Origin of the sequence: Microlunatus speluncae, assembly GCF_009299835.1 — a bacterium.
In the GTDB taxonomy this organism is placed as follows: Bacteria; Actinomycetota; Actinomycetes; order Propionibacteriales; family Propionibacteriaceae; genus Microlunatus; species Microlunatus speluncae.
Map to the genome: position 1 here is coordinate 1 of NZ_VKCZ01000004.1, position 55,202 is coordinate 55,202.

The window sequence follows — 55,202 nt, forward strand, 5'->3', positions numbered from 1 at the left end:
ATGCCGCGGGAGCGTTCGCGGCCGGGTAGGGCGGTCGTGTTGTGGTCGAGGGCGTCGCCGGAGTGCAGATCGGCCCAGTGGGCGGCGATCTGGAGTTGGTTGGACTCGGCCCGCCGCTGCAGGGCGAACGCGGTGTTGGTGAAGCCCAGTGTTTGGTCGGTGTCGAGCGTGGGCAGGTCGATGACGACTCCGTCGCCGTCGATCACCGCAGCCCCCGATTCCATACCTGCAACGCTATCCGGCACCACTGACACTCTGTTCGACCACGATTCCGGGACCGACCCGGCCGCGATCCGGTCTGCCCTTCGACGGGCTCAGGGAACGAAGCGAGATCGCCTGCCTGCTAGCGGTGGGAGATCGACCAGTGGTGAACGGTGGAGGGTATGCCCGCTGTGCAGTCGCTGCAGCGTCGCATGGCCGGGTGATCGTTCCGGCTGGCTTGGGTGTTCGTTCCCTGAGAGCCCGGAGCTACCGATGGGCGCCTGCTCCGCGGGCATCGATTGGTCGTAGGGCGATAAGAAGAACGCGCTAAGGACAGGCGGCGAGCCGGGGACTCGGCTGAAGTGGCCGGCTTCCGGTTGGTGCGCTGGACCCGGGGCGGCGAGTGGACACTTTGGCCAGGCAGAACGCAGAAATCGTGGCCAAAGCGTCCACTCACCGCACGAACCGACCTCGGGCGGCCGAACCCGACCACCACAACCGTCCGGCAGCCGGCCGCGCCGCTCGAACCGCACCAACCCGCCCGTCCTCGGTGCGTCTTTCGGCTTCCAACGGCCCAGAAACCGGAACCTTTTCCGGCTCCTCGCCCCCTCGTCCGCCCTCGCGCCGGCGACGTACCAGCGCACCCCTCGGGTGCCGCTCGCTACGGCGCCCATCGGTGGATCCAGGCTGAGCCTGTCGAAGCGCCGTCCTGAGCTTGTCGAAGGGGGCAAAGGTCGGATGATCTTGCGGTGCTGGAGCGGTGGGCGAGCTGGTTTGCCCTTCGACGGGCTCAGGGAGCGAAGACCGCTACGGCGCAGAGTTGATCATGATCAGGAGAGTTCGCTGAGGATTACGGTTCGTCGCTCGCGGATGCTGCGCCAGACTGCTTCGGTGAAGATCATGTAGCGGAGGCCGTCGGCGAAGGTGGTGCGGCGGATCGGTTCGGTGCCGCGGATGGCGCCGATGAATTCCTCTTCGACCCGCCAGCCGATCCCGTCCGGGATGTCGATGGGGGATAGTTGATCATCGTCGCGACGGCCGCCGAAGAGTCCGCCGTCGCTGATCCTCAGGGTGCCGTCGCGACCGTACAGCCAGATCCCGTTCGGCGGCGCGTGCCCGATCACCTGGGAGATGCCGATCCGTAGTTGGGCGCCACAGGTCAGGGCGCCGATCACGTCGAGGTGATCGGGGACGTCGACGGTCTCGAATCCGCCGTCGGTCCCGGGGCGCCGGGGGTTCACGATCTTGCCCGCGGCCATCACCCAGGACGCTTCGCCGACCCAGCGCAGCAACGGCTCGTACCAGATGCCCAGGGTCATCAGGTTGACGCCGCTGATCTCCGTGTCCTGGCGCCAGGTGCGGGCGGCGCCGGGATCGGCGAAGCCGGACCGTTCGGTGATCTCGACGGCCACCAGGTCACCGAGGAAACCTTCGCCGATCAACCGGGACACGGTCGCGTCGAGCGGCAGGGTGAACGGCGACGGCACCACCTGGGTGATCAATTGCGGCTGCCGTTCGGCCGCACTGATCATCCGGCGGGCCTCCGCGACGTTGCGGGCCAGCCGGGCCTCGCACAGCACATGTTTGCCGGCCTCCAGCGCGGCGATCGTGACCCGGGCGTGCAGGTTGGGCCAGGTGCCGATCACGATCGCGTCCAGGCTGTCGTCGGAGATCAACTCCGACCAGTGCCCGTACACCGTGTCGATGCCGAACTCGTCCGCCACGGCCTCCGACGACGCGACACTGCGGTTGCTGACCGCGACGACCTCGACCCCGTCGATCGCCTGCAGTTTCGGGATGTGGTGCAGCTTGGTGTTGCCCCCGGCGCCGACCACGCCGACACGGATCACCGAATCGATCATGGACACAATCTACGCATCTCGATGTAGCTTCTGAGTATGACCACACCGATCGTCACCGTCCGCGGCGAGGCCGAGCTCGAGGTGCCGCCCGATCTCGCCGGCCTGCGGGTCACGCTGCACGGCTCCGGTCAGGACGCCCGCGCGGTCTGGGCCGAGCTGTCCAAGACCGGTGCCGACCTCGGCCGGACGCTTGATCAGCATGCGGCGGCGATCGAGGAGCGGGCCACCACCGGCGCCCAGGTCAGCCCGGTGTTCGGCAAGCGCGGCCAGAGCAAGATCACCGGTTATCGGGGCAGCCAGCACACCCGGGTGGTGCTGCACGACTTCGACGCGTTGTCGCCGCTGCTGCTGGCGATCGCCGATCTGCCCAACGGCCAGGTCGACGGGCCGGACTGGTCGTTGCGCCGGGACAATCCCGCCTTCCGGGCGGCCCGGCTGGCGGCGATCGAGGATGCCCGGGCCCGCGCCGCCGACTACGCGGCCGGCTTCGGCGGCCGGGTCGCCGAGCTGATCGAGATCAGCGACACCGAGGCCGGCTACGGCGGCCCGCGGCCGGTGGCGATGTTCGCCCGCGCCGGTGGGTCGGTGGCCGACCAGATCGAGGTTGACCTCGAGCCGCAGCCGCAGCAGGTCTCCGGCCAGATCATCGTCCGCTTCGGCCTGGCCAGCGTCTCCATCGGCTGAGTTCATGATCACCGCCGCGGAACGGGTCGACCAGGTCGCGGCCGAGACCGGGTCAGCTGACCTGGTCGACGCCGGCCCGGACCGTTGTCGGAGCTGATCTTCCGCTGATCGCCGACGACGTGACGGTGGAGCACCTGCTGGCGCATCGGTCCGGGATCGGCGACTACCTGGACGAGGAGACCGACTCGGCCGAGGACTATCCGATGCCGGTCTCGGTGCACCGGCTCGCCACCACCGAGGATTTCCTGCCGGTGCTGGACGGCTACCCGACCAAGTTCCCCCGGGTCGCCGGCGCCGGCTATCACGAGCTGGTCGAAGAGCTTGTCTGCCGGCCGGCCGGCATGAGCGACAGCGCGTTCCTCCGCTCCGATGATCTGCCCGGACGGGCCGCCGTCGGATACGTCGAGATCGACGGGCACTGGCGGACCAACGTGTTCCACCTTCCGGTCCGGGGCACCGGCGACGGTGGGCTCTACACCACCGTCGCCGACCAGCACCGGTTCTGGGCGGCGCTGTTCGCACACAAGATCATCACCGCGCCGACCCTGGACCGGATGCTGCAACCCAGCCCGACCTCCGATCAGGAGGGTGAGCCGCGGTACGGTCTCGGCTTCTGGCGACCGGCCGGCGGCGACCGGGTGATGCTCGTGGGGATGGATGCGGGTGTCTCGTACCGCAGCGTCCACGACCCGGCGGCCGGCGCGACCTACACGGTCATCGCCAACACGTCCAACGGCGCCTGGCCGACCAGCCGCTGCCTGGATGCGATCCTCAACGAACCCGACGGGTGAACCCGACGACCGCGGTGATCACCGCCAAGATGATCAAGCCACCGATGACGGCGAAGGCCAGGTGGAAGCCGGCCAGCCCGCCGCCGGCGACGAGCACCGTCGCCACCACCGCGACCCCGGCCGCGCCGCCGACCTCACGCATCGTCTCGATCAGGCCGGACGCCAACCCGGTGTCCTCCTCCGACACCCCCGACAGCGCGCTGATCTGCAGCGCGGGCTCACAGAGGCCGAAGCCGATCCCGGCCGCCAGGAAGGCCGGCAGCAGGTCGATCGCGAAGTTGCCATCGGCCGGGATCCTGGTCAACCACAGCGCCGCCGCGGCGAACAGGGCCAGGCCGACCAGCAGCAGCGTACGGACTCCGACCAGGCCGGCAAGCCGGCCGCCGATCATGGCCACCGGCAGGATCGTCGCCGTCGTCGCCAGCCAGGCCAACCCGGCCAGCAGCGGCGAATAGCCGAGCACCTGCTGCATCAGCAGCGACCCGGTGAAGATGAACGCCAGGAAGCCGCAGGTGGCCAGGAACGCGGTCAGATTGGTGATCACCAGGCTCCGGTTGCGCCAGGTCGAGGGCGGCACCAACGGCGCCGGCGACCGGGCCTCGATCCGGGCGAAGATGATCAGCAACGCGACCGACGCCGCAAACAGCGCCAGTGTGGACAGGGAGAGCCAACCGTGCCCGGAGCCGTGATGCAGGGCGTAGACGAAGAGCAGCAGACCGCCGGTCACCGTCGTCGCCCCGGCGACGTCGAGCCGGGCGGTCCGCCGGCCGGGGCGGTCGGCCGGTAGGAAGACCAGCGCGAGGATGATCATGGCGATCCCGACCGGAAGGTTGATCAGGAAGGCCCAGCGCCAGCCCGGACCGGCGGTGAGCAGCCCACTGGCAACCACACCGACAGACGCGGCGACACCGCCGACGGCGCCGAAGAAGCCGAACGCCCGGTTGCGCTCTTGGCCCTCGGCGAAGGTCACCGCGAGCAGCGACAGCGCGGCCGGTGCGATCAGCGCGGCACCGAAACCCTGGACGGCCCGAGCGCCGATCAGGACGGCGGCGTGCTGGGCGGTGCCGGCCAGCAGCGAGGCGACGGTGAAGGCGGTCAGACCGGCGACGAAGATCCGCCGCCGACCGAGCTGGTCGACCAGCCGGCCCCCGAACAGCAGGAACCCGCCGAGCAGCAGCCCGTACGCGACCATGACCCACTGCACCGCGCCGGGACCGACCCCGAGATCGGTCTGGATCGACGGCAACGCGACGGCGACGATGGCCATATCGAGGCTGATCACCGCCTGGGCGGCGCACGCCAGCCCCAACACCAGGCCCGCGTGGGCCACCCGGGCGGGAGCCGGCTGGGTTTCGACCTTGGACATGACACCCTCCTTCAAGAGATCCGCTTTGCCCCACCGACGAAGGAACCGGCGTCGGATCGACATCCGCGGGCGAATCCGATCGCGGCGGTCAGCGCGGCCAGGAGAGCCAGCAGTCCGATGAAGCCGAAGGCCAGGTGGAAGCCGGCCAGCCCGGCCCCCGCCACCAGCACGGTGGCCACCGCCGCGACACCGGCGGCGCCGCCGACCTCACGCATGGTCTCGAGCAGCCCGGAAGCCAGCCCCGCGTCGGCCTGGGAAACGCCCGACAGGGCACTGATCTGCAGGGCGGGGCCACAGAGCCCGAAGCCGAACCCGGCGGCCAGGAAGGCCGGCAACAGGTCGGTCAGATAGCTGCCGTCGGCCGGGATCCGGGCCAACCACAGCGCCCCGGCCCCGAACAGCGACAGGCCGACGAGCAGCAGCGGCCGGACGCCGACCACGGCGGCCAGTCGGGCGCCGACCAGGGCCACCGGCAGGATCGTCGCCGTCGTGGCCAGCCAGGCAACGCCGGTCAGCAGCGGTGAATAGCCCAGCGCCTGCTGCATCAGCAACGACCCGATGAAGATGAAGGCCAAAAATGCGCAGGTGGCCAGGAACGCGGTGACGTTGGCGACGACGAGGGTACGGTTCCGCCAGGTCGCCGGCGGCACCAGGGGAGCCTGCGAGCGGGCCTCGATTCGGACGAAGATGATCAACAGCCCCACCGCCGCCGCGAACAACCCCCACGTCGAGACGGAAACCCAGCCGTGACTGGCGCCGTGGTGCAGGGCGTAGACGAGGAGCAGCAGACCGCCGGTCACCGTGGTCGCCCCGGCGACATCCAACCGGGCCGTCCGCCGGCCGGCATGATCAACAGCGAGGAAGACGAGCGCGAGGGTGATCATCAGCGCCCCGGCCGGAATGTTGATCAAGAAGGCCCAACGCCAGCCGGGTCCGCCGGTGAGCAGGCCGCTGGCGACCACGCCGACCGACCCGGAGACTCCGCCGACGGCGCCGAAGAAGCCGAACGCCCGGTTGCGCTCGCGCCCCTCGGCGAAGGTGACGGCGATCAGCGACAGTGCGGCCGGAGCGATCAGCGCGGCGCCGAAGCCCTGCACGGCCCGGGCCGCGATCAACACCCCGGCGTTCGGCGCGACCCCGGCCAGCAGCGACGCGGCGGTGAAGATGGCGAGCCCGGTGACGAAGATCCGTCGCCGGCCGAGCTGGTCGGACAGCCGGCCGCCGAACAGCAGGAAGCCGCCGAGCAGCAGTCCGTAGGCGACGATCACCCACTGCACCGCGCCGTGACCGACCCCGAGATCGGTCTGGATCGACGGCAACGCGACGTTGACGATCGCCATGTCCAGGCCGATCATCGCCTGGGCGGTGCAGGCCAGGGCCAGCACCAGCCCGGAGCGGACCCGCCGCGCAGGCGCTGCCTCGGTGCGGGTGACGGCCTTCGGCTGGGTCTCGACGCAGGTCATGACGCGCTCCTTCAGTAGCTCCGATTTGCCCCACCGACGACGCGGCCGGTCTCAGATCGACATCACCCGGGAAGGGATTTCGGAACGGCGGCAGATAGATTCACAGGCATGTTCGCCAAGGTCTTGGTCGCCAATCGGGGCGAAATCGCCGTCCGAGCCTTCCGTGCCGCGTACGAGTTGGGGGCGGCCACCGTCGCCGTCTACCCGTACGAGGACCGCAACGCCGTCCACCGCATCAAGGCCGACGAGGCGTACCTGATCGGCGAGAAGGGGCACCCGGTCCGGGCCTACCTGGACGTGGCCGAGATCATCCGGGCCGCCAAGCAGTGCGGCGCCGACGCGATCTATCCCGGTTACGGCTTCCTGAGCGAGAACCCGGACCTGGCCAGGGCCTGCGACGAGGCCGGCATCACCTTCATCGGCCCGCCGGCCGACGTGCTGGAGCTGGCCGGCAACAAGGTCCGGGCGCTGGCCGCGGCCAAGGAGGCGGGCATCCCGACGCTGCGCTCCACGCCTCCGTCGGACGATGAGGAGACCCTGCTGGCCGGGGCGAGCGAGATCGGCTTCCCGGTCTTCGTCAAGGCCGTGGCCGGCGGCGGTGGCCGCGGCATGCGCCGGGTCGACACCCCGGAGGCGCTGCCCGAGGCCCTGGCCGCGGCGATGCGCGAGGCGGAGGGCGCCTTCGGTGACCCGACCGTTTTCATCGAGCAGGCGGTCGGCCGGCCGCGGCACATCGAGGTCCAGGTGCTGGCCGACAACACCGGCGAGACGATGCACCTGTTCGAGCGGGACTGCTCGATCCAGCGCCGGCACCAGAAGGTCGTCGAGATCGCGCCGGCGCCCAACATCAGCGAGGAGCTGCGGGCGGCGCTGTGCGCCGACGCGGTGAAGTTCGCCCGGTCGCTCGGCTATTCCTGCGCCGGCACCGTCGAGTTCCTGGTCGAGACCGAGGGCGAGCGGGCCGGTCAGCATGTCTTCATCGAGATGAACCCGCGGATCCAGGTCGAGCACACGGTCACCGAGGAGATCACCGACGTCGACCTGGTCCAGGCGCAGCTGCGGATCGCCTCGGGGGAGACACTCGAGGATCTCGGGTTGAGCCAGGACGTGGTCCGGATCAACGGCGCCGCGCTGCAGTGCCGGATCACCACCGAGGACCCGGCCAACGGCTTCCGCCCGGACACCGGCACGATCACGGCCTATCGTTCGGCCGGCGGTGCGGGGGTCCGGCTGGACGGCGGCACCGCGGCCACCGGCGCCGAGATCAGCGCCCACTTCGACTCGATGCTGGTCAAGCTGACCTGCCGCGGTCGTACGTTTCCGGCCGCGATCGCCCGGGCCCGGCGGGCGCTGGCCGAGTTCCGGATCCGCGGTGTCAGCACCAACATCCCTTTCCTGCAAGCGGTTCTGGAAGATCACGACTTCCTCGCCGGCGACGTCTCGACCGGCTTCATCGAGCAGCGGCCGGAGCTGCTGACCACCCACGCCCCGGGCGACCGCGGCACCCGGCTGCTTCGCTGGCTGGCCGAGGTGACGGTCAACCAGCCCAACGGCGAACCGCCGACCCTGCTCGATCCGGGAGAGAAGCGGCCGGCCGGCGTCGACCTGGCCCAGCCGTCGCCGCACGGCTCCCGGCAGCGGCTGCTCGAGCTCGGGCCGGAAGGCTTCGCCGCCGACCTGCGCGCCCGGACCGGGGTCGAGGTCACCGACACCACGTTCCGGGACGCGCACCAGTCGCTGTTGGCGACCCGGGTGCGGACCAAGGACCTGCTGCGGATCGCGCCGTACGTCGGCCGGATGACGCCGGAACTGTTCTCGGTCGAGTGCTGGGGCGGCGCCACCTATGACGTCGCGTTGCGGTTCCTCAACGAGGACCCCTGGGAGCGGCTCGCGGCGCTGCGCTACAACATGCCCGGGCTCTGCCTGCAGATGCTGCTCCGCGGCCGGAACACCGTCGGCTACACGCCGTATCCGGCCAAGGTGACCAGCTCGTTCGTGGCCGAGGCGGCCGAGGTCGGGATCGACATCTTCCGGATCTTCGATGCGCTGAACGACGTCGAGCAGATGCGGCCGGCGATCGAGGCCGTACGCGAGACCGGGACGACCATCGCCGAGGTCGCGCTCTGCTACAGCGGTGACCTGTCCAACCCGGGCGAGGACCTCTACACACTCGACTACTACCTCCGGCTGGCCGAGCGGATGGTCGAGGCCGGGGCGCACATCCTGGCGATCAAGGACATGGCCGGGCTGCTCCGGCCGCCGGCCGCCCGCACCCTGGTGTCCGCGCTGCGGGACCGGTTCGACCTGCCGGTGCACCTGCACACCCACGACACCGCCGGCGGCCAGATCGGCACGCTGCTGGCCGCGGTCGACGCCGGAGTGGACGCGGTCGACGTGGCCAGCGCGCCGATGTCGTCGACCACCAGCCAGCCGCCGGCCTCGGCGCTGGTCGCCGCGCTGGCCAACACCGAGCGGTCGACCAATCTTGATCTTCGCGCGGTGATGGACCTGGAGCCGTACTGGGAGGCCGTACGCAAGATCTATCTGCCGTTCGAGTCCGGTCTGCCCAGCCCGACCGGCCGGGTTTATGATCATGAAATCCCGGGTGGTCAGCTGTCCAACCTGCGGCAGCAGGCGATCGCCCTCGGCCTCGGCGACAAGTTCGAGCAGATCGAGGCGATGTACACCGCGGCCAACAGGATCCTGGGCCGGCCGACCAAGGTCACGCCGTCGTCGAAGGTGGTCGGTGATCTTGCTCTGCACCTGGTCGCAGTCGGCGCCGACCCGGCCGACTTCGCCGAAAACCCGGCCAACTACGACGTCCCGGACTCGGTGATCGGCTTCCTGAACGGCGAGCTGGGCGATCCGCCCGGCGGCTGGCCGGAGCCGTTCCGGACCAAGGCCCTGCAGGGGCGGAAGGTGCCGGCGACCCGCGGCGAACTGAACGACGAGGACTCCGCGGCGCTGGACAAGCCCGGTCGGGACCGCCAGATGACGCTGAACCGTTTGCTCTTCCCTGGCCCGACCAAGGAATTCGAGGCCGCGCGCGAGACGTATGGTCACGTCGGCCGGCTGGACACCCTGGATTACCTGTACGGCCTGCGCTCCGGCGACGAGCACGTTGCCCGGCTGGGCAAGGGCGTCAGTTTGATCTTGGGCCTGGAGGCGATCGGCGACGCCGACGAGCGCGGCATGCGCACCGTCATGTGCACGCTCAACGGCCAGCTCCGGCCGATCCGGGTCCGCGACAATTCGATCAAGGTCGACGTCAAGGCCGCAGAACGGGCCGACTCGAGCAATCCGGGCCACGTCGCCGCGCCGTTCGCCGGCGTCGTCAGCGTGACCGTCGCCGAGGGTGATCAGGTCGAGGCCGGCGCCACCGTCGCCACGATCGAGGCGATGAAGATGGAAGCCTCGATCACCGCCCCGATCGCCGGCACGGTGCAACGCCTCGCCATCGGCCGCGTCCAGCAGGCAGAGGGCGGCGACCTCGTCCTGGTCATCAACCCCTCATGACAGACCTTCGCCCCACTTGCTCGCTCTTCGCGCCATCTGTTTAGGGGGCGAGGGTCGAGAAGGTGGGGCGAAGGTGGGGTCGCCTCTGGTGATCAAGCCGGCCTGGCTGGACAGCGGGACTGCCATCATGATCAGCTGAACTGTGCCGACATCGCAGATCCTGGACTGGCCCGACTGCATCAACGTTCGTGATCTTGGGGGATTGGCGACAGCCGGCGGTGGGCGGATCGCGGCCGGGGCGTTGATCAGATCGGACAATCTGACCCGGCTGACCGAGGCTGGGATCAAGATCGTCCGGGAGGCCGGGATCGGTCGGATCCTTGACCTCCGATCAGCGGCGGAGTGCGAGCACGACCCGTCGCCGTTCGCCGGTGAAGCGCTGCACTGCAACCGAATCCTGGCCCGGCCGGATGATCCGTGGGACCCGGCGTTGCGCCTCGGCGAGAACTACGTGATCAACCTGGACCTCAATCCCGACCTGTACGCCGCCGCCGTCGAGGCGGTCGCCACCGCTCCGGCCGGCGCTGTCGTGGTGCACTGTCATTCCGGCAAGGACCGGTCCGGCACGGTGGTGGCGCTCGCCCTCAGCCTGGCCGGAGTGTCGGCCGAGGCGATCGCGGCCGACTATGCCGCGGTCAGTGAGCAGACCCGCGCCCTCTTCAACGAGTGGCTCGCCGCGGCGACGGATCCGACCGAACGTGAGCAGTTGGCCGAGGAGCTCAGCAGTCGGCCGGAGACGATGATCGCGATGCTTGATCATCTCGACAGCGGCTACGGCGGCACCGAGGCCTACCTGCGGCGCGGCGGACTCGGCAGCGAAGCCGTCGACCGCCTGCGGTCCCGGCTGATCGAGTCGGCCGGCTGACCCGGACCCCCCCGGACCACTATCCTCACCGGGTGACCGTACCTGTGCAGAGTCCGGACCTGACCCGGCCGCGGGTCGCCCTGGTGCTGATCGCCGCGATGGTGCTCGCCCCGCTCGGAGCCCTGATCTGTGGTCTGATCAGCTTCGCGACCATGATGGCCGGCTGGGATCACCTGCCGTTCCGGTTCCTGTTCTACACGCCGGTCGACTTTCCTTATCCGATTCGGCCGGAGCGCCTGCTCTTCACCCTGCTCGGCCTGGTCGTCCTGGCCGCGGTGGTGCTGCTGATCACCTGGCTCGTGACGCGGGCGGCGGACCGGCGACGCGGCTTCGCGGCAGTCCTGTTCGGCACCTGGTTCGCGGCGATCGCCGGTGGCTGGCTGGCCACGCTGGCGACCTTCCCGGTGATGATGATCTTCTACCAGTACCCGGCCGAGAGGATCCCTCTGCTGCTCGCGGGACAGGTCGGCGCCGGTGGTGGTTGGGGGCTGTACTGGGGCTGGCTGACCGGGCTGGTCTGTGCCCTCATTTTCACCGCCAGCAACCGGAAGTCGTAGGGTCGGACCATGGAGTTGCGTGAACTGTCCGATCAGGTCGAGATCCGGTCGGAGTCCTACGGCCGGCACTTCGGGGTCGAGCGGACCCCGGAATGGATGATGCTGAAGCTGAACGAGGAGGTCGGGGAGTTGACCCGCGCCTTCCTGATCCGCACCGGCCAGTCTCGTGATCACGGGTTCAACGTCGAGGACGCCGACGACATCCTCGGCGAGGAGATGGCCGATGTGTTCGCGCACGTGCTGCTGCTGGCCCGCCACCACGGCGTCGACCTCGAGGCCGAGGTCAAGAAGAAGTGGCTCTGATCCGGCGGGGTGAATCGCCCAGCCAGGCGTGACAGAAGTTGTTGAAGTTCTGCAGGTCGTGGATGCCGACGCTGGCCGCGATCGAGCCGATCGATTGAGTCGTCTCGGTCAACAGGTGCCGCACCCGGTCTGAGCGGCGCCGCCGCAGATAGTGCCCGACCCCGGAGCCGAACCGCTGCTGGAACAGCCGGTTCAGGTGGCTGGCCGAGAGGTGGGACGCCCGGGCGATGTCGTCGACCCTGATGGTCCGGGCCAGGTTGGCCTCGATGTACGCGACCGCCTCGGCCACCGCGGGATGATCACCGGCGGCAGCCGGGTCCGGTCGACCGCCCCGGACCGCGGCCCGCCAGAGGATCGCCCACAGCTCGGCCGATCGCCGGGCCGATCCTGCCGTGATCACCGCGGTGAGCCGGGAGCGGATCGCGGCGGCCTCGTCACCGAGATCCTGGATCACCGGGGCCGGCACGGCCGGGCCGCGAGCGGGCAACCGCAGGTGGGCGTAGAGGTGTTCCGACGGCCCGCGATAGCGGAACTCCATCGGCGTGCCGGCCGGGATGATGCTCAGCGAGCCGGGACGGATCGGATGGACGACGCCGTCCACCCTGACCTCGGCCCGGTAGTCGTACAGGTGCACCGAGCAGAGTTCGGGCAGCAGCCACTGCTCGACCGGCTCCCGCACGCCGTGCCGGCCGAGGCCGATGGTCACGACCCGGGGCGGGCTCTCGATCCGTAGTGCGACGGTTGAGCCGGAATCGGACATGATCGGTTTCTACCACTGATCGATCGGTCCGGACCACGTGCCGGAGGCCCGGATTTCGTACGCTCACGGGCATGAGAGCAGCGATCAGCCGCAACGATGATCAACTCGGCAACGTCCGGATGCGCGCCGGCAACCACGGCAGCCTGACCGCGGCCCAGGTCGAGCAGTACGACACCGAGGGCTATCTGGTGATCAACGACCTGCTCTCCGACGAGGACATGGCGCCGGTCCGAGCCGCGCTGACCGAGAAGGTGGACCGGATCGCGGCCGAGCTGCTGGCCGCCGGCAAGATCACCGATCCGCTGACCGGGATCGGGTTCCCCTACCGGCTGGCCCGGCTGTTCGACGGGCTGACCGGCGACGACTTCCTGCAGTACGGGCGCAGCTGGCGAGACCGGATCGCCGGCTACCACACGCTGATGAGCAACCCGAAGGTGCTGGACGCGGTGGAGAGCCTGATCGGCCCGGAGATCTTCGCCAACCCGGTCTACAACGTCCGGCCCAAGGTGCCGCGGATCGCGGCCGGCGCCGTGCCCTGGCACCAGGACAAGTCCTATTGGCCGGACGCCAACTCCAACCCGGTGATCACGGTCTGGATCTCCTTCGTCGACGCGACCCTGGAGAACGGCTGCCTGCACGTCTATCCGCGGACCCAACGACACCGGGTGATGAACTTCGAGGCCGAGCAACGATCCGGGACCGGCTACCTGACCCTCGGCGCCGACGAGCTCGAGCTGGAGCCCGCCCGCGTCGTGGCCCTGCCGGTGCCGGCCGGCGCGGCGATCCTGTTCAACGACCGGCTGGTGCACAGCTCGACCCCCAACGACGCCGATCACGTCCGGTGGAGCGTCGACCTGCGCTATCAGCCGACCGATCAGGACCCGATGCCGCAGCACGGCGCCGGCTTCCTGGCCCGGAGCCGGCAGCACCCGCAGCGGGTCGCCACCCTCGATGACTGGCTGGCCGAGCGCCCGGAACACCCGTAACCACCAACGCCCGGAAAGTACGTAGAACAACGGATCACACGGCGGGCCGAAAACTCCGATACTGGCAGAACCAACCATCGGGGGGAGCGACCCATGACCACACTCGAAGCCGGGCTTCGCGCGGCCGCCAACGGATTCGCCGGAGAGTTGATCTTCGCCGACGATCCCGGCTACGACGAACTCCGCAGGATCTGGAACGGCGCCATCGATCGACGCCCCACCCTGATCGCCCGCTGCACCTCGGCCGCGGACGTCGCGGCGGCGATCGGCCTTGCCCGCGCCAACGCGCTGCCGATCGCGGTCCGCGGCGGCGGGCACAGCATCCCCGGCCATTCGGCGGTCGACGGCGGTGTCGTGGTCGACCTCAGCCGGATGCGTCGGGTCGAGGTCGACGCCGAACGCAGGATCGCCGTCGCCGAGGGCGGGGCCCTGCTGGCTGATCTTGATGCCGCGACCCAGCAACACGGCCTGGCGACCACCGGCGGCCTGGTCTCCCACACCGGCATCGGCGGGCTCACGCTCGGCGGCGGGATGGGTTGGCTGGCCCGCAAACACGGTCTGACCTGCGACAACCTGCTGGAGGTCGAGCTGGTCACCGCCGCCGGCGAGATCATCACCGCCAACGCCGAACAGCATCCGGACCTGTTCTGGGCCCTGCGCGGCGGCGGTGGCAACTTCGGTGTCGTGACCAGGTTCAGCTATCGGCTGCACCCGCTCGGCCCGGTCTTCGCCGGCTCGGTGATCTACGACGGTGCGGACGCGGCCAGCCTGTTCCGGAGGTTCCGGGAGTTCGGCGCCGGCGCCCCGGATGAGGTCGGCCAGGTGCTGGTGTTGACGACCGCGCCGCCCGCACCGTACATCCCGGAATCGTTGCGCGGCCGGCCGGCCGTGATCATCGCCGGCTGTTACGCGGGCCCGGCCGAGGAGGGGGAGCGGGTGCTGGATCCGTTGCGCCGGCTCGGCACCCCGGTGGTCGACCAGTTCCAGCCGATGCCGTATCCGGTGCTGCAGCAGACCATCGATCCGATGTCGGAGCACGGGCTGGGCCGCTATCTCAAGGCCTCCCTGCACGAGGAGATCGACGACCCGACGATCGACCTGCTGATCGAGCACAAGCAGGCCACCCCGTCACCGTTCGCGATGGTGATGGTGACCGCGGTCGGCGGCGCGATCGCCCGGGTCCCGGCCGACGCGACCGCCTACGCACCCCGGTCGGCCCGGTGGGCGGTCGAGTTCCACGACAGCTGGTTGCCCGGTCAGGACGGTGCCGCCGCCCGGGAGTGGACTCGGGCGGGTTCGCGACAGTTGCCGGCGCCGGTGGTCGGCAGTTACGTCAACTTCCTCATCGACGAGGGCCCGGAGGCGGCCTATCCGACGCCGACGTACGCGCGGCTGCGGCAGGTGAAGCAGGACTGGGACCCGGACAACGTGTTCCGGCTGAACCAGAACATCGCGCCTTAGCCAACGACCCAGAAGCCGATCAGGTCCGGAGTCGGCCGGCCCAGTTGCGGCGCCACGTCGGCCCAGTGGACGAAGCCGTCCAGCCAGGTGACCAGGCCGGAGACCAGTTCCTGCTGCTCCGGCGTCTTGACCTCCGGCATCGCCGCCCGGTAGGCCGACGCCATCCCGAGCGCCTTGTGGTACGGGTGATAGCCGACGATCAGGCCCTGCACCGGGACCAGGTTGACGCTGGTCGAGGAGTTGAGCAGGTGCCGCAAGCCGACCGCCGCGGACACGCCGCCGCGGGCCAGCGCGAAGTCGAGATCGTCCAGGGAGCGGGAGGTGAGCTCGAGCTTGGAGGAGCCCCAGGCCGAGCCGGCGACCAGCACCTCGAGCAGGCGCCAGGTGGCGCCGACCCGCTCCGGCGGGATGTAGGACCCGTTCAGCAGCGCGTCCACGTCGGCCGGCAGCGGCTGGGTCGGCGAGATCACCGGGGCGTTGGGATCCCGGCGGAAGATCGGCCCGAGCCGGGACAGCAGGCCGCCGCCCTGCGCCGCCGGCACCGGCCCCAATGCCCGGTTGGCGACCTCGCGCAGCCGGGCCGCTTCCTCCGGGCGAGCGCCGAACATGCCGCGGACCTCATCGATCCCGATCGCGTACAACCGGAGCTCACCCATGTACGAACCGTAATGGAGCGCTGACTCGACATGCCAGACCCAACCCGGCTGCGCCGCGCGTCGTGCGCGACACTGGGGCGGTGACCCCCCGAACCAGACGCGCCATCGTCACCGGCGTGCTGATCGGCCTGCTCGCCGTGGTCGCGATCGCCGCGATCTGGCAGGGCCTCGGCTCCGGTTAGCCCCAGACCGCGGTCGACCCGGAATGGCCGGCGCGGAACACCTGCACCGAAGCGCCGATCCCGCTGATCACCGCCAGCGCCATCCCGACCCAGCTGGCGACCCGGAGCCCGGTCCCCTTCCGGCCGCGATCGATCAGGTGCTGCAGGACGGTGACCGACAGCGCGCCGAGGAACAGCAGCACCACCCACGGCCAGAGCCCGACGGCGATCTCGGAATGCGCGGTCATCGCCTCGGTCGGCCGCGGGAACGACTCGTACAGCGACTGACCCGCCCGCTGCGCCACGAAGGTCGAGACCATCGCGATCAGCCCGAACGCCGAGGTCAGCCAGCCGTAGCGACGACGGACCCAGACCGAGACCGAGATCGCGATCGCTCCGACCGCCGAGAGCGGCACGAAGATCACGACGGCGTGGACGACCAGTGGATGCAGCGGCAACCCGTCAATCTCCATGCTTGAACCTTAAACAGTCTTGGCGCGGCGAACCATAGCTTGGTCCGCCGTCGGCATCACGTACGCTCTGGTGAGCGGGGAATGCATCGCGAAACGGAGGACAAACGGATGGTGCGGACGGCCGGTCGCGTCCTGCTGTCGGTGCTGGTGTTGCTCCCGCTCTCCCTCTGTCTGTGGGCGGTGGCGCCGCGCGCCGCGGTCGCCAAGGACGAGGTGGCCTTCACCATCGGCGACGAGCGGATCAAGGAGTCGTCGGGGCTGGCCACCGATCCGGACAACAACTGCTACTGGACCGTGAACGACTCCGGCGACGAGGGCCGCGCCTTCGCCCTGGACGAGGACGGCGAGGTGACCGGGACGCTGTCGTTCGGTGCCGAGCCCACCGACATCGAGGCGGTCGCGATGCACAACGGCCGCCTCTACCTCGGCGACATCGGCGACAACGACACCGAACGCGAGTTCGTCACGGTCTACTTCTTCGACAACCCCGATCCGGACGGCGGAAAGCAGTCCTACCGCTCGTACGACTTCGAATACCCGGACGGCCCCCGCGACGCCGAGGCCCTCTTCGTCGACGACGACGGTCGGCTCTACATCGTCAGCAAGGAAGGCAAGGGTGGCATCTATGCCGCCCCGGAGGAGCCGTCCCGGCAGGGCATCAACGAGCTGAAACGGGTCGGCGACGCCCCCGCCTTCGTCACCGACGCGGTGTCGCTGCCGGACGGGCAGGGAGTCGCCCTGCGTACGTACGTCTCGGTCGAGGTGCTGGACCCGGACAGCTATGACCTGATCGGCCGGGCGCCGCTGCCGTTCCAGCGGCAGGGTGAGTCGATCACCGTCTCGCTGGACGGCGAGAAGCTGATGGTCGGCAGCGAGGGCGAGAAGTCCGACGTCTACTCCGTCGACATCCCGGCCGAGGTCAAGGACGCGGCCGAGGGCGAGAGCCAGCCGCCGGAGTCGAAGAAGCCGTCGACGCCCAAGGACTCGAGCCAGGCTCCGCCGCCGTCAGCGACGGAATCGGCGGCGCCCCCGCCGGCCGACAACCGGGGCGGGACGTTCTTCTCGCTCGGCGCGGCCGCGGTGGTCGCGCTGATCGCCGGCCTGGTGGTCGCGCTGATCAAGAAACGCTGATCCGTCAGTCGGCGATTCGCTCCAGCACCCAGTCGACGCAGGCACAGAGGCGACTGACGTCGTCGGGGTCGACATTGGGATACATGCCGACCCGGAGCTGATTGCGACCGAGTTTGCGATACGGCTCCGTGTCGACCACCCCGTTGTCGCGCAGCACGGCGGCGATCCTGGCCGCGTCCACGCCGGTGAAGTCGATGGTGCCGACGACGGGGGAGCGGTGGGCCGGTTCGGCGACGAACGGGGTCGCGAACGGCGAGGCATCGGCCCAGTCGTACAGCCGGGTGGAGGATTCGGCGGTCCGGGCCGCCGCGAAGGGCAGGCCACCATGATCATTGAGCCAGCGCAGCTGGTCGGCCAGCATGATCAGCGTGGCGATCGCCGGCGTGTTCAGGGTCTGGTCCTTGATCGAATTGTCGATCGCCACGGCCAGGCTCAGCGTCTCCGGGATCCACCGGTCGGTCGCGGCGATCTCCGCGGTCCGCTCCAGCGCAGCCGGCGAGAGCAGCGTCAGCCACAGGCCGCCGTCGGAGCCGAAACTCTTCTGTGGCGCGAAGTAGTAGGCATCGGTGGCGGCCACGTCGACCTGCACGCCGCCCGCGGCCGACGTGCCGTCGATGATCATCAACGCGTCGTCGTCCGCGCCGTCGATCCGGGTCACCGGGGCGATCGCGCCGGTCGAGGTTTCGTTGTGGGCCCAGGCATAGACGTCAACCCCCGGCGCCGCCGTCGGCACCGCGATCGAGCCGGGTTCGGCGGCGGTGACCACGGGCTCGTCCAGGTGCGGCGCGGCGGCGACGGCGGCCGCGAACTTGGCCGAGAACTCACCGAAGCTGCCGTGTGCGCTGCGCCGCCGGATCAGCGAGGCGACGGTCAGATCCCAGAACAGGGTCGAGCCGCCGTTGCCGAGCACCACCTGATAGCCGTCCGGCGCGGCGAAGAGCTCCGCCAGCCCGGACCGCACCTCGGCGACCAGGCCGCGGATCGGCGCCTGCCGGTGCGAGGTCCCGAGCAGGTCGGCCCGCTCACCGGCCAGGGCCTTGATCGACTCCGGCCTCACCTTCGCCGGGCCGGAGCCGAAACGGCCGTCGGCCGGGAGCAGATCGGTGGGAATGCGGAGCTCGGTCACAGCGATGCATTCTTCCATCGCAACGGCCGATGGGACACTGGCGGGGTGAACCCCGACCTCTCCGCCGAACGTGTCGACTACACCGGTGATCAGCTGCTGGAGTCGACGGCGCCGGCGGATCCGTACCGGCTGTTCGAGGCCTGGCTGGCCGATGCCTTCGCGGCCAAGGAGACCGGCACGCTGCCGGAGCCGACCGCGATGGTGATCGGCACCGTCGCCGACGGCCGGCCGCGGTCACGAACGGTGCTGCTGAAGGAGGTCGACGCGGAAGGCTTCGTCTTCTACTCCAACTACGACTCGGCCAAGGGCGCCGAACTGGTCGCGGAGCCACGGATCTCGCTCCTGTTCGGCTGGTATCCGCTGCACCGCCAGGTCCGGGTCGAGGGTACGACTGCGCCGGTGCCCCGGGCCGAATCGGAGGCCTACTTCGCCACGCGGCCGCGGGGCTCGCAGCTCGGCGCCTGGGCCTCGTCCCAGTCCAGCGAGATCACGCTGGACGAGCTGCAGGAGTCGTACCGGCGGGCCGAGCAGCGCTTCGCCGACACCGACGTGCCGTGCCCGCCGCACTGGGGCGGCTACCGGGTCACCCCGACCATGATCGAATTCTGGCAGGGCCGGCCCAGCCGGATGCATGATCGACTGCGCTACCTCGGCGACGGTACGACCTGGAAGCTCACCCGACTGGCCCCGTGACCGTTGCGGTCGCGAGCAGAGCCGGCCGGTCCTGGCCGGGCCAGGCGCCCGTGAGATAGCTGCCGGTTGCCGGCACGTCGACGGCGGCGGGCTGCCGGACCAGCCGGAGCTCGACCCGGTCGCCGCGCAGTACCGTCGAGTCGCCGTCCGCGGTCGCGGCCGCGAAGCCGCTGAGATCCACCGCCTCGGTGATCCAGCCGCCGCCACCGAGCCGGACGGTCGGCGGCCGGGTGCCGACCCGCCCGTCGGCCGCGATGAACTGGACCGACTGGCCGACCCCGGTCAGAGTGACGGCGGCCAGCATCGTCGCGAACACCGGGTCGGCGCAGCCGTCGTAGATCCAACGGCGCCCGAGCACGCTGTGCTCCATGGTGCAGACCAGCGCCTCCTCGGCGCCGGTGAGCGGAGCGCCGCGATAGCTCAGCGGCACCTGCAGGACGACGTCGCCGCCGCGGACGAGATGGGTTTCGAGGCCGACCTCGCCCTCCGGGTCGTCGAAGCGGTAGGCGCCGAGGAGCTCGAGGTCACCGGTGTGGCCGCTCGCCCAGGGCTGGTCCGGCAGCCACCCGGCCAGGGCCTCGAGCTTGGTCGGGACGAGGGACGCCGCGTGAATGAGAGCCATCGCCCCAGAATGCCCGGGCTCACTCGGTGCTGGCGAAGCGGGTCCAGGCCGACTGGCGGGTGACCCCCATCGCAGCACCGATGCGAGCCCAGGATGAGCCGCGCCGGCGCGCCTCGGCCACCCAACCGGCCAGCGAGTCCTCTACTCGATCCGCGGTCTCGGCCAGCAAGGGCAACCGTGCCAACAGTTGCTCGTCCGGCATGGTCGACCACGCCGGAAGATCTGGCGACTTCGATCCGTTCGACGGCTGATCGGACGCGATGATCTCCGCGGCCAGTTGGACACAGCCGTCACAGATCAGGCTTCCCGGCCCAGAGACCAGCTTGGCCACCTCATCTTCGGGCTTCAGGCAGAACGAGCAGCGCAACTTCCGTTGGATGACCATGGTCCAGTGTCAGTTGCTAACTGACAAAGTGTCAATACTGATATGACAATTCCGAGGGGTTGTTGCGGCCCTTACCGAAAGATGGACGGGGTCGTGTCGAGGCTAGGAAGTTGCCTAGTCACAGACATCAACAACGCCTACCCCGGACGGATCATCTTCCGGTTCAACGGGGACCAAGGGGACCATCGCCTACTGAGAGGAGGTGATCCGATCTCGGTGGCGCCCGGACCAGCGCCGGGCGTCGAAGCCGCCGAGGTGCACCGCCACCAGGCCGTGATCGTGGAGAACGTGCTTGAGTTCACCGACTGGGTCCTGTTCCCCTGGTGGCTGGACGGCATGCGAGCACTCGGATACGACCTCCAGCCGATGATCATCGACGCCGCCGAGCTGGGCGCCGCACAGCATCGCAAGCGGTGGTTCGGAGTCTTCACCCAAGGCATCGCCATCGACCTGACCCTGCCCGTCACGCGCCGTCCTACGCGTCGGACATCCTCGACCCGGACCTCGGCTGGCCGGTCACCCGGCGGCTGTACGTCCATGATCAAATCGAGTTCATCGCCGAGCAGGACGTGCCGCACCTGGTGGTCGTGCTCGCGGGGAAGCGGCGTTGATCACGGCGATCACGCGAGATCGTTGAGCCCGATCTGCACCGCGTTGAAGAGCCGCGGGAATTCCCGCAGCACGGCGAGCTTCGGGTCCGGCACCGGATACAGCCGGGGCAGCACCAGATCGCGCAGCGGCGCCAGACGTTGATCTTCGAGCACGGCGTCGATGCCGGCCCGGTCGCCGCCGGTGGCCAGGCCGGTCAGTCGCGTCGCCTCGGGTGACAACAGCCGATGGGCCTGATCGGCGACCGCGCCGTACAGGGCGGTGGCCTGATTGTCCCGGCGGCGGGCGAACCGCTGCTGGGACCAGCCGCCGGCCTTGGTCTTGCCTTGGACATAACGGCTGCCGACCTTGGAGATGATCAACTCGGCTCCGGCGAAGACGCCGATCGCGTAGCCGCTGCGGCGGACCAGCAGGGCGCCGATCCGGCGCTCTGCGGCCACCTGCTCGAGCAGGGCCGGGATCGGTTCGGCCGCGTCGGGCAGCGGCGGGAACGGCACGGTGATCACCGCGACCGCTTCGTCGGCGGCCGTGATCATCACCTGGTCGCCGTCCCGGACGGCGTGCAATTCGCCGTGTCGACGCCGGAAGCCGTCGATCCAGGCCGGCAGTCGGTCGGCGGCGACGGTCACGGTCCTGCTGATCATGGAGCGATTCTCTCCGACGGGGCGACATGGCGCAGACATGGACAAACCCGCGAGCTTTCGTCTCCTCCGACTCAGTGGGTCGGGCTCAACGGCCGGGCGGACAAGCTCCGGCACTCGCGGGTTCGGGTGTTGGCTTTGGATTAGCCGGTCGACGACCGACCAGTTTCCAGACCGGTCAGCGACTAGCTGGCCGCCACCTCACATGTCCCAAAGCAATTCATTCTTTGGACCACCTCCTTTCACGTGTTCCACCACCGTAGGCCGCCGGATCAAACCCGTCAACGGATTTCGGGGTGAGCACAATCAGGCCAAGATCACGTCCGGCCCGGCCTTGCGGATGGTGGCGACGATCTCGGGGTCGACCTCGGAATCGGTCAGCACGGCGTCGACCTCGTCCAGCCGGCAGATCCGGCAGAAGCCGACCTCGCCGAGCTTGCTCGAGTCCGCCACCACGATGGTGCGCTTGGCCTGCTGCATCATCACCCGGTTGATCGCGGCCTCGGCGTCGTCGTTCGTGGTCAGGCCCGCGACCGGGTCGAGCCCCATCACGCCGAGGAAGCACAGGTCCGGGGTGAGCTGTTTCAGCGTGTCGCTGGCGATCGCACCGACCAGCTCGTAGCTCTGCGGCCGGGCCACGCCGCCGCAGACGACGATCTTGATGAACGGGCGGACGGTCAGCTCGGCGGCGATGTTGAGCGCGTTGGTCACCACGGTGATGCCGTGCTGCGGCGTCCGGCCGTCGATCGCGTCCCGCAACTGGGGCGCCCGGGGCAGCGCGCGGGCCACCTCGACGGTCGTCGTGCCGCCGTTCAGGGCAACCGTGCAGCCCGGCCAGAGCAGGCCGACCGCGTACTCCGCGATCCGCGCCTTGGCGTCGCCGCGGGCGGTCGTCTTGTAGCGCAGCGGCAGGTCGTAGCTGGTGCTGTTCGGGACGGCGCCGCCGTGGGTGCGGGCGAGCAGTTGCTGCTCGGCCAGGTGGTCGAGGTCGCGGCGGATGGTCGCCGCGGACACACCGAAATGGGCCGCCGCCTCTTCGACCTCGAGCTGGCCCGCCGCGACCAGCCGTTCGAGCAGCGCCGGCAAGCGCTCGGCTCGGGTGACTGCACCTTTCATGGTGATCTGGATGATATGTTCAGATCTGCATGTTTGGGAACAAAACACGCACTTTCACAAGGATGATGTTGCGCATGAGTCTTCACGTAGAAGCCGAGATCGCCTCCCAGCCGGAGTGCTGGTCCACCGCCGTCGCCGGCGCCGCCCGAGTGGCCGACCGCCTGCCCCGCCCGGGCGAGCGGGTCGCCTTCGTCGGCTGCGGGACCTCCTGGTTCGTGGCCCAGATCGTGGCCCACTGGCGGGAGTCCCGCGGGCTCGGCGAGAGCGATGCGTACACGGCCAGCGAGGTGCTGGACCGCCGCTATGACCGGGTGGTCGCGCTGACCCGGTCCGGCACCACGACCGAGGTGCTCGAGGTGCTGACCCGGCTCCGCGGCCGGGTGCCGACGGTAGCGGTCACCGGCGACCTGAGCACCCCGGTGGTCGATCTGGCCGACGAGGTGGTGGATCTGTCGTTCGCCGACGAGAAGTCGGTGGTGCAGACCCGGTTCGCCACCAGCACGCTGGCACTGTTCCGCTCGATCCTCGGTGATGATCTTGCTCCGTTGATCGAGGCGGCCGGCCGGGCGGTCACCGCACCACTGCCGGAGGGCCTGCCCGAGGTCGAGCAGATCACCTTCCTCGGCCGCGACTGGTCGATCGGGATCGCGCACGAGGCGGCGCTGAAGTTCCGCGAGACGTCGGCCAGCTGGGCGGAGTCGTACCCGGCCATGGACTACCGGCACGGCCCGATCTCGATCGCCAGCCCAGGTCGCGCGGTCTGGATGTTCGGCCAGGCCCCGGACGGGCTGGCCGGCGACGTCGGCGCGACCGGCGCCACCTTCGTCGATCATGATCATGACCCGATGGTCGACCTGATCCTGGCCCAGCGGGTTGCCGTGGCCCGCGCCGTGTCACTCGGCGTGAACCCGGATCAGCCGCGGCACCTGTCCCGCTCCGTCATCCTCGAGGGCTCCGAAGCCTGATGTCCGGCACCGCGCCCGAGTGCATCGTCGCGGTCGATCTGGGCGGCACCCTGACCAAGATCGGGTACGTCAGCGAGGACGGCTCGGCCACGTCCGTGCGCCGGCTGGAGACCGACCGGTCGGGCGGCCAGGAGGGTCTGGCCGACTGGCTGGCGGACCGGATCGCCGAGGCCGTCGCGGCCGCACCCGGCCCGTGCCGCGGCTTCGGCATCGTCGTGCCGGGGATCATCGATCCGGCCACCGGCACCGTGCTGTCGGCGCCCAACGTCGGCTGGACCAAGATGCCGATCCGGGACCGGCTGCATGATCGCACCGGGCTGTCCGGGACGGTCGGTCACGACGTCCGGGCCGGTGGCCTGGCCGAGTGGCGACTCGGCTGCCCGGACGCGCGCAACGTCTTGTTCCTGCCGATCGGCACCGGCATCGCCGCGGCCCTGATCGTCGACGGCCGGCTGTTGGTGGCCGACGGCTATGCCGGCGAGGTCGGCCACACCCGGGTCCGGGCCGCCGGCGAGACCCTCTGCGCCTGCGGTCAGCTCGGGTGCCTGGAGTCGGTTGCCTCGGCCGCCGGGGTGGCGCGTTCCTATGCCGCGGCGCGGGGCACCACGGTCGGCCCCAATCCCGACGCCCGGGCGGTCGCCGAGGCGGCCCGGGCCGGCGACGCCTACGCCCTGGCGTCGTTCGCGCTGGCCACCGAGGCGCTGACCGAGTCGCTGCTGCTGTGCACCACCCTGCTCGGCCCTGAGGTGATCATCATCGGCGGCGGACTGTCCGGCGCCGCCGACCTGTTCGTCCCCGAGATCGGCCGCCGGATCGCCGCCACCGCGACCTTCCAGCGGGTGCCGGAGCTGCGCCTGGCCACCCTCGGCGCCGACGCCGGCCTGATCGGTGCCGGCCTGATCGCCTGGGAAGGCCTTGATCATGAGTGAGACGGTGTTGCGGTGTGAGCGGGTGGTGACGCCGGAGGGGGTACGGGAGGACGCGCTGCTGCGGATCGCCGACGGGATGATCACCGAGGTCGGGCCCGCCGGCGCCGGCGTCGGGGAGCCGATCGAGGGCTGGGTGCTGCCGGGCTACGTCGACACCCACGTGCACGGCGGTGGCGGCGGCGACTACCCGACCACCGATCCGGACGAGGCCCTGCTGGCCCGGGAGTTTCACGCCCGGCACGGCACCACGACCAGCCTCGCCAGCCTGGTCAGCGCCGAGCCGGACCGGCTGGTGGCGCAGATCGAGACCCTGGTGCCGCTGGTGCGGCGCGGGGTGTTCGCCGGCATCCACCTGGAGGGCCCGTTCCTGTCCGCGGCCAAGTGCGGCGCCCATGATCCGGCGCTGCTCCGGCCGCCCGCGCCCGAGTTACTGGATCGGTTGCTCGCAGCCGGCGACGGGCAGATCTCCATGATCACCATCGCGCCGGAACTCGATCATGGTCTGGCCGCGATCGACCGGTTGACCAAGGGCGGGATCCGGGTCGCGTTCGGTCACAGCGATGCGGACGAACGGCAGGCCGACGAGGCGATCGACGCCGGGGCCGAGGTGGCGACGCACCTGTTCAACGCGATGCGCTCGATCCACCATCGTGAGCCAGGCCCGGTCCCGCGGCTGCTCACCCGGGATTCGATCATGGTCGAGCTGATCTGCGACGGCATCCATCTGCACCCGGACGTGATCATGATGGCGATCGCCGCCGCCGGGCCGGATCGGGTGGCGTTGATCACCGACGCGATGAACGCGGCCGGGCTGGCCGACGGCTCCTATCGGCTCGGCGACTTGGACGTCGTCGTGCGACAGGGCGCGGTGCACCTGGTCGGTGCCGACGGAGCGGTCGGCTCAATCGCCGGCTCGACGCTGACCATGGCCGACGCGGTCGCGTACGTGGTCGGCCTCGGGGTCTCGATCCCGGAGGCCGCCCGGATGGCCGCGACCACGCCGGCCCGCCGGCACGGCCTGGACCGGGTCGGCGAGCTCGCCGCCGGCCGCGCCGCCGATCTCTGTGTCGTTGATGATCTTGGCCGGCTGCAGCGGGTGCTGCGGGCCGGCGCCTGGATGGAGACCCGATGACCCTGGCCACCCTGACCGACGTGCTGCACACCGCGACCGAACAGAAGCGGGCGGTGGGCGCGTTCAACGTGTTCAGCATCGAGCACGCCGAGGCCCTGGTCGCCGGCGCCGAGCAGGCCGACCGCGACGTCGTGCTGCAGGTCTCGCAGAACGCGGTGCGCTATCACCGGGCCTTGCGGCCGATCGGCCTGGCCACGCTGGCGATCGCCGAGGCCGCGTCGGTCCGCGCGGTGGTGCATCTCGATCACGCCACCGAGCGGGAGCTGGTCGACCAGGCGGTCGCGCTCGGCTTCACCTCGGTCATGTTCGATGCCTCCGCGCTGCCGTACGAGAGCAATGTCGGTGAGACCGCCGCGGTGGTGGCGCAGTGCCGGGCCCGGGGGATCTCGGTCGAGGCCGAGCTCGGCGAGGTCGGCGGCAAGGACGGTGTGCACGCGCCGGGGGCCCGGACCCGGCCCGACGAGGCGGTCCGGTTCGTCGCCGAGACTGGGATCGACGCCCTCGCCGTCGCCGTCGGTTCCTCGCACGCGATGACCGCGCGGACCGCCCGGCTGGATCTGGACCTGATCGCCGAACTGGCCGCCGCGGTGCCCGTACCGCTGGTGCTGCACGGCTCGTCCGGCGTGCCCGACGACGAGATCGTCCGCGCGGTCGCGGCCGGCATGTCCAAGATCAACATCGCGACGCACCTGAACTCCGTCTTCACCGGCACGGTCCGAGAGTTGTTGGACGGCGACCCGAAGTTGGTGGACAGCCGGAAATACCTCGGCCCGGCCCGGGACGCCGTCGCGGTGGAGGTCGCCCGTCTGCTGGGCCTGCTAGCGTCCTGACCCTGGCGTCGCCAGGTCTGGATCGGAACTGAATCTCATGTTCTAGTGTTACGGCACTAGTCTTGCGTTCACGATCCGTGTGGCCGGGCGTCGCCGCATTGTGGCAGGTCGGCCCGTAAGTGCCGCCGGTCGTGATCCGGACAACAGTTTGATCAGGGAGAATGGGCACCGTGAGCGATTTGATCGACACCACGGAGATGTATCTGCGGACCATCTTCGAGCTGGAGGAAGAAGGGATCGTGCCGCTGCGGGCCCGGATCGCCGAGCGGCTGCACCAGAGCGGGCCGACCGTGTCGCAGACCGTCGCCCGGATGGAGCGGGACGGCCTGGTCAAGGTCGAGGGCGACCGGCACCTGGAGCTGTCCCCGGAGGGTCGCGACCGGGCCATGCGGGTGATGCGCAAGCACCGGTTGGCCGAGCGGCTGCTGACCGACGTGATCGGCCTGGAGTGGGAGAAGGTGCACGTCGAGGCCTGCCGCTGGGAGCACGTCATCTCCACCGACGTCGAGCACCGGCTGGTCGAGCTGCTCGAGTCACCGGTCGCGTCGCCGTACGGCAACCCGATCCCCGGTCTGGACGAGCTCGGCGTGAAGTCGCCGCGGATCGAGTTCCGGGCCGGCAACCACCAGCTGCGCGAGTTGGTGGAGTCGACCGGCGGCGTGCCCGTCCGGGTCGTCGTGGAGCGGATCAGCGAAGAGATCCAGAAGGACATCGACACCATGGCGACGCTGCGTCAGGCGGGCGTCCGCCCCGGCGTCGAGGTGCTGGTCGAGGGTGGTGGGCTGGGCGTGAAGCTGACCGCCGAGGGCGCTCCGCCGTGCGAGATCACACCGGAAGCGTCGGCCTACCTGTTCGTCTCCCGGGTGTGATGCCGGCCCTCGTCGTGTCCGAAGACGGATTGGACTGGCCGCGCTATCTGGCCCAGTTCCATGCCGCCCGGCCGGGCATCATCGAAGCCGTCCTGTCCAGATCGTTCGGCGGCGATCACTCGCCGTACCGCTGGCTGGCCCGCGCCGTGTCGGACGCCGGTACGGTGCTGGATCTCGCCTGTGGCTCCGGGCCGATGTCACGGGAGCTGGCGGCGCCGGGCCGGACCGTGATCGGGATCGACGTCTCGCCGGACGAGTTGCGGCTGGCGGCCGAGCGCGGCCCCGGTCCCTGGGTCCGCGGCGACGCGCTGAAACTGCCGTTCGCCGACGGATCCTTCGACGCGGTCACCAGCTCGATGGGACTGCTGGTGATCCGGCCGCTGAGCCAGGTGCTGGCCGAGATCACCCGGGTGCTGAAGCCCGGCGGGGTGCTGGCGGCCATCGCGCCGGCGCTGCGGCCGCTGTCGCCGCGGGAGATGCGGGTGCCGGCGCGGATCAACGCCCGGCTGCGTGGATCGCCGCGGTTCCCCGGTTCGGTGGAGCTGGCCGGCTTCACCCGCTCGCTCGAGGCCGCGGGCTTGCGCCGGGTGGAGGACGCCCGGGAGCGCTACCACTATGAGATCACCGGCCGCGAGGACGCCGAGTTGCTGTTGTCGGCGTTGTATCTGCCGAACACCAAACCGTCCCGGGTCGAGTCGGCGATCGACTTCCTGGTCCACCGGGTGAGCAAGCGCGGCCCGTTCCCGATCACCATCCCGATGCGGCGGGTGGTCGCGATCAAGTAGGGCCTTCGGGACGTGGCGTACGTCCCGGAATAGCCGTACCCCTGCCGTGCGTTACATGCGGCGACAAGACATTCACCACAACCGCTGCCGAGGCAGCCAGGAGCGACAGACATGGCAACGATCGACATCAATGCCGAGCAGTTCGAGAAGACGATCACGGACAACGACATCGTCCTGGTCGACTTCTGGGCGGAATGGTGTCCGCCGTGCAAGCAGTTCGGTCCGGTCTTCGAGGCCGAGTCGGAGTCGAATTCCGACATCATCTTCGCCAAGCTCGACACGGACGCGAACCAGTCCCTGAGCGGCCAGCTCGGGGTGTCCAGCATCCCGACGCTGATGGCGTTCCGGGAGGGCGTGCTGGTCTTCAACCAGGCCGGGGCGTTGCAGGGGCCGCAGCTGAAGCAGGTCGTGGACGCGGTCAAGGACCTGGACATGGAGAAGGTGCATGCGGAGGTCGCCAAGCTGAAGGAAGAGCGCGGCGAGGCCTGACCTCTGCCGCCTGACTGTCCCGACTCAACGAGCGAGGGTCGCCGTCACCGACGGCGGCCCTCGTTCCGTTGTCGGCGCTGCGCGGGATAATGAGGGTGATGTACGCCGAGTACGCACCTCCGCCTCGGATCGCGGACGCGATCCGCTGTCTCTGGCGGTCGGCACCGGAGCCCGCCGAGCGAGGCCGCGCCATCGTCCCGGACGGCTGCCTGGATCTGATCGTCGGGCCCGAGCGGGTCTTCATCGCCGGGCCCGACACCCGGGCCTGGGAGCCGACCTCGGCCGAAGGCGGGCCGGTGACCGGGATCCGGTTCCGGCCCGGGCATGCGCCCCGGGTGCTCGGGGTCGCCGCCGACGAGCTGCGTGATCAACGGATCGACCTGGCCGACCTGTGGGGCCGTGAGGGCGCCGGCACTGCCGATCGGCTGCTCGCCGACCCGAAGTTGATCACCGACCTGGTCGCCCGGCGACTGGCCGACACCGAACCGGACCCGGAGCTGGACCGGCTGCTGATCCGGCTCGATCGCGGCGTGCCGCGGGTCTCCGCCGCCACCCGTGATCTTGGCTGGAGCGAACGGCAGCTGCGGCGCCGTTTCACCGTCGCCGTCGGGTACGGTCCGGCCACCTATCTCCGCGTCGCCCGGTTGCAGCGGGCCATCCGTACCGCCGCGACCGCGAGCGACCTGGCCGGCCTCGCCGTCGCGGCCGGCTATGCCGACCAGGCGCACCTCAGCCGCGACTGCCGGGAGCTGACCGGGCAGACCGCGGCCGACTACTTCACCAGGTTCCGGACCGCCCGGAACTGATCAACACCCCGAAAGAATGATCATGACTTCGACGACCGGCGCCGCACGCGCCGAGGGACTCGCCGCCGCCACCTTCCGGGTCGATGCGACGCCGCCGATCGGCAGTGAGATGGCCTACCGGCCGGTCCGCGAGACCGACGAGCTCGCGCTCAGCTGCCGCGGGGTGGTCCTGGTCGGGGCCGGTGACCCGATCGTGCTCTGCGTCCTGGACTGGATCGGGATCGGCAACGAGGGCCACGACGTGTTCCGGGCCCGGCTGGCCGCGGCCGCCGGGACGACGCCGGAGCGGGTCGCGGTGCATGCCGTCCATCAGCACGACGCTCCCGCCTGCGACTTCTCCGCCGAACGGATCCTGATCGAGGCGGGGCGCGACCCGGGCCGGTGGGACGGCGGCCTGGCCCGCCGGGTGCTCGACGACGCCGCCGCGGCCATCTCCGAGGCGCTGGCCGATCCGCTGCCGATCAGCCACGTCGGCTGGGGTGAGGCGGTCGTGGACCAGGTCGCGTCCAACCGGCGGATCCTCGGCGACGACGGCCGGGTCCGGGCGATGCGGATGACCAAGACGGTCGATCCGGAGCTGCGGGCCGAGCCGGAAGGCGTGATCGATCCGGTGATCACCGTGCTCAGCCTGTTCTCCGACGACCGGCCGGTGGCGGTGCTGAGCTATTACGCCTGTCACCCGCAGAGCTACTACCTGACCAACCAGCCCAGCCCCGACTTCCCCGGCATCGCCCGGTTCCTCCGCGGCCAGTCGGTGCCGGGCCCGCTGCACCTGCACTTCAACGGTGCCGGCGGCAACATCGGCGCCGGCAAGTACAACGACGGCGATCCGGAGAACCGGGTCGTGCTCGCCGGCCGGCTCGCCGACGGCATGCGCCGCGCCTGGGCCACCACCGAGCGGATCCCGATCACCGCCGACGAGATCGGCTGGAGCACCGAGCCGGTCCAACTCGACCCGGCCGAGCACCTGACCGAGGAGTCCCTGCTCGCCCTGATCGCCGCGGGCGAGGGCGACGCCTTCCTGTCCGGCGCCGACCGCCTGGGCTGGCTCCGCCGCCGCCGCGAGGGCCGCCCGATCGACCTGCAACTCCTCCGCGCCGGCCGGCTCCGCGTCCTCCACCTCCCCGGCGAGGCCTTCGTCGAGTTCCAGCTCGCCGCCAAAGCCATGCGCCCCGACCTCACCGTCGCCGTCGCCGCCTACGGCGACTACGGCCCCGGCTACATCGGCACCGCCCGCGCGTACGACGAGGGCGGCTACGAAACCAGCGACCGGGCCAGCAACGTCACCGCCACCGCCGAGGCCGAGATGCTCCGGGGAATCAAGGCCCTGCTCGCCGACTGACCCCGCCCTTCGCTCCCCGAGCCGTGGTGTGTTCGTTCTCTGAGCCGTGGTGTGTTCGTTCCCCGTGCCGTGGTGTGTTCGTTCCCCGTGCCGTGGTGTGTTCGTTCCCTGAGCCTGTCGAAGGGCAAGCCAGGCAAGGCCTGTCTCGGGTCCGGCCGGGCAGGTCTGCTCCGTGCGCGCCGAGGATGAGAAAGACGCGCCAAGGACGGGCGGGTCAGGGCGTTTCCTGGGAACGTCCGGCCGGGTGTCGGTTTGCGCTGTAGCGGGATCGATGCCGAGCCGGCGACTTTCGCCGCCAACACCGGCGCCCCGGCCGCATGACGCGGCGGATCGCCTTGACCCGCCCGGCGTCTTTCCGGCCGTCAGGCCGGAAACCGGAGGGGCACCCAGCCGGACTGCCCCTTCGACAGGCTCAGCCCGGATCCACGGATGAGCTGGGTCGTGGTGTCGCGAAAGCTCTTCGTGCGGGGCGAAAAGGGCCATTGCCACGTGGAAACCTCCCGCACGAAGAGCTTTCGCGACAACCAGTCAGGTGCACCCTCGATTGGGCCCGACGAGGACTGGCGGATTGGCATGCTCCGCGAGGTTCACGGCCGGGCCCGGGTAGGTGCGGAGCGATGGTGTCGGATTGGGTCGTGGTGGTTCGGGCGGGTGACCGGAATCGACCCGACGTCACCGGATCCGGGCGACCTCGGCAGGATTTCGGCGACGTCGGGTCGATTCGGGACATCGGGCCCTCGAGTGGACCCTTCGGCCACGGACTCTTGCCTATGGGTGGCCAAGCGATCCACTCGGAGCACACCGGCAGGCAGGCTCTGGGCTCACCGATCGGCCGGGGACCTCGCGGAGTTGCCTGGTGTCGCGCGTCGGGTTGGGCCCGGGTCCGCCGCTGAGTTCGGCAGCGTTCAGGGGATCGAATCACCGAGATCACCCACCGGTGGCCGGCCGCGATTCTTTCCGGCCGCGTCACCCCGTCCGTCCTTGGCGCGCCTTCCGGCCGTTAGGCCGACACCTCATCGATGGATTCGGGCTGAGCCTGTCGAGGGGCGGGCCAGATTGATCAAGGGTTGTTGATCATGACGAAGGCGTGTGCGGCGGCGACCGCCGAGCGGCGCAGTGCTTCGGGCTCGACGACGATCACCTCACCGCCCTTCCCCAGGTCGTGCAGGATGATGTGGGCGTTGTCCTCGTCGCCGACCTCGAAGGTGGCCTCGACCCAGCCGTCGGCGTCGGGCTCGGTTGGCGCTGTCTGATTCCGGCAGCCGCCAACCGATACCCGGCCAGGATTCCCACTCAGCGCCCTGGCCCGCCCGTCCTTGACGCGTATTCCCGGCCGGAGGCCGAGCCGGGGGTTGCCTCATGCTGAGGGATCGGCGACTGTGATGCCGTGGCTGCCGGGTCGGTCCATTCCTTGCAGAGCGACGCCGGCGCCGGCCAGGTCGGTCCGGTTCGTGATCAGCAGGCCGGGGTCGACCGCGCCGGAGGTGATCAACTCGATCATCGCCGGATAGTCGGCGGCGGGCATTCCGTGGGAGCCGTGGACGGACAGCTCCCAGGCGATCACGCGATCCAGCGGCAGCGGCGGGGTGGACTGCTCACCGAGCAGCAGGCCGACCTGGACGTGCCGGCCGCGCCGGCGCAGGGATCGGACCGCGGTGACCGCCGTGGCCGGCGTGCCGGCGCAGTCCAGGGTGACCTCGGCACCACCCAATTCCATGATCGTTTCCACCGGGTCGTCGGTGGTCGGGTCGATGATCAACTCCGCGCCGAAGCTCCGGGCGAGTTCACGCGCCGGCGCCGCCGGGTCGATTGCGATCACCCGTGCGCCGAGGGCGGTGGCGATCATGATCGCCGAGAGACCGGCGCCGCCGCAGCCGAAGATCGCCACCAGCGCGCCGGCGGACACCCGGCCGTGCGCGGTGAGCGCGCGAAAGGCGGTGGCGAACCGGCAGCCGAGCGCGGCCGCCGCGGCGAAGTCGACCCTCTCGGGCAGCCGGACCAGATTGAGATCGGCGGCCGCGACCGCGACCAGCTCGGCGAACGAACCCCAGCCGGTGAAGCCGGGCTGGGTCTGGTCCGGACACACCTGGGCGTCGCCGGAACGACAGAACGCACAGTGGCCGCACCCGTTCACGAACGGCGTCGTCACCCGGTCGCCGTACTCCCAGTCCCGCACCTCCGCGCCGACCTCGACCACCGTGCCGGCGAACTCATGACCGCCCACGTGCGGCAGCCGCACCGGGTCGTGGCCCTGCCAGGCGTGCCAGTCGGACCGGCAGACCCCGGTCGCGCGGACCGCGATGATCACCCCGTCGGCCGGGCAGACCGGATCCGGCACCAGCCGAACGGCGGGCGTTCCCGCGGTCTCGTCGTAGACCAGGGCCCTCATCGAATCCCTCGCGCTGTCGAGGGTTCCTGGCGTGCTCGCACGCCGCCACCGTACTCGCGGCGACATCGTCCGATCCGCTCAAGCCCGGCCTTCGGGACGAACGCTTACTCGGCCCGGCGACCGGGCCGGTAGGACTCGTCGTCGGCGTCGCGGCCGTCGTCCGTCGCGTCGGTCCGTTCGGGATCACGGCGCCGAGGCCGGGGATCCGTCCCGTCGGAGTCGTGCCGGTGGTCCTTACCATCTTGGTGAGCTGTGTGACCTGGGTGATCGGTCCGCTCCGAGTCGTGGCGGGCGGCGTCGTGGCGGGTGGCGTCGGAATCGTCGGTCCGGTCTCGGTCTCGGTCGCGATCGTCGGTCCGGTCGCCGTCGTGGTCGCCGGTCCGCGGATCGATCCGGTCGGCAGTCTCGAGTCGTTCGGCGGCCGTGGCGTGGTGCTGCTCGGCCTCGGACTGTCGTTCGTCGGCCAGCTGGTCGCGGCGCTGGGCCTCGACCTCGGCCTGTTCGGCCGCGGCCCGCGCCTGTTCGGCGTCGGCCCGGGACTGGTCGGCCTCGGCCCGGCTCTGGACGGCGTCGGCGCGGCGGGATCTGGCCGCGAGATCGGACTGGGTGCCGGCGTCACGGAGCGAGTCGGCCCGGCCGCGGTCCCGTTCGAGTTGGGCCTGCGCGGCCCGGGCCCGGCCACGCCGAAGCGCGGCCGCCACGATGATGACGACGACGATCAGGCCGACGATGAGCAGGACCAGGATGATGGGATCCATCGGAGCGCCTCCTTGCGATAGGGATGATGCCCTCGAAGCCACGTACCCGCCACCGGCCGGATCAAAACCCGTAGTCTCACCCCATGAGGATTCGCCGGGCGACCGAGCATGATCTCGGGGAACTGAGGCGGGCGATCTTCACCGAGATGAGCCTGGCCGAGTTGCGCGCGGCCGACGAGCGGTTCAACCGGCCGCCGGACTCGATCCACGTCGTCGCCGAGAACGACGACAGCGAGATCGTCGCCAGTTGCAACCTGATCCGGGAGACCCACCGGATGCGGCGTCACCGCGCCGAGCTCGGCGGTTTCGTGATCATCCCGGCCCAGCGCGGCTCGGGGCTGGCCCGGCGCATGATCGACTACTTGGCCCGCTACGCCCGACGGGAATGGGACGTGTCGATCTTGGACGTGGCCTGCCGCGGCGGCACGGCGGCCGAGCGGGCCTACCGTGGTCTCGGGTTCACCGAATGGGCCCGGTTGCCCGGTGGTTATGTCGACTACGACGCGATCTACGACGAGGTCCGGCTCTATCGGCCCGTGCCGCCGATCGACTGACTAGCCGGTCGCCCAGCCCGGCGGCTGCGCCTTCCGGAAGGTGTCGAAGACGACCCGGGTCCGGTCCCCGTCCCAGCGCAGCATTCCCATGTAGGAAAGGCCGTTCAGCTCCATGTTGTAGTTGCGTCGCTGCTTGTAGTCCTTCAGCACCCAGAACGCGTAACCGGCCACATACGGCTTGGCCACCACCTGATCCCAGTGCTCCTGGAAGTACGCGGCGTGGTGCTCCTCGGTGCCGGCTTCGGCCGGATCGCCGTGCTGGCCCCAGAACGACCAGGTGCCGTTCTCGGTGATCAAGATCGGCTTTCCGGGATGGTTGGCGTGCACGGCGTCGAGAGTCGGCGTGAGGTCGGAGCTCTTGCCGTAGAAGTAGCCGAAGTACTCGTTGAACCCGACCACGTCGGCAAGATCAAATGCTTCGTCCCAGCTCGTCGCCGAGGCCCAGGTGACCGGTCGGTCGGACAGGTCGACCGCCTTCACCGCGTCCCGCATCTGGGTCAGCCAGGCGCGGTAGGTGTCGGTGTTCGGCGTCGACTCGTTCTGCAGTCCCCAGATGATCACCGACGGATGATTGTGGTTGTTCCAGACCGTGGCGGTCGCCAGCGCCCGGGACAGGCCGTAGTCCAGCTGGATCCGCTGCTGCGCCTCGTTGACCCACATGGTGTCCCACTCGTCCAGCTGCAGCACCCCGTGCCGATCGGCCCAGTCGTAGACGTACGGATGCCGCTGGTAGACGGCGTTGCGCAGGAAGTTGGCGTCCAGCGCCTTGGCCTGGCCGAGCTCCTGATCGTATTCGGCCCGGGTCATCGAGCGCCCGCTGTGATCCGTCTCCTCATGCCAGTTGTAGCCCTTGAGGAACAGCGGCTTGCCGTTCAGCAGCAGCTGGTTCTCACCGACGGTGACGCTGCGCTGACCGTACGTGGACGACAGCGTGTCCGTGATGGGGCCGCCGGCCGAGCCGGTCAGCGTCGCCCGGGCCCGATCCACCGCGGGCGTGCCGGTGCTCCAGGCCGGCGCATTCGGGATCGAAACCAACGCCCGCGGCACCGCGACACCGCCGGCCGGCACCTCGACCGCGACAGTGACGGGACTGCCGCCGCTGCGCGGGCCCGGATCGATCCGGACGGTGCCACGGAACGCCGAGTCGCCGTGATTCTCGACCACCGCCCGGGCGTCCAGCGTCCCGTCCCGCGCGTCCAGCAGCAGCTTCGCCACGGTCACCTCCGGCACCGCCTCCAGCCACGCCGACCGGGTCAGCCCGGCGTACGGCCAGTAGTCGACGGGGCCGGACGGTAGGGCGTGGTCGTCGGCGATCGGTTGGCCGGTGCCGTCGTAGGCGGTGTAGGTCGCCGCGCGATAGACCCGGACGGCGATCGTCGCGCTGTGTCCCGGCCGTAGGACCGAGCCGTCCACCGGCAGCGCGAACGGAGTGTGACCGCCCTCGTGCCGACCCAGCCAGTGCCCGTCGACCCAGACGTCGGCGCTGTAGAACGCGCCGAGGAAGGCGAGCCGGACGTGCCGATCCCGCCAGTTGGCCGGGATGGTCACCGTGGTCCGGTACCAGCCGTTGCCGTCCACCAAGCTGCCGCCCCCGCCGAAGTCGGCGCCGTCGTAGCCGCCCCAGCCGTCGTTGTCCTTCAGGTCCCACGAGGACGGAACGGCGATGGTGTCCCAGTCGCTGTCGTCGAAGCCCGGCCGGAACCAGCCGGCCGCCTCGCCGGCGTCGCCGGTGTCGTAGGCGAACTTCCACTTCCGGTCCAGGCCGAGGTAGCGGCGGGACCGCTCCCGGTCGGTCCAACCGTCGAAGGACGGCATCACCTCGCCGTAGGAGAACACGACGTTGGTCCCGTCGACGGCCCTGATCTCGGTGGCCGAGGGTTCGTGGGCGCCGTGCGAGCCGGCCGGTTCGGCGTGCGCCGCGGGCCCGGCGAGGGCGGTCAGCAGGGAGGCGATGAGGACCAGTCCTGCGACGCCGCAGGCCACCGTACGAGACATGTGTTAACGCTAACATCGCTGATCGACCCGAGCCAGGGCTCGGCTGGACCGGATTGATTTCTGCCCGGCGCGAAGTCGGCTGGCCGACCCGGCCGCGACCCGCTGGAATGGGCCCATGACGAAGCTCCTGATTCTCGGCGGCACGGCCTGGCTCGGCGGAGAGGTCGCGCGGCAGGCGATCGAGCGCGGCGACGAGGTGACCTGCCTGGCCCGCGGCGGCGCCGGCGCGGTGCCGGACGGGGCCCGGTTGATCAAGGCCGACCGCGACCGGCCGGACGCGTACGCGCCGGTCGCCGAGACCGACTGGGATGTCGTGCTCGACGTGAGTCGGCAGCCCGGTCACGTCCGCGGCGCCGTCCGCGCCCTCGGCCCGCGCGCCGGGCACTGGGTCTTCGTCTCGACCGCTTCGGTGTACGCCGACAACTCCCGGCCCGGGATGGACGAGTCGGACGAGCTGCTGCCGGCTCATCCGGGGGACACTGCGGCCGCGGCGGAATACGGGGAGGGCAAGGTCGCCTGCGAACAGGCCTGCCTGGAATCACTCGGTGATCGGGTCACGCTGGCCCGGAGCGGCCTGATCGGCGGTCGCGGCGATTTCAGCGACCGGTTCGGCTACTGGCCGGCCCGGTTCGCCGCCGACGGTCCGGTGCTCGTGCCGGACGCGCTCGACCAGCCCACTCAGACGATCGACGTCCGCGACATCGCGGCCTGGTTGCTGCTCGCGGGTGATGAGCGGCTGGCCGGCCCGTACAACGTGTTCGGGGAGCAGATCTCGCTGGGGGACGTGCTGGCGGCGGCGCGCGAAGTCGCCGGCTATCGGGGCGAGGTCGTCCCGGTCGCCGAGGATCGGCTCCGGGCCGAGGGTGTGGCGCCGTGGTCGGGACCGAAGTCGCTGCCGTTGTGGCTGCCCGGCCCGGAGTACGCCGGGTTCATGAGCCGCAACGCCGATCGAGCGGTGGCCGCCGGCCTGGTCCGCCGCCCGCTCGCCGAGACCCTGGAGCAGGCGCTGCTCGAGGAACGCGAGCGCGGTCTCGACCGGGAGCGGAAGGCGGGGCTCAGCCCGGTCGAGGAACGAGACCTGCTGGCCCTGTAGTTGGGCCGGACGTGGTTCCGGGAGATCGTGGTGAGGTGAACAGCATGAATTCAGTGAGCGATCCGGGTCATCTGCGGCTGGTCTGGCCACAGTGGCAGGGTGCGGCCGGGGAGACCGTGCGGGCGTTGGCACCGGAGTTTCCGTTCGACGTGGCCCGTCGCGGCTATGCGATCGGAACGAAGGTGCTTCAGGCGGTGCTTCCCGATCATGCTGGTCCGACCGCTGTCGTACCGGTGGAGCTGGGCGATGTCGGGCTGGCCGAACAGCAGGGGATCGAAGCGAAGTCGATCGTGTTGCAACAGCTTCGGGCCGCTCAGAAGTTGATCAACGACCACGCTCCGGAGCGGATCACCACCCTCGGTGGAGACTGCGCGGTGAGCATGGCGCCGTTCTCGTACCTGATCGACAAGTACGCCGATGAGCTGGCGATCGTCTGGATCGACAGCCATCCCGATGTGGGCACCGGTGAGACCGGTTATCCGGGCTATCACGCCATGGTGGTGTCGGCGCTGACCGGTCACGGTGACGAGGACCTGCTGCACACCCTGCCGGCGACCACGGCGGCCGATCGGGTGGCCCTGGTCGGCACGCACGACTGGTCCGATGCCGACGAGTCGGCGAACGTCGCCGAATGGGGCCTGACCGTGCTGGCGCCCGAAGCGCTGCGAACGACCAGCGCACCGCTGCTCAGTTGGCTCGCCGGAACGGGTGCCAGCAAGGTGGCGATCCACTTCGACGTCGACACGATCGACGCCGCGGAGGTCCAGTTCGGCCTGGGCGCGGACGTCGGCGGCCTGACCACCGCCCAGGCGTCCCGGGTGGTGGCCGACGTCGATCGCTCGATCGAGGTCGTCGGCCTGACGATCGCCGAGTTCATCCCGCGCCAGGTGATGCGCCTGCAACAGCTGCTCGCCGACTTCCCGCTGCTCGGCGAACCCGGCCGGGGCTAGCTGATGGATCAGCCGGAGTTCGGCGAGCCCGTCCGGGTGCGGTTCCGCAAGTGGGACGGGTCGCCGCACTGGCGGACGTCGATGGCCTATCTGGGCGTCGACGAGCACGGACACTGGCTCGGCAGTCACCCGGGGGTGCAGGTGTCCAGACCTGGCGCCGCGTTCCGGGGCACAGCGACGACGGCGAGGTTGATCCCGCACACCGGCTGCTTCGTCGCCAACCTGAACCTGCCGCCGGCCAAGATCACCGGCTACATCGACATCACCACGCCGCCGGAGTTCGGTCGCGACGAGGACGGCTGGGTGCTCGGCGCCGTCGACCTGGATCTCGACGTCGTTCGCTCGGCCGATGGACGGGTCTGGATCGACGACGAGGACGAGTTCGTTGATCATGCCGTCCGTTACGGCTATCCGGCCGACGTGATCACCCGGACCCGCGCCACCGCCGATGAGGTGCTCGGCGCGGTTCTCGCCGGCGCCGAGCCGTTCGGGACCGAGTGGCGACGTTGGACCGAACGGCTGCAGCAGCTCCCTGCCGATCGCGGGTGATGATCAAGACCGGCGGACGCGGTGGGCGACGTGCTGGCCGGTGAAGGTGTAGCCGGCCGCCTCGTAGAACCCGTCCAGGTCGCGGTGGCAGAACAAGCTGATCACGTCGATCTCGGCGAGCTCCTGGTGCAGCCGTTCCAGCAGCCGCGCGCCGACGCCCTGACCGCGGACCCCGGAACCGACGACCATGTCCTCGATGTAGGCGCGGAAGACCCCGTCGGTGACGGCCCGCACGAAGCCGACCAGTTCATCGTCCCGCCAGGCGCCGACGGCCGGGCCGCCGGCGAGCATCCGGATGATCGACGGCTCGTCGCGGGCGGGCTCGGGCCACCACCCCTCGCCGTCGTAGAGGCGCCGGATCCCGGGCGGGTCGATCGGACGGTCCTGGTGGGTGCGGATCTCGATGGGCATCGGAGCATCATGCCGTGGATCAGACGATGCGGTCCGAAACCGTACTCGATCAGTGGGCGCCCCCGGCAGGATTCGAACCTGCGCACAAGGTTTAGGAAACCTCTGCTCTATCCCCTGAGCTACGGGGGCGTGACGGCGCAACGGTACCCGGCCGTCCGCCGGTCCGGCCAATCGGAATAGCGCCCGGTGGCCGTTGCGTTGTGGTGGTATGCCATTGAACGGAGAATACGAACCCAGCCCGTTGGATTGGGCGCGGGACCAGGCGGAACTCTATGAGCGGTCCGGCGGCACGGAAGGGACGCTCAACCGCGGCCGGCCGGTGATTGTGCTGACCACGCTGGGAGCCAAGAGCGGGAAACTGCGGAAGACGCCGCTGCAGCGGGTCGAGCACGCCGGCGAGTACGCCGTGGTGGCCTCGTTGGGCGGTGCCCCGAAGCCGCCGAAGTGGTACTACAACGTGCTGGCCAACCCCGAGGTGGAGTTGCAGGACGGCCCGGTCAAGAAGGACTATCAGGCCCGCGAGGTGTCGGGCGAGGAGCGCGCGGTCTGGTGGGAGCGGGCGGTCGAGTCCTGGCCGGACTACGCGGACTACCAGACCAAGACGGACCGGGAGATCCAGGTCTTCGTGCTGACCCCGATCGCGGCCTGACCAGCAACGACCGACGCGGCCGGCACGGGGCGATTCCGTAGACTCATGCCCCATGGGGGTCCGAATCAAGAGCAGGGTGGTCGTCGCCTGCGCCTGGCTGCTGCTGGGCGCGGCGATGATCATCGTGCCTGTGCTGATCGCACTGAACGGGCTTCGGACAACTTTGGTCGGGCATCCGGTGAATCTGGTCCTCACGGTGCTCTGCCTGGCCATCGGCATCATCGGCGTGCTCTGGGCGGTCGCCAGCCTGATCCTCGGCGAGCGCTACGACGAGATCGACCGCAGCGGTCGTCGGCCGCGTCGCCGGACGCCGGAGGAGATGGAGCGGCAGGCGAAGCGGCGGATCGTGCTGGCGGTGCCGGCGATGGTCGTCTCGCTGCTGCTGGTGATCGCCGTCGGGTACGCCAGCCCGCGGCCGGCGACCGCGCAAGCACTGAGTGAACTCTCGTCGGACGCGAAGGTGCGCGTCGTCGACAAGCTCACCTGGTACGAGTTCGTGCCCGACCGCCGGGACAAGTTCGACAACGTGATCGCGCCGACCACCGGGCTGGTCTTCTATCCCGGCGGGCGGGTCGATCCGCAGGCCTACGCGGCGATGCTGCGGCCGTTGGCCGAGGCCGGCTATCTGGTCGCGGTGCTCAAGGTCCCGCTGTCGCTGGCGATGATCGACATCGGCCACGCCCGGTCGGTGATCGACGTACACCCCGAGATCGGCGCCTGGGCCGTCTCCGGGCACTCGCTCGGCGGGGTCGCCGCGGCCGCCTACGTGGACGGCGACGAGCGGGTCGACGGCCTGGTGCTGTACGCCTCGTACCCGTCGGCCAAGATCAAACGACCCGACTTCACCGCCCTTTCCCTGTACGGCTCCGCGGACGAGCAGACGACGCCGGCCAGGGTGGATGCCACCAAGTCGCTGCTGCCGGAGAAGACCCACTACGTCCAACTCGACGGGGCGACGCACGACGTCTTCGGCGACTACGGCGGGACCGCCGGCGACGGCGCGACGGACCAGAAGTCCCGAGCGGTGATCGTCAAGGAGACCGCCGCGCTGCTGGAGTCGATCAAACCCGCGCCGTGACGCTGGCCTACGATCCGTTGCATGAGTGAGCAAGGATTGCAGCGCGCCCAGCAGAAGATGGCCGAAGCCGGCGTCGCCGAACAGGCGATCAACGTATTCGGCGACTACTACCGGCAACTCGAGCAGGGCAGCACCGGGTTCATCGCCGAGGACACGATCGAGCCGCTCACCGATCCCGATCTGCTGAGCGAGGTGCGGATCGATCCCGAACAGGCCCGGCAGGCGATCGGCCAGACCGTGATCATCAAGCTGAACGGCGGGCTCGGCACCTCGATGGGGCTGGACCGGGCCAAGTCGCTGCTGCCGGTGCGCGACGGCGACACCTTCCTCGACCTGATCGCACGACAGGTGCTGGCGGCCCGGAAGGAGTACGACGCCCGGTTGCCGTTGATCTTCATGGACAGCTTCCGCACCCGCGAAGACACCCTGGAACTGCTCCGCGCGTATCCGGAGCTGGCCGTCGATGATCTTGGACTTGACTTCCTGCAGAACTCCGAGCCGAAGCTGCGGGCCGACGACCTGACCCCGGTCGAGTGGCCCGCCGAGCCGAGCCTGGAGTGGTGCCCGCCCGGCCACGGTGATCTCTATCCGGCGCTGGCCGCGTCCGGACTGCTGGACCGGCTGCTCGAGCGAGGCTACCGCTACGCCTCGGTGTCCAACTCCGACAATCTCGGTGCGGCCCCGAACGCAACGATCGCCGGCTGGTTCGCCGCCAGCGGGGCGCCGTACGCGGCCGAAGTGTGCCGCCGCACCGCCGCCGATCGCAAGGGCGGTCATCTGGCGATCCGGAAGTCGGACCGGCGACTGATCCTGCGCGACACCGCGCAGACCGCCGACGCCGAGCTGGACTACTTCACCGACGAGCACCGGCATCCGTTCTTCCACACCAACAATCTGTGGTTCGACCTCCGGGTGCTGGCCTCGACGCTGGCCGAGCGCAACGGAGTCCTCGGGCTGCCGATGATCAAGAACGAGAAGACCGTCGACCCGACCGATTCCTCCTCGCCGAAGGTGATCCAGCTCGAATCGGCGATGGGCGCGGCGATCGAGGTCTTCGAAGGCGCCACCGCGATCGGCGTCGACCGGGAACGGTTCCTGCCGGTGAAGACGACCAACGATCTGCTGCTGCTGCGCTCCGACGTCTACCGCGTCGGCGACGACGGCCGTCTGATCACGACCACTTCCCCGGTCCCACTGGTCGATCTCGATCCCGCCCACTACAAGACCATCACCGATTTCGATCACCGGATCCAGGTCATCCCCTCCCTCCGCGAAGCAACCCGGCTCACCGTCCGCGGCGGCTGGAACTTCACCGGCCCGGTCCGGGTGATCGGAGACGCTTCCCTGGCCGGCGAAGGCGGCGACGTCCCCGACGTGATCGGCAGCTGAGTCTGCTCGGGGCGACGTCAGCTCGGCGAACGTCCGCGATCTTGGTGATCGTCACCGCCGAGCATCGCGCGTCCAGTTGGGACTTCGGAGACCTTCTCGGCAGCAACGAGGGCCGAGTCGGGCGGTGGGGTGTTAGGTCTGGCGGCTCGAGTTGGGTGGTGAGTTCTCGAGGTGGGTTTGGCGATTCGGCGTCGATGCGTCGTCGGCCGGCGAGATGCGTGCCCGTGCTGCGTCGAGAGTGACGTTAGCGACGTGAATTCGATCCGCGTCGTTATCGTCACACTCGATGGAGCTCAACCGTCTGCCGGCCGCCCGACGAGACCGGCACCCGACCTGGCCTCCTTGCTGCGTCTGAAGGTCCCTTGGCTCGAGCTTGCACCGCGTGTTCGACGATGCCCGGCTGAGATTCGCGCGGGGGTTGAACTCTTGCCGGTGTGGCTTGCCCTTCGACAGGCTCAGGGGACGGGCGCGAGTCGGGCACTCAGCCGTCGTGGGTCAGTTCGGACCAGAGGTCGTCGTCGGGGAGGGCGGTGTCCTTGTCGGTGATCTTGGGCGGCTCGGGCGCGATGGTCCGGGCCGACTCCGGGAGCTGGGGCTGCGGCGGGGGCTGGCGGACGTCGCGGAAGGAGATGCCGCCGGGGGCTGAGGGCTGGTTCCACTTCTCGCCGGCCGTCTTGACGCCGCCCTGCGGGCAGGCCCAGGCATGGTTCAGGCCGACCGGCAGGGAGCTGGTGAACTCGTTGTCGTCCAGACAGTTGCCGGCGCCGGGGGCGCGCTCGGTCGCGACGTAGGCAAGATCGATTTCGTTGTCCTCGGCGACGTTGCCGGCCAGCCGGTTGTCCAGCGGGGCGATGTCTTCTGAGGAGGAGATCACGATGCCCGCGGTCGGGTTGCCGGTGATCAGGTTGCGGGTGATCTCGTTGTCCTGACCCCCCGAGATCCCGAGTCCGATCCCGAAGGCTCCGTCGGACTGGGCCGGGGTCTTCTCCGCGTCGTTGTCGGCGATCAGGTTGCCGGCGACCAGGGCCTTGCGCTGCGGGACGTACGCCTCCTGGTAGTCCGACAGCAGCGTCATCCCGACCCGGTTGTCGGAGAACCGGTTACGGACCACCGAGACCACGTTGCTGGCGTTGGCCTGCTGATAACCGACCGCGTTGTATTCGGCGACGTTGTTGCGGACCACGATGTTGCAGTCGTCGCACTGCCCGACGTAGATCCCGGAGTCGCCGTGACCGGAGGCGTAGTTGTTTTCGATCACGCCGTTCTGCGAGTCGAAGGCGTAGATGCCGTACAACGCGTTGTTGGACGCGGTCACGTGGCGCACCGCGAAACCCTGCAGTGGTGGGAACTTCTTCGGGTCGAGCCGGCGGTAGCCGTCGCTGCCGCTGGCCAGGCCGCCGTTCTCGTCGACCAGGCCGGTGATCAGGACGCCGTTCAGGTTGAACCCGCGGACGGTCAGGTTGGCGACCGTCACCCGCGGCGCGGTGACCACGACGCCGTTGCCGCGCAGCCCGCCGCCGTCGATGATCACGGCGTTGCGATCGGTGCCGCGCAGGGTCACGTCGGCGGTCTTGAGGCTCACGCTCTCGCCGTAGGTGCCGGGCGAGACCTCGATCGTGTCACCGGGCTTGGCGGCGTCCGCGGCCTGCTGGATCGTCGGGGCGTTGCCCGGGACGGCGATCGTGACCGGGCCGTCTCCTGGCGGCCTGACCTCGACCTCGGGCTGGCCGCAACTGCTCGTGGCGGCGACCACGAACAGGACGAAAACCAGCGCCCATCGGCGTAACAGCATGGGGGACAATCTAACCCGACCGATCACCCCGTCCGGCCCCGCGCCGACCGGCCCTAAGATTTCGGCCATGCCCGCCCAGGATCGATCCGCCGCGGAGCGGCTCCGCCGGGCCGTCGCCTATGCGGTCACCGGAGCCGATCCCGCGCTCACGGCCACCTCGTTCGACGGCGAGGCCTTCGATCCGGCGGCCCTGATCGCCGAACTGGGCGGCGTTGCCACGCTGCGCTCGGCAGCGGCGGAGGCCAGAGCGGCCGGCCTGAGCTGGCCGTACCCGGTCCCGGAGCGGCTCCGGCAAGGCCTCGGCGCGGCCCAGGTGCATGCCGCGGTGCGGCGGGTCAGCTCCCTGATCGACGAACCACCCCGGCCGGTGATCCGCCGGCCGGCCACGCCGGACGCGGACGACCTTCGACTGCTGCGCGACGTGCCGCCGCACCACGGCGGCTGACCGAGCGTCAGCTGTTGTTGCGCTCGCGCAGGATGTCGCGGATCTCAACGAGCAGATCCTCGGTCTTCTCCGCGACCTCGGGCTCCTCCTTCTTGAACCGCTCGCGCAACTTGTTGTACGGCAGCACGATCAGGAAATACACGACCGCGGCGATGATCACGAACGTGATCAGCGCGGAGAGGAACGGCCCGACGCTGATCCCGCCGATGGACGTCCCACTGAAGTCCGGGATGCCGCCGATCGCGCCGACGATGTCCAGGATGATTTTCACCAGCGCGCTGACCACGGCCGCGAACGCGGTGGCCATCACCACGGCGACCGCGAGTTCGACCAGGTTGCCGCGCATCACGAATTCTTTGAAGCCCTTCACCGGTTCCTCCTCGGCGATGATGTCGATGTGCGCATCGCGATAATGCGACCAAGATCACCAAGGACAGTAACAGAATCGACGGAACGGCAGGCGAACCTCGCAGAGCTCGGCAGCCCATGATCACCAACGGCGCGCGCCCTAGGAGAGGGCACTAGCGCCAGATCACCGACAGCGCCGAGGTGCTGCCGGCCCGGGCCAGGCCGAGCGCCGTCTCGTCGTCGACCTCGACCAGCACCAGGACGCCGGCCGCCGAGTCCGACCGACCCGTCGACCCGTCGGCGCCCGGGATGGTGACCAGCCGGACACCCCGGGCCACGGTGCCGGCCGGCCCGCCCTGCCCGTCGGCGGCCACGATGTCGATCACGTCTCCGGGCCGGAGCACGGCGGCGAGACCGGAATCGGCGAGCCGGACCGGTGCCAGGACCCGGCCCGGCCGGAGCGTTCGGTCGCCGACCAGGTCGGATCCGGTCAGCACCTGGCCCTTCGGCACCGGTGCTGCCAGGATCCGGCCGACGGCTTGGGCAGGGTCGGTCAGCGCGTCCTCCGGTACGGCCTCGGCGACGACCGCCTCGAGCCGGACCTGGGTCGCGGCGACCGGCCCGCCGCCGGGCAGGAATTCGACGGCCCTCAGCACGGTCACGGTGTCCGGGGCGCGGGGAGCGGCGGCATTGATGCCGGTCAGCACGGCCAGCACGGCGGCGATCACCGCCAGCTTGCGACGATGCCAGGACACGGCGCGGATCAAGCTGCGCAGGGCCGATGGGGGATTGGGCTTCACGAAACGACCTCCTCGGAGTCTCGTCCAAGGAGGCTAAGCAGGATCGTCCGGATCGTTCACGCTGTCCACAGGCGCACGGCCGAAAGATAGGGCTGTGGACAATTCGCAGCCCGGCATCAACTCTATGGACCTATTCGGAACTCGGCATCGACAGGTCCCGGCCGGTCGACCAGGCTGGTTCGCCCACCCGATCGACTGCGAGGAGCGAATCATGATCAGCTCGACGACGGACCCTTCCCGAAGGACCGGTGCGGCCGGGAGCCGGATCCGGCGACTCATTGCGGCCGGTGCAGCTGTCCTCGCCGTGTTCGGGACCACGCTGGTGGGCGCCGGGCCGGCCTCGGCCGCCGCGCCCCGCTGCTCCTGGGGGCTCACCGGAGACGACGGCGACGCGGGCGGGGTGTCCGGTTGGGTCAAGATCGGGTCGTCATTGAAGGTGCAGTTCCGGGCCTACGGCGAGCGGATCATCGCCAATCGCAATCTTCGCGGCGGTGAGGGGGTGCTGCTCTTCGTCGACGGCAAGCAGCCGTCCTTCATGGGATCCGGCGACTACGCCAACCTGACGTTTCCGGAGGGCCGGGACGCAACGCTGTCCATCACCAACGGCGACGTCAACTGCGCCGTCGACGGCCTGGTCACGTAGCAGCGATCAGGCTGCGCCGGCGCTGACCTTGGAGCTCGACGAGCCGGAGTCGGACTTCTTCGGGCTCGAGTCGGACTTCGACGTGCCCGAATCGGACTTGGTCGAGCTCGACTCGGTCTTCGAGCCCGAGGTCGACGACTCGGACTTCGTCTCCTTGGCGGGGGCGGAGTCGGACTTCGCGCCGCCGCCCGACTTGCCGTCCGTCCGGCTGTCGGTGCGGTAGAAGCCCGAGCCCTTGAACACGACCCCGACCGCGTTGAAGACCTTCCGAAGGGAACCGGAGCACTCCGGGCAGGTGGTCAACGACGGGTCGGTGAACTTCTGCACGACCTCGAGCTCGCTGCTGCACTCGGTGCATCGGTACTGATAGGTAGGCATGGCGTCCTGTCTGGATCCGGAACGTTCTAGCACTCAAGCATACCGACTGCTAAATCTCGGGGCGAGTCGACACAATAGGCTGACCCGGTGCCTGGACGTCTGCCGCGCTGGTTGATCCTGACCGTCATCGTCGTCGTGCTCGCGCTCGGCGGTCTTTCCAGCCTCGGCGTGGGCACCGTGCGGCGGTCGTTTCCGCAGACCACGGGCGAGATCGCGTTGCCCGTACTGTCCGGTCCGGTCGAGGTGCTGCGGGACGCCAACGGGGTCCCGCACCTGTACGCCGACGACCCGCAGGACCTGTTCGCGGCGCAGGGCTTCGTGCATGCCCAGGACCGGTTCTTCGAGATGGACCTGCGCCGGCACATCACCGCCGGCCGGTTGTCGGAGCTGTTCGGGCCGTCCCAGGTGACCACGGACGCGTTCACCCGCACGATGGGCTGGCGTCGGGTGGCCGAGCAGGAGCTGGAGCTGCTGTCGGCCAAGACCCGGCGCTACCTGGACGCGTACGCCTCGGGGGTGAACGCCTACCTGCGGGAGCGCGGGACCAGCGACCTCTCGCTCGAATACACCCTGCTCGGCGTGCAGGGCCTCAGCTACGAGCCGGAGGACTGGACCGCGGTCGACTCGCTGGCCTGGCTGAAGGCGATGGCCTGGGACCTCGGCGCGAACCGGGGCCAGGAGATCGACCAGGCGCTCACCGCGGCGGTGGTGGGGGAGGACCGGGCCGCGGAGCTCTGGCCCGACCACCCGATGCACGACTTCGATCCGATCGTCACCACCGGCGCGGTACGCGGCGGCGCCTTCGACCCGCGGGCCCGGCCCGCCACCGGCGCCGCGGCCGCGCTGACCGATGATCAACGCCGGGCAGCAGTGCCGGCGTTGCGGGCGGTCGAGGCGGCGGCGGCCGGGATGCCGGATCTGCTGGCGCCGGACGGGATCGGGTCCGAGGTCGGCTCGAACTCGTGGGTGATCGCGGGCTCGCGGACCGCTTCCGGCAAGCCGATCCTCGGCAACGATCCGCATCTGGCCACCTCGATCCCGTCGGTGTTCACCCAGGTCGGGCTGCACTGCCGACAGGTGACGGATGCCTGCCCGTTCGACGTCAGCGGCTTCAGCTTCGCCGGCATGCCCGGCGTGATCATCGGCAAGAACAGCAAGATCAGCTGGGGTCTGACCACCAGCTATGTCGACGCCCAGGATCTTTATCTGGAAGAGCTACGCGGCAACACGGTCCGGGTCGGCGACGGGTTCCAGGAGCTCGACGTGCACACCGAGCCGATCAAGGTGGAGGGTGAGGAGAAGCCGCGGACCCTGATCATCCGCTCGAGCAAACACGGCCCGATCCTGTCCGACGTCGACCCCGATCTGCAGGACCTGTCCACCGGCCAGGAGCGCGACGACCTGACCTACGGGATCGCCATGAGCTGGGCGGCGCTGACGCCGAGCCGGTCGATGGACGGGATCTTCGACCTCAACCGGGCGACCGACTTCGACCAGTTCCGGGCCGCGCTCGGCCGGATCGGCGCTCCCTCGCAGAATCTGGTGTACGCCGACCTCGAGGGCAACATCGGCTATCAGCTGGCCGGGCAGGTGCCGCAACGCGGCAAGGGCGATGGACGGACGCTTTCGCCCGGCTGGGATTCCGGCTACGACTGGCGCGGGATGCTGCCGTACCAGCGGCTGCCGTACAGCCTGAATCCGGAGAGCGGCTACATCGTCGCGTCCAACCAGCCGATCACCGGCCCGGGCTATCCCGACCGGCTCGGCTCCGACTATTCGTACGGCTGGCGCAGCCAGGAGGTCGCGGACCGGCTGCGGGACGCGACCGGGGTGACCCTGGACCAGGCCGAGCAGCTGTTCTACGACGACACCAACCGGTTCGCGGCGGACCTGGTGCCGCTCCTGCTCAAGGTCAAGGTCAGCGATCCGTGGGTCGCGGAGGGCCAGACCTCGCTGGTCGGCTGGGATTACGGGACCGATGCCGACTCCGCGGCGGCGGCCTACTTCGGCGTCGTGATCAACACGGTGCTGGAGGAGACGTTCCACGACGAGCTGCCGGAGCGGTTGTGGCCGGGCAGCGCCGATCGCTGGTACGGGGTGCTCTCCCGGCTGATCGAGGAGCCGGACGATCCCTGGTGGGACGACGTGACCACGCCGGACGTGACCGAGCAGCGCGACGACATCCTGTTGGCCGCGATGACCCAGGCCCGCAAGGAGATCACCGCGCTGGTCGCCCGGGACCCGGGCCAGTGGCAGTGGGGCAAGCTGCACCGGATCACGCTGCGTCACCAGACCCTCGGCGAGAGCGGCATCCCGCCGGTCGAAGCGATGTTCAACCGCGGCGACTTCGCGGCTCCCGGCGGCCCGGCGGTGGTGAACGCGATGGGCTACGACCTGTCCGAGCCCTATCGGGTGATCAACGGACCGACGATGCGGATGCTGGTTGATCTCGCTGATCTTGATCAGTCCCGCTGGGTGAACCAGTCCGGGGTCTCCGGGCATGCGTACCACCAGAACTACGACGATCAGACCGAGCTGTGGGTGACCAATCGGCTGTGGGCCTTCCGGTCCGGCCGGGACCAGGTCGCGGCCGCGGCCACCGAGCGACTGGTGCTCAGCCCCGGCCAGTAGCCCGGCCGCGCCGGTGGCGCCGCGCCAGTTGCTCGATCCCGTCCAGGATCAGCGTCAGGTCGAAGATCATCCACTGCTCGACGTCACCCTCGATGAAGCCCTGGGCGATCGGCTCGAGATGCGGATGATCACCGCCGTCGAGCTCGTGGATCCGGCGCCGCCACCACTCCACCGCGTCGATGTCGGAGCTCTCGGCCAGCCGCCGTTCCGACACGGCGAGTTGGGCGACGCCCTGGACGTGGGTGGTCACCGCCATGATCACGCTGGTGGCCTCCTTGGGCGGCAGCCCGAGCTCGGCGATCGCCGAGTAGGCCCACTCCATCGCCCGTAGGGTGCTCGGCCCGATCGGCGGCCGGCTGGTCAGCGAGGCAACGAGCGTCCACGGATGCTCCAGATACATCGCCCAGTCGGTCTCGGCCAGCACGGTCAGGCTCTGCCGCCAGGTGTTGCCGGTGTGATCGGGGTAGGCGTAGCGCTCCGACACCGCTTCGACCATCAACTCGACCAGGTGCTCCTTGTTCGGCACGTGCCGGTAGAGCGACATCACCCCGGTGCCCAGCCGATCCGCGATGGCGCGCATGGACACCGCGTCCAGCCCCTCCGCGTCGGCCAGGGTGATGCCCTGCTCGACGATCGCGGCAACGCTGAGAATGCCCCTCTTGACGACCATCTTGGCATTCTAGCGAGCTCGTGCGTATAGTGTACGCAATGAAGGCGTACGGCGTACGCAAATCGATCGCGAGGAGAATCGGATGAAGCGGGCTGGGGCGCGGACCTGGGTCGGGCTGGCGGCCCTGGTGCTGCCGGTGTTGATCACCTCGATGGACATCTCGGTGCTGTATCTGGCGATTCCGAAGTTGTCGGCCGACCTGGCGCCGACGGCCGGCCAGTTGCTCTGGATCCTGGACAGCTACGGCTTCTTCCTGGCCGCGTTGCTGATCACGATGGGCAACCTGGGCGACCGGGTCGGACGCCGCCGCCTGTTGATCATCGGGGCGATCGTGTTCGGGATCGGCTCGGTGCTGGCCGCGTACGCTCCGTCCGCCGAGCTGCTGATCGTCGCGCGGGCGCTGATGGGGCTCGGCGGTTCGACGCTGATGCCGTCCACCCTGTCGCTGATCAGGAACATGTTCCACGACGACACCCAGCGGGGCACCGCGATCGGGATCTGGAGCGCGGCCTTCGCCGGCGGCTCCGCGCTCGGCCCGGTAATCGGCGGGATCCTGCTGCAGCACTTCCACTGGGGCTCGGTGTTCCTGATCAACGTGCCGGTGCTGGTGATCATGCTGATCATCGTCCCGATGGTGGTGCCCGAATACCGCCATCCGCGGCCGGACCGACTGGACGTGATCGGGGTCCTGCTGTCGATCGCGGCCATCCTGCCGATCGTCTACGCGATCAAGCACGCGGCCGAGTCACTCACCATCGACGCAGTCGTGCTGGTGGGACTGCTGGCCGGGATCGGCGCCGCGGTGGCCTTCGTCCGGCGGCAGCGCCGGGCGACAACCCCGCTGGTCGACCTGGCGCTCTTCCGCCGGCCGGCCTTCGGCGGTTCGGTGCTCGGCGGAATGATGGCGATGTTCGCGATGCTCGGCGCCAACCTGTTCCTGGCCCAGTATCTGCAGCTCGTGCTCGGGCTCGATCCGCTGCCGGCCGCGCTGTGGACCCTGCCGGCGATGGTCACGGTGGCGATCGGTGCGGTGACCGCGGCCCGGCTTCGGGCGCGGCTCGGCAACGCCCGCACCTTCCTGGTCGGCTTCGTCGCCTCGGCCCTCGGCATCGGACTGTTGATCTTCACTCCCGCGGAAAACGGGTTGGCTTTGATCGTGATCGCCGAGATCATCTTCGGCTACGGACTGAGCACCGTGATGACCATCGCCACCGACGTGGTCGTCGCCTCTGCGCCGCCGGAACGGGCCGGTGCCGCGTCGGCGATCTCCGAGACCGGCAACGAGCTCGGCGCCGCCCTCGGGGTCGCCGTGCTCGGCTCGATCGGCACCGCCGTCTACCGGGCGACCGTCGGCGCGGGACTGCCCGGCGACTTGCCACCCGCGGTCCACGACGAGGCCTCGGCCACCCTGGCCAACGCCCTCGCCGCGGCCGAAGGACTGGGTCCGGAGCAGGCGGCAGTCGTGATCGACGCCGCTCGCTCGGCCTTCGTCGGCGGGATGTCAGTGGTCGCGCTGTGCGGTGCCGTGATCATGGTCGCGCTGGCCGTCGCCGTACCGCTGCTGCTCCGGCGGGCTCAGCCGAGAGTGACGACCAAGATCAGCGTGTAGGTCGCGCGGTCGAGGTAGGCACGGGCCGAGCCCTCGTCCGGCGCGAACGCTGCGTCCAGCGCGGCGCTGGTGAGCAGCGGACCGGCGGGCAGACGGGACCGCAGCCCGTCCACCACGGCCGGTGCCTCGGTGGTCTCGACCGGCGCGTACGCGGTGAGCAGCCTTGAGGCACGATCGCTGGGGAGGGCGATGACTGCATCGATCCAGTAGGTCGACGGACCGGGTGCACGTTCGTCTCCGTACTGACCCGACATCCACTGCGCCTCGAAGCTCGGCCCGAGCTCAGGGAACCTCTTCCGCAGCGGCTCCGGGTCCGTCCGCAGCTCCCCAGTTCCGTTCTTCGCCGCCGCCCGGTCGGGCCCGCTCGTCGGCTCGCAGCCGACGGTGGTGAGCAGCGCCGGCCCGGCGATCAGCATGGTGAGGAAGCGTCGCCGCCCGCTGCCTTCGTTCACCGCGGCACGGTAGCAGGCAATCCGGTCGACACCGGGGCTACCATCGGAGCAACACGGCGTTGATCCGGCCATCACCGGTGAGCCTCCGGAAGAACCAGCCGAAGGGCTGCAGTAGAACCGGACGGGTGGGCCCGTCACAGCCCGCGAACGAGTGGTCGCGCGCGACCCGGCAACGGGCGGACGCGGCAATCGAGGTGGTACCACGGTGGCGACATCGTCCTCGGCCCCAAGGAATCAGCATGGTGGACCGAGACGAGAGACGACACGATGAGTTACCCCAAGGCGACCACCGGTGATCAACACCAGGTGCCGGCCGGCCTGAAGCTGTCCGAGCTGGAGGAGCGGGTGCTGGCCTATTGGAAGGCCGACGACACCTTCCGGGCGTCGATCGCACAGCGGCCGGCCGGCGAGAACGGCGCGAACGAGTTCGTCGTCTACGACGGACCGCCGTTCGCCAACGGGCTGCCGCACTACGGCCATCTGCTCACCGGCTACGTCAAGGACGTGGTGCCACGATTCCAGACCATGCGCGGCCGGCGGGTCGAGCGACGGTTCGGCTGGGACACCCACGGCCTGCCGGCGGAGCTGGAGGCGATGAACCAGCTGGGGTTGAAGACGCGGGACGAGATTCTCGAGCTGGGGATCGAGAAGTTCAACGCGGCCACCCGGGAGTCGGTGTTCCGCTACACCGAGGAATGGGTTCGCTACGTCACCCGGCAGGCCCGTTGGGTCGACTTCGACGACGACTACAAGACGCTCGATCTCGGCTACATGGAGAGCGTGCTGTGGGCGTTCAAATCCCTGTACGACAAGGGATTGGTCTATCAGGGCCTGCGCGTGCTGCCGTACTGCTGGAACGACGAGACGCCACTGTCCGCGCACGAGCTGCGGATGGACGACGACGTCTACCAAGATCGGGAGGACCCGTCGGTCACGGTCGGGCTGCGGCTGGAGACCGGCGAGCTGGCGCTGATCTGGACCACCACGCCGTGGACCTTGCCGGCCAACCTGGCGATCATGGTCAACCCCGGGATCGACTACGTGGTGGTCGAATCCGAGGTCAGCGGAACGACCGAGCGGTACGTGATCGCCGAGGCGCTGCTGGCCTCCTACCCGGAGCTCGGACCGGACGCCCCGGAGCGAATCGTCCAAGGCCTGAAGGGATCCGAGCTGGTCGGCCGGTCGTACCTGCCGCCGTTCGACTACTACCTGGGCCACCCCGGCGCGCACCGAGTCGTGGCCGCGGACTTCGTCACGGTCGGCGAGGGCACCGGCCTGGTGCACAACGCCGGCGCGTTCGGCGAGGAGGACATGCAGGTCACCGACGCCGAGGGGATCGAGCCGGTGATCCCGGTCGACGCCGGCGGCCGGTTCACCGCGCCGGTCGAGGAATACGCCGGGCTGCAGGTGTTCGACGCCAACCTGCAGATCGTTGATCATCTCCGCGACGGTGGCGGTCGAGTGTCGCCGGGCACGATGCTGCTCCGCAGCGTGCCGTATCTGCACTCGTATCCGCACTGCTGGCGCTGCCGGAATCCCTTGATCTACAAGGCGGTGTCCAGCTGGTTCGTCGCGGTGACCAAGATCAGGGACCGGATGGTCGAGCTGAACCAGCAGATCACCTGGGTGCCGGAGCACATCAAGGACGGCCAGTTCGGCAACTGGCTGGCCGGAGCACGGGACTGGTCGATCAGCCGGAATCGCTTCTGGGGCAGCCCGATCCCGATCTGGAGCTCCGACGATCCGGCCCATCCGCGGCTCGACGTGTACGGGTCGGTGGCCGAGTTGGAGGCCGACTTCGGCGTGCCGGTGACCGACCTGCACCGGCCGTACGTCGATCAACTCACCCGGCCCAATCCGGACGACCCGACCGGGCGGTCGACGATGCGCCGGGTGCCGGACGTGCTCGACGTCTGGTTCGACTCCGGCTCGATGCCGTTCGCCCAGGTGCACTATCCACAGCACAACGCGGACTGGTTCGAGCATCACTACCCGGGCGACTTCATCGTCGAATACATCGGCCAGACCCGCGGTTGGTTCTACACCATGCACGTGCTGGCCACGGCTCTGTTCGACCGGCCGGCGTTCAGCAACTGCATCAGCCACGGCATCGTGCTCGGCGACGACGGCCAGAAGATGAGCAAGTCGCTGCGCAACTATCCCGACATCTGGCAGGTGTTCGATCGGGACGGTGCCGACGCGATGCGCTGGTTCCTGATGTCGTCGCCGATCCTGCGCGGCGGCGACCTGATCGTGACCGAGCCGGCGATCCGCGAGGGCGTCCGGCAGGTGATCATCCCGCTCTGGAACACCTGGCACTTCTTCGCCCTCTACGCCGGCGCTGCCCGCGGCGGCCGAGGCTACGACGCCAAGATCATCGGCGCCGCCGATCACGTCCTCGACCGCTTCATCCTCGCTCGGACCCGGCGCTTCGTCGGTGAGGTCGGCGATCGGTTGGCCGGGCTGGAGATCGCCGGCGCCTGCGACGCGGTGCTGGAATTCCTGGACACGCTCTCGAACTGGTACATCCGCCGGTCCCGGGAACGCTTCTGGGACGGGGAATCCGGGCAAGCACTGGCCGCCTTCGACACGCTGTTCACGGTGCTGGAGACGACCGCGCGGACGGTCGCTCCGCTGCTGCCGCTGGTGGCGGAGGAGATCTGGCGTGGCCTCACCGGCGGCCGGTCGGTGCACCTGACCGACTGGCCGGACCAAGATCGGCTGCCGGCGGACGACGACCTGGTGCGGGCGATGGATCGCACCCGCGAGGTGTGCTCGACCGGCTCGGCGCTGCGCAAGCGGGCCGGGCTCCGGGTCCGGCTGCCGCTGTCCCGGCTGACCATCGTCACCGACGACGCCGCCGCGCTGCGGGAGCTGACCGGCCTGATCGGCGAGGAGCTCAACGTCCGCGAGGTCGTGCTGACCGAGTTGGCCGCCATCGACCCCGCGGCGCTGGGGGTGCACCGGGAGCTGCGGGTCGACGCCCGCGCCGCCGGTCCGCGGTTGGGTCGCGACGTGCAGACCGTGATCAAGGCCAGCAAGGC

Annotated in this window: 55 protein-coding genes, 1 tRNA gene and 1 pseudogene (1 of these 57 running past the window's edge); 33 read left to right on the forward strand and 24 right to left on the reverse strand. The window is 69.8% G+C overall.

Annotated features, from left to right (window positions below; translation table 11 throughout):
- The coding region (locus FNH24_RS06205; protein ID WP_152361296.1) for a hypothetical protein at nucleotides 1-224 on the reverse strand (224 nt) is incomplete at its 3' end.
- An 807-nt stretch (nucleotides 225-1,031) separates the two neighbouring features.
- The gene (locus tag FNH24_RS06210) at nucleotides 1,032-2,063 is read right to left on the reverse strand and encodes a Gfo/Idh/MocA family protein (protein WP_152361297.1); all 1,032 of its coding nucleotides are present in this window, start codon (nucleotides 2,061-2,063) and stop codon (nucleotides 1,032-1,034) included.
- A gap of 36 nt (nucleotides 2,064-2,099) precedes the next feature.
- On the opposite strand from FNH24_RS06210, the gene FNH24_RS06215 reads away from it, so the two are divergent.
- Both FNH24_RS06215 and FNH24_RS06220 read left to right on the forward strand, forming a co-directional pair.
- On the forward strand, nucleotides 2,100-2,747 hold the full coding sequence (locus FNH24_RS06215; protein ID WP_152361298.1) for an SIMPL domain-containing protein: 648 nt from the start codon (nucleotides 2,100-2,102) through the stop codon (nucleotides 2,745-2,747).
- Between the two features lie 119 nt (nucleotides 2,748-2,866).
- Nucleotides 2,867-3,538: a serine hydrolase domain-containing protein gene (locus tag FNH24_RS06220; protein WP_217428066.1), complete on the forward strand. Its 672-nt coding sequence runs from the start codon at nucleotides 2,867-2,869 to the stop codon at nucleotides 3,536-3,538.
- On the opposite strand, the gene FNH24_RS06225 is transcribed toward FNH24_RS06220, so the two are convergent.
- On the reverse strand, nucleotides 3,519-4,904 hold the full coding sequence (locus tag FNH24_RS06225) for an MFS transporter (RefSeq protein WP_217428067.1): 1,386 nt from the start codon (nucleotides 4,902-4,904) through the stop codon (nucleotides 3,519-3,521). The genes FNH24_RS06220 and FNH24_RS06225 overlap by 20 nt on opposite strands.
- An 11-nt stretch (nucleotides 4,905-4,915) precedes the next feature.
- Complete coding sequence (locus FNH24_RS06230) at nucleotides 4,916-6,367, reverse strand: MFS transporter (protein WP_217428068.1); 1,452 nt, start codon at nucleotides 6,365-6,367, stop codon at nucleotides 4,916-4,918.
- A 108-nt stretch (nucleotides 6,368-6,475) separates the two neighbouring features.
- On the opposite strand from FNH24_RS06230, the gene FNH24_RS06235 reads away from it, so the two are divergent.
- From FNH24_RS06235 to FNH24_RS06250, 4 genes are all read left to right on the forward strand, one after another.
- A complete protein-coding gene (locus tag FNH24_RS06235) occupies nucleotides 6,476-9,883 on the forward strand; it encodes a pyruvate carboxylase (protein ID WP_152361300.1) in 3,408 nt (1,135 codons plus the stop codon).
- A gap of 142 nt (nucleotides 9,884-10,025) precedes the next feature.
- Nucleotides 10,026-10,748 (forward strand): tyrosine-protein phosphatase, encoded by a 723-nt coding sequence (locus FNH24_RS06240; protein WP_152361301.1) that lies wholly within the window; start codon nucleotides 10,026-10,028, stop codon nucleotides 10,746-10,748.
- Nucleotides 10,749-10,780: 32 nt separating this feature from the next.
- Nucleotides 10,781-11,305, forward strand: a complete 525-nt coding sequence (locus FNH24_RS06245) for a hypothetical protein (RefSeq protein ID WP_152361302.1) — start codon at nucleotides 10,781-10,783, stop codon at nucleotides 11,303-11,305.
- A gap of 9 nt (nucleotides 11,306-11,314) precedes the next feature.
- Nucleotides 11,315-11,608 carry a MazG nucleotide pyrophosphohydrolase domain-containing protein gene (locus FNH24_RS06250; RefSeq protein ID WP_152361303.1) on the forward strand — a complete coding sequence of 98 codons (294 nt, stop codon included), beginning with the start codon at nucleotides 11,315-11,317 and terminating at the stop codon, nucleotides 11,606-11,608.
- Here FNH24_RS06250 and FNH24_RS06255 read toward each other — a convergent pair.
- The gene (locus FNH24_RS06255) at nucleotides 11,589-12,368 is read right to left on the reverse strand and encodes a helix-turn-helix domain-containing protein (protein ID WP_152361304.1); all 780 of its coding nucleotides are present in this window, start codon (nucleotides 12,366-12,368) and stop codon (nucleotides 11,589-11,591) included. The two genes, FNH24_RS06250 and FNH24_RS06255, sit on opposite strands and share 20 nt — an antisense overlap.
- A 71-nt stretch (nucleotides 12,369-12,439) precedes the next feature.
- On the opposite strand from FNH24_RS06255, the gene FNH24_RS06260 reads away from it, so the two are divergent.
- Nucleotides 12,440-13,354 carry a phytanoyl-CoA dioxygenase family protein gene (locus tag FNH24_RS06260; RefSeq protein ID WP_152361305.1) on the forward strand — a complete coding sequence of 305 codons (915 nt, stop codon included), beginning with the start codon at nucleotides 12,440-12,442 and terminating at the stop codon, nucleotides 13,352-13,354.
- A gap of 93 nt (nucleotides 13,355-13,447) precedes the next feature.
- Nucleotides 13,448-14,815, forward strand: coding sequence for an FAD-binding oxidoreductase (locus FNH24_RS06265; RefSeq protein ID WP_152361306.1), 1,368 nt, complete (start codon nucleotides 13,448-13,450; stop codon nucleotides 14,813-14,815).
- On the opposite strand, the gene FNH24_RS06270 is transcribed toward FNH24_RS06265, so the two are convergent.
- Both FNH24_RS06270 and FNH24_RS06275 read right to left on the reverse strand, forming a co-directional pair.
- Complete coding sequence (locus FNH24_RS06270) at nucleotides 14,812-15,471, reverse strand: DUF7691 family protein (RefSeq protein WP_152361307.1); 660 nt, start codon at nucleotides 15,469-15,471, stop codon at nucleotides 14,812-14,814. The two genes, FNH24_RS06265 and FNH24_RS06270, sit on opposite strands and share 4 nt — an antisense overlap.
- Before the next feature lie 178 nt (nucleotides 15,472-15,649).
- On the reverse strand, nucleotides 15,650-16,105 hold the full coding sequence (locus FNH24_RS06275; RefSeq protein WP_152361308.1) for a DUF2231 domain-containing protein: 456 nt from the start codon (nucleotides 16,103-16,105) through the stop codon (nucleotides 15,650-15,652).
- Nucleotides 16,106-16,213: 108 nt separating this feature from the next.
- On the opposite strand from FNH24_RS06275, the gene FNH24_RS06280 reads away from it, so the two are divergent.
- On the forward strand, nucleotides 16,214-17,236 hold the full coding sequence (locus FNH24_RS06280; RefSeq protein ID WP_152361309.1) for a hypothetical protein: 1,023 nt from the start codon (nucleotides 16,214-16,216) through the stop codon (nucleotides 17,234-17,236).
- A 4-nt stretch (nucleotides 17,237-17,240) separates the two neighbouring features.
- Here FNH24_RS06280 and serC read toward each other — a convergent pair whose 3' ends face one another.
- Nucleotides 17,241-18,362, reverse strand: a complete 1,122-nt coding sequence (serC, locus tag FNH24_RS32165; protein WP_152361310.1) for a phosphoserine transaminase — start codon at nucleotides 18,360-18,362, stop codon at nucleotides 17,241-17,243.
- A gap of 45 nt (nucleotides 18,363-18,407) precedes the next feature.
- On the opposite strand from serC, the gene pdxH reads away from it, so the two are divergent.
- Nucleotides 18,408-19,055 carry a pyridoxamine 5'-phosphate oxidase gene (gene pdxH / locus FNH24_RS32170; RefSeq protein WP_152361311.1) on the forward strand — a complete coding sequence of 216 codons (648 nt, stop codon included), beginning with the start codon at nucleotides 18,408-18,410 and terminating at the stop codon, nucleotides 19,053-19,055.
- On the opposite strand, the gene FNH24_RS06295 is transcribed toward pdxH, so the two are convergent.
- A complete protein-coding gene (locus FNH24_RS06295; RefSeq protein ID WP_152361312.1) occupies nucleotides 19,036-19,677 on the reverse strand; it encodes a CG0192-related protein in 642 nt (213 codons plus the stop codon). The genes pdxH and FNH24_RS06295 overlap by 20 nt on opposite strands.
- Nucleotides 19,678-19,696: 19 nt before the next feature.
- On the reverse strand, nucleotides 19,697-20,062 hold the full coding sequence (locus tag FNH24_RS06300; protein ID WP_152361313.1) for a ClpX C4-type zinc finger protein: 366 nt from the start codon (nucleotides 20,060-20,062) through the stop codon (nucleotides 19,697-19,699).
- 81 nt (nucleotides 20,063-20,143) lie between these two features.
- On the opposite strand from FNH24_RS06300, the pseudogene FNH24_RS32615 reads away from it, so the two are divergent.
- Nucleotides 20,144-20,431: pseudogene (locus tag FNH24_RS32615) on the forward strand (hypothetical protein); the annotation flags it as partial.
- Nucleotides 20,432-20,475: 44 nt separating this feature from the next.
- Nucleotides 20,476-20,673, forward strand: coding sequence for a hypothetical protein (locus FNH24_RS31695; RefSeq protein ID WP_170304481.1), 198 nt, complete (start codon nucleotides 20,476-20,478; stop codon nucleotides 20,671-20,673).
- Nucleotides 20,674-20,682: 9 nt separating this feature from the next.
- Here FNH24_RS31695 and FNH24_RS06310 read toward each other — a convergent pair whose 3' ends face one another.
- The gene (locus FNH24_RS06310; protein WP_152361315.1) at nucleotides 20,683-21,315 is read right to left on the reverse strand and encodes an acVLRF1 family peptidyl-tRNA hydrolase; all 633 of its coding nucleotides are present in this window, start codon (nucleotides 21,313-21,315) and stop codon (nucleotides 20,683-20,685) included.
- Between the two features lie 303 nt (nucleotides 21,316-21,618).
- On the reverse strand, nucleotides 21,619-22,428 hold the full coding sequence (locus FNH24_RS06315; protein WP_152361316.1) for a DeoR/GlpR family DNA-binding transcription regulator: 810 nt from the start codon (nucleotides 22,426-22,428) through the stop codon (nucleotides 21,619-21,621).
- A gap of 74 nt (nucleotides 22,429-22,502) precedes the next feature.
- Between FNH24_RS06315 and FNH24_RS06320 the strand changes: the two genes are divergently transcribed.
- The 9 genes from FNH24_RS06320 to FNH24_RS06360 all read left to right on the forward strand — a co-directional run bounded on the left by FNH24_RS06320 (nucleotide 22,503) and on the right by FNH24_RS06360 (nucleotide 30,575).
- A complete protein-coding gene (locus FNH24_RS06320; protein WP_152361317.1) occupies nucleotides 22,503-23,393 on the forward strand; it encodes an SIS domain-containing protein in 891 nt (296 codons plus the stop codon).
- On the forward strand, nucleotides 23,393-24,322 hold the full coding sequence (locus FNH24_RS06325; RefSeq protein WP_152361318.1) for an ROK family protein: 930 nt from the start codon (nucleotides 23,393-23,395) through the stop codon (nucleotides 24,320-24,322). The genes FNH24_RS06320 and FNH24_RS06325 overlap by 1 nt, the downstream gene beginning before the upstream one ends.
- A complete protein-coding gene (nagA, locus tag FNH24_RS06330) occupies nucleotides 24,315-25,454 on the forward strand; it encodes an N-acetylglucosamine-6-phosphate deacetylase (RefSeq protein WP_152361319.1) in 1,140 nt (379 codons plus the stop codon). The genes FNH24_RS06325 and nagA overlap by 8 nt, the downstream gene beginning before the upstream one ends.
- Nucleotides 25,451-26,284, forward strand: a complete 834-nt coding sequence (locus FNH24_RS06335; RefSeq protein WP_152361320.1) for a class II fructose-bisphosphate aldolase — start codon at nucleotides 25,451-25,453, stop codon at nucleotides 26,282-26,284. The genes nagA and FNH24_RS06335 overlap by 4 nt, the downstream gene beginning before the upstream one ends.
- Before the next feature lie 161 nt (nucleotides 26,285-26,445).
- Nucleotides 26,446-27,153 (forward strand): iron-dependent transcriptional repressor DtxR, encoded by a 708-nt coding sequence (locus tag FNH24_RS06340; protein ID WP_152361321.1) that lies wholly within the window; start codon nucleotides 26,446-26,448, stop codon nucleotides 27,151-27,153.
- 14 nt (nucleotides 27,154-27,167) lie between these two features.
- A complete protein-coding gene (locus tag FNH24_RS06345; RefSeq protein WP_152361322.1) occupies nucleotides 27,168-27,938 on the forward strand; it encodes a class I SAM-dependent methyltransferase in 771 nt (256 codons plus the stop codon).
- Between the two features lie 111 nt (nucleotides 27,939-28,049).
- Nucleotides 28,050-28,427, forward strand: coding sequence for a thioredoxin (gene trxA / locus FNH24_RS06350; RefSeq protein WP_152361323.1), 378 nt, complete (start codon nucleotides 28,050-28,052; stop codon nucleotides 28,425-28,427).
- Nucleotides 28,428-28,525: 98 nt separating this feature from the next.
- Entirely contained in the window at nucleotides 28,526-29,233 is a 708-nt protein-coding gene (locus tag FNH24_RS06355; RefSeq protein WP_152361324.1) for a helix-turn-helix domain-containing protein, read from the forward strand.
- Between the two features lie 22 nt (nucleotides 29,234-29,255).
- The gene (locus tag FNH24_RS06360) at nucleotides 29,256-30,575 is read left to right on the forward strand and encodes a hypothetical protein (RefSeq protein WP_217428071.1); all 1,320 of its coding nucleotides are present in this window, start codon (nucleotides 29,256-29,258) and stop codon (nucleotides 30,573-30,575) included.
- A 1,060-nt stretch (nucleotides 30,576-31,635) separates the two neighbouring features.
- Here the strand turns inward: FNH24_RS06360 and FNH24_RS32620 are convergent.
- From FNH24_RS32620 to FNH24_RS06370, 3 genes are all read right to left on the reverse strand, one after another.
- The gene (locus FNH24_RS32620; RefSeq protein ID WP_425486881.1) at nucleotides 31,636-31,902 is read right to left on the reverse strand and encodes a WCX domain-containing protein; all 267 of its coding nucleotides are present in this window, start codon (nucleotides 31,900-31,902) and stop codon (nucleotides 31,636-31,638) included.
- A gap of 30 nt (nucleotides 31,903-31,932) precedes the next feature.
- A complete protein-coding gene (locus FNH24_RS06365; protein WP_152361326.1) occupies nucleotides 31,933-32,964 on the reverse strand; it encodes a zinc-dependent alcohol dehydrogenase family protein in 1,032 nt (343 codons plus the stop codon).
- 104 nt (nucleotides 32,965-33,068) lie between these two features.
- Nucleotides 33,069-33,722 (reverse strand): hypothetical protein, encoded by a 654-nt coding sequence (locus FNH24_RS06370; protein ID WP_152361327.1) that lies wholly within the window; start codon nucleotides 33,720-33,722, stop codon nucleotides 33,069-33,071.
- Nucleotides 33,723-33,805: 83 nt separating this feature from the next.
- Here FNH24_RS06370 and FNH24_RS06375 point away from each other — a divergent pair, with 83 nt between their 5' ends.
- Complete coding sequence (locus tag FNH24_RS06375; RefSeq protein WP_152361328.1) at nucleotides 33,806-34,276, forward strand: GNAT family N-acetyltransferase; 471 nt, start codon at nucleotides 33,806-33,808, stop codon at nucleotides 34,274-34,276.
- On the opposite strand, the gene FNH24_RS06380 is transcribed toward FNH24_RS06375, so the two are convergent.
- Complete coding sequence (locus tag FNH24_RS06380; RefSeq protein WP_152361329.1) at nucleotides 34,277-36,271, reverse strand: glycoside hydrolase family 2 protein; 1,995 nt, start codon at nucleotides 36,269-36,271, stop codon at nucleotides 34,277-34,279. It abuts the gene before it with no gap.
- Nucleotides 36,272-36,386: 115 nt separating this feature from the next.
- On the opposite strand from FNH24_RS06380, the gene FNH24_RS06385 reads away from it, so the two are divergent.
- The 3 genes from FNH24_RS06385 to FNH24_RS06395 are packed head-to-tail and all read left to right on the forward strand — an operon-like array spanning nucleotide 36,387 to nucleotide 38,863.
- A complete protein-coding gene (locus FNH24_RS06385) occupies nucleotides 36,387-37,364 on the forward strand; it encodes an NAD-dependent epimerase/dehydratase family protein (protein ID WP_152361330.1) in 978 nt (325 codons plus the stop codon).
- Nucleotides 37,365-37,408: 44 nt separating this feature from the next.
- On the forward strand, nucleotides 37,409-38,314 hold the full coding sequence (locus FNH24_RS06390; protein WP_152361331.1) for an arginase family protein: 906 nt from the start codon (nucleotides 37,409-37,411) through the stop codon (nucleotides 38,312-38,314).
- A gap of 3 nt (nucleotides 38,315-38,317) precedes the next feature.
- On the forward strand, nucleotides 38,318-38,863 hold the full coding sequence (locus FNH24_RS06395; RefSeq protein WP_152361332.1) for a DUF402 domain-containing protein: 546 nt from the start codon (nucleotides 38,318-38,320) through the stop codon (nucleotides 38,861-38,863).
- 3 nt (nucleotides 38,864-38,866) lie between these two features.
- Here the strand turns inward: FNH24_RS06395 and FNH24_RS06400 are convergent, their stop codons facing one another.
- Nucleotides 38,867-39,274, reverse strand: coding sequence for a GNAT family N-acetyltransferase (locus tag FNH24_RS06400; RefSeq protein WP_152361333.1), 408 nt, complete (start codon nucleotides 39,272-39,274; stop codon nucleotides 38,867-38,869).
- Nucleotides 39,275-39,331: 57 nt separating this feature from the next.
- A tRNA-Arg gene (locus tag FNH24_RS06405) sits at nucleotides 39,332-39,403 on the reverse strand.
- Nucleotides 39,404-39,482: 79 nt separating this feature from the next.
- On the opposite strand from FNH24_RS06405, the gene FNH24_RS06410 reads away from it, so the two are divergent.
- The 3 genes from FNH24_RS06410 to FNH24_RS06420 are packed head-to-tail and all read left to right on the forward strand — an operon-like array spanning nucleotide 39,483 to nucleotide 42,390.
- A complete protein-coding gene (locus FNH24_RS06410) occupies nucleotides 39,483-39,923 on the forward strand; it encodes a nitroreductase family deazaflavin-dependent oxidoreductase (protein ID WP_152361334.1) in 441 nt (146 codons plus the stop codon).
- A gap of 52 nt (nucleotides 39,924-39,975) precedes the next feature.
- On the forward strand, nucleotides 39,976-41,001 hold the full coding sequence (locus FNH24_RS06415) for an alpha/beta hydrolase (protein ID WP_152361335.1): 1,026 nt from the start codon (nucleotides 39,976-39,978) through the stop codon (nucleotides 40,999-41,001).
- 21 nt (nucleotides 41,002-41,022) lie between these two features.
- Nucleotides 41,023-42,390, forward strand: coding sequence for a UTP--glucose-1-phosphate uridylyltransferase (locus FNH24_RS06420; RefSeq protein ID WP_152361336.1), 1,368 nt, complete (start codon nucleotides 41,023-41,025; stop codon nucleotides 42,388-42,390).
- Between the two features lie 481 nt (nucleotides 42,391-42,871).
- Here the strand turns inward: FNH24_RS06420 and FNH24_RS06425 are convergent, their stop codons facing one another.
- Nucleotides 42,872-44,182, reverse strand: a complete 1,311-nt coding sequence (locus FNH24_RS06425; protein ID WP_152361337.1) for a right-handed parallel beta-helix repeat-containing protein — start codon at nucleotides 44,180-44,182, stop codon at nucleotides 42,872-42,874.
- Between the two features lie 67 nt (nucleotides 44,183-44,249).
- On the opposite strand from FNH24_RS06425, the gene FNH24_RS06430 reads away from it, so the two are divergent.
- Complete coding sequence (locus tag FNH24_RS06430; RefSeq protein WP_152361338.1) at nucleotides 44,250-44,627, forward strand: hypothetical protein; 378 nt, start codon at nucleotides 44,250-44,252, stop codon at nucleotides 44,625-44,627.
- A 7-nt stretch (nucleotides 44,628-44,634) separates the two neighbouring features.
- On the opposite strand, the gene mscL is transcribed toward FNH24_RS06430, so the two are convergent.
- Together mscL and FNH24_RS06440 are read right to left on the reverse strand one after the other, a co-directional pair.
- Nucleotides 44,635-44,997 (reverse strand): large conductance mechanosensitive channel protein MscL, encoded by a 363-nt coding sequence (gene mscL / locus FNH24_RS06435; protein ID WP_152361339.1) that lies wholly within the window; start codon nucleotides 44,995-44,997, stop codon nucleotides 44,635-44,637.
- Between the two features lie 151 nt (nucleotides 44,998-45,148).
- The gene (locus tag FNH24_RS06440; protein ID WP_152361340.1) at nucleotides 45,149-45,775 is read right to left on the reverse strand and encodes an SAF domain-containing protein; all 627 of its coding nucleotides are present in this window, start codon (nucleotides 45,773-45,775) and stop codon (nucleotides 45,149-45,151) included.
- Nucleotides 45,776-45,986: 211 nt separating this feature from the next.
- On the opposite strand from FNH24_RS06440, the gene FNH24_RS06445 reads away from it, so the two are divergent.
- On the forward strand, nucleotides 45,987-46,418 hold the full coding sequence (locus FNH24_RS06445; protein ID WP_152361341.1) for a hypothetical protein: 432 nt from the start codon (nucleotides 45,987-45,989) through the stop codon (nucleotides 46,416-46,418).
- Nucleotides 46,419-46,424: 6 nt separating this feature from the next.
- Here the strand turns inward: FNH24_RS06445 and FNH24_RS06450 are convergent, their stop codons facing one another.
- Complete coding sequence (locus FNH24_RS06450) at nucleotides 46,425-46,796, reverse strand: FmdB family zinc ribbon protein (RefSeq protein WP_152361342.1); 372 nt, start codon at nucleotides 46,794-46,796, stop codon at nucleotides 46,425-46,427.
- Between the two features lie 87 nt (nucleotides 46,797-46,883).
- Between FNH24_RS06450 and FNH24_RS06455 the strand changes: the two genes are divergently transcribed.
- Nucleotides 46,884-49,427, forward strand: coding sequence for a penicillin acylase family protein (locus FNH24_RS06455; protein ID WP_152361343.1), 2,544 nt, complete (start codon nucleotides 46,884-46,886; stop codon nucleotides 49,425-49,427).
- Here FNH24_RS06455 and FNH24_RS06460 read toward each other — a convergent pair.
- A complete protein-coding gene (locus FNH24_RS06460; RefSeq protein ID WP_152361344.1) occupies nucleotides 49,411-50,097 on the reverse strand; it encodes a TetR/AcrR family transcriptional regulator in 687 nt (228 codons plus the stop codon). The genes FNH24_RS06455 and FNH24_RS06460 overlap by 17 nt on opposite strands.
- Before the next feature lie 82 nt (nucleotides 50,098-50,179).
- Here FNH24_RS06460 and FNH24_RS06465 point away from each other — a divergent pair, with 82 nt between their 5' ends.
- Complete coding sequence (locus FNH24_RS06465; RefSeq protein ID WP_152361345.1) at nucleotides 50,180-51,706, forward strand: MFS transporter; 1,527 nt, start codon at nucleotides 50,180-50,182, stop codon at nucleotides 51,704-51,706.
- Here the strand turns inward: FNH24_RS06465 and FNH24_RS06470 are convergent.
- On the reverse strand, nucleotides 51,673-52,158 hold the full coding sequence (locus FNH24_RS06470) for a hypothetical protein (RefSeq protein WP_152361346.1): 486 nt from the start codon (nucleotides 52,156-52,158) through the stop codon (nucleotides 51,673-51,675). The two genes, FNH24_RS06465 and FNH24_RS06470, sit on opposite strands and share 34 nt — an antisense overlap.
- A 267-nt stretch (nucleotides 52,159-52,425) precedes the next feature.
- Between FNH24_RS06470 and ileS the strand changes: the two genes are divergently transcribed.
- On the forward strand, nucleotides 52,426-55,202 hold the 5' portion of the coding sequence (ileS, locus tag FNH24_RS06475; protein WP_152361347.1) for an isoleucine--tRNA ligase. Its footprint extends 448 nt past the window's final position; 2,777 of the gene's 3,225 nt are visible here — the first part of the coding sequence; it begins with the start codon at nucleotides 52,426-52,428; the stop codon falls past the right edge of the window.

Bases quoted from the DNA above. Each gene is read 5' to 3' on its own strand.
- FNH24_RS06230 (WP_217428068.1), bottom strand. From the start codon at position 6,367: ATGACCTGCGTCGAGACCCAGCCGAAGGCCGTCACCCGCACCGAGGCA.
- FNH24_RS06430 (WP_152361338.1), top strand. From the start codon at position 44,250: ATGCCCGCCCAGGATCGATCCGCCGCGGAGCGGCTCCGCCGGGCCGTC.
- FNH24_RS06335 (WP_152361320.1), top strand. From the start codon at position 25,451: ATGACCCTGGCCACCCTGACCGACGTGCTGCACACCGCGACCGAACAG.
- FNH24_RS06390 (WP_152361331.1), top strand. From the start codon at position 37,409: ATGAATTCAGTGAGCGATCCGGGTCATCTGCGGCTGGTCTGGCCACAG.
- FNH24_RS06225 (WP_217428067.1), bottom strand. From the start codon at position 4,904: ATGTCCAAGGTCGAAACCCAGCCGGCTCCCGCCCGGGTGGCCCACGCG.
- FNH24_RS06410 (WP_152361334.1), top strand. From the start codon at position 39,483: ATGCCATTGAACGGAGAATACGAACCCAGCCCGTTGGATTGGGCGCGG.
- FNH24_RS06315 (WP_152361316.1), bottom strand. From the start codon at position 22,428: ATGAAAGGTGCAGTCACCCGAGCCGAGCGCTTGCCGGCGCTGCTCGAA.
- FNH24_RS06300 (WP_152361313.1), bottom strand. From the start codon at position 20,062: ATGGTCATCCAACGGAAGTTGCGCTGCTCGTTCTGCCTGAAGCCCGAA.
- FNH24_RS06255 (WP_152361304.1), bottom strand. From the start codon at position 12,368: ATGTCCGATTCCGGCTCAACCGTCGCACTACGGATCGAGAGCCCGCCC.
- trxA (WP_152361323.1), top strand. From the start codon at position 28,050: ATGGCAACGATCGACATCAATGCCGAGCAGTTCGAGAAGACGATCACG.
- FNH24_RS06425 (WP_152361337.1), bottom strand. From the start codon at position 44,182: ATGCTGTTACGCCGATGGGCGCTGGTTTTCGTCCTGTTCGTGGTCGCC.
- FNH24_RS06380 (WP_152361329.1), bottom strand. From the start codon at position 36,271: ATGTCTCGTACGGTGGCCTGCGGCGTCGCAGGACTGGTCCTCATCGCC.
- FNH24_RS06250 (WP_152361303.1), top strand. From the start codon at position 11,315: ATGGAGTTGCGTGAACTGTCCGATCAGGTCGAGATCCGGTCGGAGTCC.
- FNH24_RS06370 (WP_152361327.1), bottom strand. From the start codon at position 33,722: ATGGATCCCATCATCCTGGTCCTGCTCATCGTCGGCCTGATCGTCGTC.
- FNH24_RS06275 (WP_152361308.1), bottom strand. From the start codon at position 16,105: ATGGAGATTGACGGGTTGCCGCTGCATCCACTGGTCGTCCACGCCGTC.
- FNH24_RS06385 (WP_152361330.1), top strand. From the start codon at position 36,387: ATGACGAAGCTCCTGATTCTCGGCGGCACGGCCTGGCTCGGCGGAGAG.
- FNH24_RS06265 (WP_152361306.1), top strand. From the start codon at position 13,448: ATGACCACACTCGAAGCCGGGCTTCGCGCGGCCGCCAACGGATTCGCC.
- FNH24_RS06270 (WP_152361307.1), bottom strand. From the start codon at position 15,471: ATGGGTGAGCTCCGGTTGTACGCGATCGGGATCGATGAGGTCCGCGGC.
- FNH24_RS06325 (WP_152361318.1), top strand. From the start codon at position 23,393: ATGTCCGGCACCGCGCCCGAGTGCATCGTCGCGGTCGATCTGGGCGGC.
- FNH24_RS06320 (WP_152361317.1), top strand. From the start codon at position 22,503: ATGAGTCTTCACGTAGAAGCCGAGATCGCCTCCCAGCCGGAGTGCTGG.
- FNH24_RS06310 (WP_152361315.1), bottom strand. From the start codon at position 21,315: ATGATCAGCAGGACCGTGACCGTCGCCGCCGACCGACTGCCGGCCTGG.
- FNH24_RS06450 (WP_152361342.1), bottom strand. From the start codon at position 46,796: ATGCCTACCTATCAGTACCGATGCACCGAGTGCAGCAGCGAGCTCGAG.
- FNH24_RS06260 (WP_152361305.1), top strand. From the start codon at position 12,440: ATGAGAGCAGCGATCAGCCGCAACGATGATCAACTCGGCAACGTCCGG.
- FNH24_RS06415 (WP_152361335.1), top strand. From the start codon at position 39,976: ATGGGGGTCCGAATCAAGAGCAGGGTGGTCGTCGCCTGCGCCTGGCTG.
- FNH24_RS06355 (WP_152361324.1), top strand. From the start codon at position 28,526: ATGTACGCCGAGTACGCACCTCCGCCTCGGATCGCGGACGCGATCCGC.
- FNH24_RS06295 (WP_152361312.1), bottom strand. From the start codon at position 19,677: ATGGCTCTCATTCACGCGGCGTCCCTCGTCCCGACCAAGCTCGAGGCC.
- FNH24_RS06465 (WP_152361345.1), top strand. From the start codon at position 50,180: ATGAAGCGGGCTGGGGCGCGGACCTGGGTCGGGCTGGCGGCCCTGGTG.
- FNH24_RS06460 (WP_152361344.1), bottom strand. From the start codon at position 50,097: ATGGTCGTCAAGAGGGGCATTCTCAGCGTTGCCGCGATCGTCGAGCAG.
- FNH24_RS06340 (WP_152361321.1), top strand. From the start codon at position 26,446: ATGGGCACCGTGAGCGATTTGATCGACACCACGGAGATGTATCTGCGG.
- FNH24_RS06420 (WP_152361336.1), top strand. From the start codon at position 41,023: ATGAGTGAGCAAGGATTGCAGCGCGCCCAGCAGAAGATGGCCGAAGCC.
- FNH24_RS06445 (WP_152361341.1), top strand. From the start codon at position 45,987: ATGATCAGCTCGACGACGGACCCTTCCCGAAGGACCGGTGCGGCCGGG.
- FNH24_RS06365 (WP_152361326.1), bottom strand. From the start codon at position 32,964: ATGAGGGCCCTGGTCTACGACGAGACCGCGGGAACGCCCGCCGTTCGG.
- FNH24_RS06235 (WP_152361300.1), top strand. From the start codon at position 6,476: ATGTTCGCCAAGGTCTTGGTCGCCAATCGGGGCGAAATCGCCGTCCGA.
- FNH24_RS06375 (WP_152361328.1), top strand. From the start codon at position 33,806: ATGAGGATTCGCCGGGCGACCGAGCATGATCTCGGGGAACTGAGGCGG.
- nagA (WP_152361319.1), top strand. From the start codon at position 24,315: ATGAGTGAGACGGTGTTGCGGTGTGAGCGGGTGGTGACGCCGGAGGGG.
- FNH24_RS06360 (WP_217428071.1), top strand. From the start codon at position 29,256: ATGACTTCGACGACCGGCGCCGCACGCGCCGAGGGACTCGCCGCCGCC.
- FNH24_RS06215 (WP_152361298.1), top strand. From the start codon at position 2,100: ATGACCACACCGATCGTCACCGTCCGCGGCGAGGCCGAGCTCGAGGTG.
- FNH24_RS06395 (WP_152361332.1), top strand. From the start codon at position 38,318: ATGGATCAGCCGGAGTTCGGCGAGCCCGTCCGGGTGCGGTTCCGCAAG.
- FNH24_RS06210 (WP_152361297.1), bottom strand. From the start codon at position 2,063: ATGATCGATTCGGTGATCCGTGTCGGCGTGGTCGGCGCCGGGGGCAAC.
- FNH24_RS06400 (WP_152361333.1), bottom strand. From the start codon at position 39,274: ATGCCCATCGAGATCCGCACCCACCAGGACCGTCCGATCGACCCGCCC.
- FNH24_RS06280 (WP_152361309.1), top strand. From the start codon at position 16,214: ATGGTGCGGACGGCCGGTCGCGTCCTGCTGTCGGTGCTGGTGTTGCTC.